This is a genomic window from Microcoleus harperi Pol14_C6 (genome assembly GCF_036701295.1).
Taxonomy (GTDB): domain Bacteria; phylum Cyanobacteriota; class Cyanobacteriia; order Cyanobacteriales; family Microcoleaceae; genus Microcoleus.
On sequence record NZ_JAUBQN010000002.1, the window covers coordinates 57672 to 115342 of the forward strand.

The following is a 57671-nucleotide window of genomic DNA, read 5'->3' on the forward strand; positions in this document are numbered from 1 at the left end:
CGACCCGTATTTAGTAGTAGCCAACGCCAATCTTAGCAATGATGATATAGAAAAAGAAAGAGAGGGAAATGGCCACAAGATTAAACCTTCACCCTTGGCGACTGATAAATATCCCAACTATCTTTACTGGATTATCGATGCCTATACAGCGAGCGATCGCTATCCGTATTCCGATCCGGGCAATCATGAATTTAACTACATCCGTAACTCCGTCAAAGTAGTGATTGATGCCTACAACGGGTCTGTTGACTTCTACGTTGCCTATCCCTCCGATCCGATTATTAACAGTTGGATTGCTATCTTTCCCGGACTCTTCAAACCCCTTGACAAAATGCCTCCCGCTCTCCGAAAACATATCCGATATCCAGTAGATTTGTTCAACATTCAATCAGAACGCTTGCTAACTTATCATATGGAAGACCCGCAAGTATTTTACAATCGGGAGGATTTGTGGCGAGTTCCCAATGAAATTTATGGCAGCGAACAGCAGCCCGTAGCACCGTATTATTTGATTACAAAACTGCCAACGGAAACAACAGAAGAATTTATTTTGCTCCTCCCATTTACACCAGTAAGTCGCAATAATTTAATTGCTTGGATTGCAGGGCGATCGGATGGTAGCGAGTACGGAAAATTGCTGCTGTATTTATTTCCCAAACAGCGATTAGTTTACGGCCCGGAACAAATAGAAGCTTTAATTAACCAAGATCCCGTTATTTCCGAACAAATATCTCTCTGGAATCGCCAGGGTTCCAAAGCACTTCAAGGAAACTTATTAGTAATTCCCATTGAACAATCTTTACTGTATGTGGAACCTCTTTACTTAGAAGCCGAACGCAATAGTTTGCCAACTTTAATCAGAGTTATTGCTGCCTACGAAAACCGCATCGTCATGGCAGAAAATCTTGAATTGGCACTCAAGGCACTTTTTAAGCAACAATCTACTAATAAACCAGTCATTATCCGACCTCTAGAAGGAACAGCACCAGCTTTAAATAGTGAATGATATCAATTCGGGTTGCACTCATCATGATTGTTGACTATTGACTGTTGACTCTGGGTTAAAAAACTGAATCGGTGAGTGTTAAGTGTTGACTCAATTTTATTATTCCGATGCCAGCGGGAACGATATAAATTACTGCGATTTCTGTTCGCTAGCAGCCTTAATATCCTGCCACCACACATCGACATAGGGCCAGATCAATCTCTCGTCTCCTCCAGCATCTAGTTTCACTGTCACCTCATAACGGTTAATATGCGTGAGTTCGCCTGTTTTGCCATTCAAATACAATTGTTTGGGATTGTCGGTGATAATTTCTACCCTTTGATTCAACAGTGGCAGCATCTGGGTAGAAGAACCCTGAAACGGATTTTTGCCTTTGATCGCATAGCCACCAATCAAAAACAAGTACATTGAAGCTATAAAAAATACTGTACATAAACCCACAGTTACCAGTGTTTTTTGTTGTGAAAAACTGGTATAAACGCTCGTATATCCTACGATCATAGTTCCAAAAAACAACAAATTTGGCAGGTACAGCCCATCTTCCAGAAACACGCTACCAAAAAACATGAGGGCTATCTGAAAACCAAATAATGCAGCCACCCAACTCCAGCCAGTTAGCAACGATGCAGATAGTAGCCAATTCATGGCTAGAGTAAGGGCGATCGCCATTGCTATTGCCCCAAGTGGTGCTGCATAATCGTACTGTCTGAAGGGAAGAAGAACAAAAAATACTAAAGCATAAGCAAAACCCGCCAAAGCTAGTGCTAATCCACTAATTATTTCGTTCCTGTTCAGCATTGTCAAAAGAGTTGCATTGTCAATCACTTAGGGTCGATCGACTTAACAAATTGTTGCACGGGCTGTGGTAGAGCCGGCACAAAAGTCTTTCTAAAACCCCTAACATCGAACACTCGCCACAAAATACCTACCGCTACCGTCAAGAAAAATAACGCTCCCAAAAAATTGAACGCACTCGACAGAAAACCGCTGTCCCTTTTTTTCGGAGGTGTAATATGTTTCATGCGATATACAGCCGGCTCGTAATCTCTCGACTCCTCGCGACTGCGCCGCGGCGTTTTGGGCCGCGAATTCGCACTGCGCTTCTCAGTCAAACCCGTTTTATGAGTTTTAGTAAAACTGCTGGCCGACTTCAATTCAGAACCGCCGCGGGTTCCCGTTAACTTGCTAACAGAAGCCCCCGTTTGACCAACAGCAGCATCCTGAATTCTGCTGTTAGGGCGCTGAGTCGATTTGCGTTCGGCGAGGGTACGCATCAAACTTTGCAATTGCTGAGTCGCCGCCGGCGGGCGTTCTCCTTTCCTCGCCCAATTTAACAGCATCGCCCCGGTAATCCCGCAGAGATTCGTAGCGCCTACAGAAGCCAGGCGCTTCAGCAGAGGCTGGCTGTTGGACACAAAAATCACCAATGCCTCCGGGTGTTCGGTCGCCAAACCGTAAACGCACTGAGCCGTCGCCACTACCAGCATTGCTGGCTTGCTTTGATTTTTGATCGAAGGTTCGAGAGCTCGGTGTGTTTCCTGAGCGTCAGTTGCAATCCAGCCACTGTCGGCAAAAAATCGCATAAACTCTCTAGCTACTTGCTCTTGCTCTTTTTCCACCGCTTGCCCGGTCAGACGATCTATTTCGTCGTACACTACTTCCGGGATATAGCAAGTTCCCACCTTGGCATATTCTTGCCACACTTGGGTTCTGCCAGTCATTAAAACATCTGCATCAAAAGTTACCAATACAGGAGGAAGTTGATTAGCCATGACTTTATCCTATAGGCTCAGATAAGTTATTTAAACTTAATCGATCAAGTTTAAACAAATTTTGGGATATAAAAAAATCAACTTTTGGTAGTAGATAAATTGCCCTGGGCGGCGGTCTTAATTGGAAATTAGTAGTTAGAAACCCGATCGCCCTTCATTTCCCCAGTTCGATCTGTCAATTCCTAGATTCCACTAATTTACCGCAACCCAAGAGCCTATTACCAAAGATGCCAGACTACTGTTAGTTCCCGATGCCCAGACGGCCCGCCAAAGCCGGAGTCAACGGCAACAGGGCAGCAATCATCAAGAACAAAGCTAGCAAACCCAAAGCCGCGCGAGCGTCGTCAGGCTCAGTCAGCTCGTTGAGGCTTGGCCGTTCCAGATTCCGCTGTAAAATCAGAATCACTATCGCCCAATACAGGGCCAAAGGATTAACTAAAGAAGCGATTGCCAGCACCACAAACGTCGCCAAAGTAGCGCGGCTTGCTATTTTCCGACCGTAGATGGCTTGCACAATTCTACCCCCGTCCAACTGTCCCGCCGGCATTAAATTAATTGCCGTTATTACCAAGCCCAACCAACCGATAACTACCAGCGGGTGAACGTCAACAATCTGCTGCTGCAACCCCGAACCCAAAACCACTTTTGCCAAAGTTCCCACCAAAACCGATCCCTTAAAAAATTCTGCGGGAATTTGAAACAAACTGCCGGGGTGAGACAGCAGCAAACCCGTTACCAGCATTAGCAGAGAAACTATTCCCCCAGCGGCTGACCCGGCAAAAGCGATGTCAAACAAAACTTTACGGTTGGGCAGCAGCGACTCAAAACGGTCGATCGCTCCAAAACAACCTATCTGCAAAGTTGGTATAAAAAACGGCCAACTCAAGCGAACCTTGTACCGATTCGCCAGCACTCGGCGAGCAATTTCGCCAGAGCCTAAAACCGCCCAAATTCCGACTGCAATTGGCAGAACTTCTAGATATCTAGCCGGCGAGTTAAAGAAATCGAAACCTAGCAGCAAACCGCCTGTCTCTAAGCTAGTAGCAATTGTTGCCAGCAGCAGCACGACGGCTAGGATTTTTTGAGACACGGTTGTTGGCTGCGGGTCGTTGGTGCTGGGCAAGATAATAACTACCGGCTTATCGTCCTGATTTTCTACTAAAAATAGGCGGTAGCGATCGTTTAATCTTTCTTCCAAACTTGCCGTTAAACGTGAGTGTACTTGTTCTGGGTCTCCCCGGAGATTGCCTTTCAAGATTACCCCATCTTGATAGGGAATCGTTTCTGTGGCAAAGAAAGTATCAATTCCAAATATGCCTTTAATTGCCTTGAGGTCTTCCACTGGAACGGGAATTATTTCTGATTCATTATTCGCAGGCGACGACGTGACGATCTTAATGGTTTCTTTGGCAGGTGTCGCCTGCGAGTCAGGGGCCGAGAAAGCATCGCTTTGGGACTTTACCTCAGCAGTATCCGGGCGCGGGAGAACTGTATCGGATGCAGCCTTACGCAATTGCCGGCCCAGATAAATGTACAATCCCGTGGAGACCACGAGCAGCAACAATACCGCAACTAGATTGAGGTAAATTCCGGCGGCGAACAAACCAAAGAACAACAGCCAGGGACTCATCAGCGCAACAGACTGCAACCAAGCCAAAATTCCCAGTTTGCCAAAAGGTCTGGCGCGATAAAATCCCCAACCCAGAATTCCCAGGGCAACCAATACGAGCGCAATTGTTGCCGTATTTTCCGATGCAACTATAGGCATTCCGGTTGCTTGCGCCAATAAGGGCTTTAATCTGTCGATCGCGCTGCGGTCGAGTAATAGCATTAAATTTTGGGGAATATGAAAGAGAGTTGTTGGGAACATATCCAAACCTATCGGAAACTAGCCTGATTACTAAGGATAACCTCTGAGGGCTACTCGGCCCACAACCTGCTGCTGGTGCTGTTTGAACATCACAGGATATAGACTATTGACACAATAGACTTTTTATGATATCAAATCGGCTGTGTCAAGAATGTACTCAGAAGGGTACCAGTGTCGATCGCCCGGAAGCAGGAAGATTCGCCCAGTTTGGCGGGCGGGGCTTTTTTAAGGATTTTCGGATTCAGGCATCGGAAACAAATCCCAAGCACAGAAGATCTCAGCCGCTCTTTCCTTGGCGGTATAAAAGTGCTGAAACCCTTGATATCATTAATTTTGTGTAACGGGTACGGCAGGACTTGAACCTGCGGCTCGCTGCTTAGAAGGCAGCTACTCTATCCAACTGAGTTACGCACCCAACTCAAAAATTCCTAACAACATTATTGTATAGGTGCAGTGTGCGATCGAGCAAGTAAATTATGTGATGACTTACGCAGAAACCGCTTTGATCTACAAAAATCTGGCGTGCAGCGGGATGGTTCGGGAAAAAAACCAAGGTTATGAGAGTTTCTGTGCCTCCAAGACTGTATCTGATAAAAACTGGAGGGACTCACCTGCAAACAGCACAATTATAAATTTACAATCAAAACTAGGTAGGACGAGAACTCGGGTAAAGTATTTAGAGGTCGAGGTAAAACCCAAATATTTGGTCGAGTGCATCTCTCCCCAAATTAAGACCCAGCTCAGACTGGACAAGAGTCACAGGTGCTTTTTCCCAGATTTCTATTGGTTATGTTAACATCCCCTAGTGACAAAGCCTAAAACGCTGACCGCCTTAGCGAAAAACCAGAGATCATCCCCTAATCTTAGGTATGAGTTGAGACAGAATGACTAATTGGCTGATGTTTAGTTATGTTTGCTAACATTCTCCTCGACTTGATATTTAATAAAAATGTGGTAGAACTAGATTGAAAGACTCAGGTGAAAATCCCTGATGGTACGGAGCCTCTCTATAAGCTTCCTCTACGGCATCAAAGCAAAACAGTCAATCGACCGCTCGGCACGAGCGCGAAAATCAAGCGTTGCCAGTACAGCAGTTGTAAATTGTGGGCGGGGGATTTTCCTTCGTGCATTGATTGATACGCCAAGGTTGAGAGACAATCTCAGCTTAGATACTTGTTAGCATTGGTTAGCAAAAAAGTATCGGAACGCTTGAGGAGAGAACCATCTCTGGGTGATCGGGAGCAATCCTGCTAATTTAAGTGGACTCGCTGAATCAAGAATCCCCTCGCCTTTAGGCATGGGGATTGTCAAAAGCACAGCACCTCGGCCATGACAGGAGTCAAATCGCAGTGTCATGTTTATTCTGAAACGGCAGGATGTTGAAATAACCAATTTTCAACACCCAAAACGGGATCAACAAATTCCCATTCTCAATTATCAGGGGCAGACTTTTCGCCTAATCAGCGCCTTCAACGGCAAGCAAGCAGAAGACGCCAGAGCCTTGTGGCGGGACTTAACCGACAACCGAGGCAAAGCCTGTGTTCTGCTAGAAGAGCCGGATCGATATAGCGTCTGGGGAAAAGTCCGTTTAGATCAGCTTGCCGGTGAAGAACCGACAGGTAATGAAGCAGCCAAAGCACCGCTGTTCGCGCAGGGTTGTCTGCTGCTTCTCCAAGCTGTTTACTTCGATGTAGAAGACCTCTTAGGCGCAAGGCAAGCCACATCGTTTCAGAAAGATATCGCCAAGGTATTTCAGCAGGGAAACTTCCCCCAGGCAGACTCCCCTGATGCGATCAAAAATTGGCTAACCGTTAGTCCCTTGCAAAATCACAAGGTGCCTGCTTGGCAAGAGCAACATCTCAAAACTTTATTGCAAGAACTCCACCGTTTGGGGAAATCATATTTTGGCAATACGGACTTCGCTGAGGGAGTCAGCGATGTGCTGCAAGATATGCCAGGCCCGGATCGGACTCAGTTTCTAGATTGGCTGAAACAATCAGCCCTCAACAAATTGTGGATCATAGGATAGAAAATCTTTGACAATTGCTCAGACAATTGGACTGAGATAATTTAGCTTAGATAATTGCACTGTAGGGGGTAGGGGATATACAGGTTGGGTTGCCAACTTGTATTGACCAACCAAATTGTTGATTCGGTTTGGATGCCACCTATGGTCTGGCAATTTAACTAAGTTTCGATCGCAGTCCCCACCCCGAATTATTGATATGAGTGGGGGAGTGTGAAAGCAAAAAAATCGATACCTCAACCTTTGAGGTTAGAACTTCAGAGATAGATTGGGTACTGTAAAAACCTTAAGGGTGGAGACATCTACCGTATTTCTATCATTAATATTTCCGGGTACAAGATCGACTAACGACTAATTTATTGAATTAGTAAATAGATATTATTCTTGCTTAGTCTTTCTAGAGTGTACGAGGATCCAAGTCCAGACTACACACTGAGGACGCCAGTTATTCCGGAAGCGTCAGAGCAAGGTTTTTTGGCGAAAGAATCCTCATCTACAATCAAAGATTGAGATGGGGTGCGTTCAACCGCTAGTTAGGTCTCGTGGAATCCCTATGAGTAGCACTTCAGAAAAGTCATCTACATCTTCATCTTTACTGTCAGCTCAGACGCTAGTGATTGCAGGCATTGTCTGGGCTGTAATGGCGCTGCTGTTCTTTTTGCTGTTCAGCGTCCCCCTCTCAGCAGAAGAGGGTTTACCTCTTTGGTACTCGATCGGCACTTATATTTTTGAATGTGGAGCATATTTCGGGGCGGCTTTAGTCTGTTTTAGAAACTGGCAAAGCCCCCACATGGTCAGTGGGCGCAACGTCTGGCTGGGCATAGGTCTGGGGATGCTGTTCTATTTCATAGCCGGCGTGCTGTTCGGGATTTGGGAACTCTATTTCGGGTTAGATCCGGACGTGTCTCCCGCAGATGCGTTTTATCTGGGCAGCTATGTAGTCCTGATCGGGGGCATGGTTGTAGCTGTGACTTCCAAGCGACTGAATCTAGAAATTTGGCAGTGGGGTTTGTTAGCGGGAATTGCAGCCTTCGGGATTGCGGTAGCTATCTGGGTTGCTGCACCTGACTCTTGGAGGGCCCAGCTAGGAATGGCTCCGGCAGCCACTCAAGAAGAAGTAGTGACATCTGCACCAGCAACCGCTGCCACAGAAAGAGCGCCGGGTTTGGAAAATTCGTCCAAGATACAGGCAAAAGGAGCAACAGCGACCGATCCTGCATCCGCACTCCAGGAAGAAGAAGCAGCAGCAGAAATCAAAGCTCCGGCATGGGTGATGGCACTTGACAAGCAACTGGCGCCTCACAAAAACGCAATAAATTTGTTTTACATCGTTGGGGACGTTTTTCTGCTGATTATTGCTACGGCACTGCTCCTGGCATTTTGGGGAGGACGTTTTTCCCAATCTTGGAGAATGATTGCGGCTGCAACTTTTTCGCTTTACATCGCAGATATGTACTTTAAATGGCGCGATACTCAGGCTGAGGGTAGTTATCAAAGCGGCAGTTTGCTGGAAGTCTTTTTTGTTTTCAGCGCCATCCTGTTCGGAATTGGAGCTATCTTGGAACATGACATCTCAACCCGTTCTCGCCAGAGCAGGCGCACTCGTCGCGCAGCGTAGGGATTGGAGATTGGGGTTGCTTTGGCAAGCGATGGGGATGCGAAAGCTTTTTTGCCCTTGTCGGCATCTCTGAGCTTGAAATCGAAAACGAAGAATCACTGTTCGCTGACCGCTAGCCTGCGTCTTTTCACGTCTTTTTGCTGGGAAACTTGGCATGACGCCTACAAAACTCTCCGATTCAGACAAACGCGAACTCATCAGGCTGTACCGACAGTCAAACGAGAATACTATCACTCTGGCAAAGCGCTACGGAGTGAGCAGTTCGACTGTGAGGCGCATCCTTCAGGGTTCTTTGTCGGAGCCGGAATACGAATTTCTAGTCCAGCAAAAACAAAAGCGTTTGTCCGATCGCAGCAGTGTTTCTGAAGCGACAGATGGGACTACTGAGTCGTCGGCAGATGGCGAAATCGATCCTGTAGCTGTCCCCCTGTCGGAGTCAGCCCCTGTCCTGCAGTCAGCCTCAAATTCGAGACCGACAATCCGAAAGCGTTCTGGAGCAGTTCCTGAACCAGTTGCAGAACTCGAAATTCGAGGGAATAGAGAGTCGGATTTGGATGTTTCTGATTTGCCAGATGCCAAAGCAGCCAATATTGCAGATCAAAGCCACCGCGCTGTTGTGACTGGTGAACTAAAGGCAATGCTGCCAGCAGAAGGGCTGCTGGCAGGTGAAGACTTTAGGGATTTCGAGGACGACGAGGATGAGGAGGATGAAGACGATTTAGATGACGACTTCGACGAAGATGTAGAGGATGAAGACTCCCTGTTTGAAGGCAGTCTCCTAGGTTCACTATCGTCGGGCGAGTTGATTGAGCTTCGGGGGACAGGACTAATTCAAGTTTTGCCTTTAAGCGAAGCATCTATGCCCAAAATTTGTTATTTGGTGGTCGATCGGGCAGCGGAGTTAATCACCAGACCTCTAAAAGCTTTTGGCGAACTGGGTCAAATTCCGGCGGCGGAAATTCGCGAGAAAACCCTGGCAGTGTTTGACAATCACCGAGTGGCGCGCCGATTTGCTACTCGCAATCAAAGGGTTTTCAAGATTCCTGACAGCAGTATGCTGCAAAAAGCAGCGCCTTATTTGCGAGCTAAGGGAATTACTCGGCTGCTGATTGACGGTCAGGTATATTCCCTCTAAGGGATCAAATCTATTTAATATTGTACGGTGTCGGATTCTTCGGGATTTGCCTGAAATTTAGGACGTGAGTTTTGGGAATCTGAAATGTTCCACAGCGGTTGCAGTAGCGCACCTCCGATCAGTCCTGCACTCAGGGTCATTGCCAATACTACTCCTACGGGCAGTTGTATCGATTGAAAAAAGATAAAGTTTAAGGATACGGGGGCGGCGTTTTGCACTGAGATAATGCCGATCGCGCTTACTAAAATTGCTACTAAAAAACTAATGGCGAGCAGAGGAATTGTTTTCATAAATCGGTTGATAGGCTAATAATTTAACTTGTATACTTGTTTTATTTAAAATACGTGTAAAACTTTTATTTTTGCAAACACCCCATTATATAATAATCTACAATAAGATTAGGGGAAAAGTCAAGTAGAAACGGAAAAAATAGAGAATTTTTATTAATTAATTAAAAATTAAACAAACATAAATAAATTTACAATTTCCCAACTTAAACAATCCAAGTGTATTGCAAATATATAACTGGTCCAGCAGTATTGATGATGAATGTTCAGAGGCTTTACCAGAGTTATCAAAAATACGTAAGGTGCGCCAAGCGCACCTCACAATCCCAAGCGCTAGGGGAAAAACACCCCTTGGAATAGGTAGAAATTTAAACAGGTTCTAACTGGGAAATTACCTTTTCCATGTGTTGGGCAACTTGGCTTTCTTTTTCCACAGAATTGGTTTCCATGTAAACGCGCATCAAGGGTTCGGTTCCCGAAGGCCGCAGCAGTACCCAGCCACCGTCTTCAAGATAAAGCTTAATCCCGTCTTTGCGGCCGATTTCCTTAACGCCGATACCTGCTACTTCTGTGGGGGGATTCTTGGTAAAAGATTCCAAAACGGCTGCTTTGTGGGCTTCTTCTAAGTGCAAGTCCAAACGTTTGTTGTACAGGGGGCCGTCGGCTTCTTTAATGGCTTCTTCGACTAGCTGAGAAAGCGGTTTACCTTCATAGGCGATCGCCTCAGCAACTAGCATATCAGCCAAAATCCCGTCTTTTTCGGGAATGTGACCCAAAACGCTCAAACCGCCAGATTCTTCGCCACCGATGAGCACCGCAGTTTCGCGCATTTTTTCGCCGATGTATTTAAAACCGACTGCGGTTTCGTAAATTGTTAAACCGTACTTGGCGGCCAAATTGTCCAGCAAGTGGGTAGTTGCGACTGTACGGACGATCGCCCCAGTCAATCCTTTATTCTTAACCAAGTGACGCGCCAGCAGCAACAGTACAGTATTTGGAGTCAAGACATTTCCCAACTCGTCAACAATACCAAAGCGATCGCTATCGCCATCGGTAGCTAAACCTAAATCCGCCGAATCCTTCTTAACAGCTTCCACCAACTCAACTAACTGTTCTCCCTTGGGTTCGGGCATTCCGCCCCCAAACAGCACGTCGCGGTAGGTATGAAAACTTTCGACATCGCAGCCGCAGTGTTCCAAAACGCCGTCGAGATAGCCGCGAGAAGTTGAGTAGAGAGCGTCGTACTTCACCTTCAACTTAGCAGAGCGAATCCGCTCCACATCGATCAAAGTATAAAGAAACTTCAGATATTCAGGTTTCGGGTCAAAACTGGAGATTTTATCGTTGTGGCTGCCTTTGGCTGGGGCATCAGAAGCACCAGCAATATTTGCCACAATTGTATCAGTAATTTCCGGGGTTGCCGGGCCCGCGTAGTCGGGGATGTATTTGATGCCGCAGTAAGGTGCGGGATTGTGCGAAGCCGTGAACATCAGGGCTCCTGCAGAGTTGAGATGCTTGGCGCTGTAGGCGATGACTGGTGTGGGGCAATCTCGATCGACCACTTTCACCGTCCATCCCAAATCTGCCAATACTTCCGCCGAGGTGCGGGCGAATTCGTCTGCCAGAAAGCGGGTATCGTAGGAGACTAGAACTGGGCGGTCTTTGGTGTAAGCGGTTTCTAGGTAACTGGCGATCGCCCGGGTGACTTTTCGCACGTTGGCAAAAGTAAAGTCATGGGCAATCAGTCCCCGCCACCCATCGGTTCCGAACTTAATTTCTGTTGAATTGCTGCTAGCGCTCATTTTATCCACTTCCTCTCGTCCTACTAATCCTACCCGAAGCCATAGCCTTAAAGACGTACTGGCCGTGCTGTTTGTGAGGATCGATCGCCCGTGGGGCCCGCATCAACCTCATCCTATCGTTGTAGAGACAGGCTTCGGCCTCCGGGAGAGGACTCGAAAAACTCATAGTTGGCAAAATGTGGGAGTTATCGGGCTAGTCAGTCGCTAATTCCGGTTGTGAAGGTTAGTTGGCCGATCGAATCGACGACGAGCAATTGGGGGTGATTCCCTACGGGATAGCTTCGCTTCACGGGGAAGTTAAAAACCGATCGTAAAAAACGACCCTGGCAATGGCATTAACGAAATGCACATAAATCTGATTCTCATCTCAAATTTAATTTTTTATTTAGAAAAGCCGATAGTTAAATTTGTTAGGGTTTCCTAACAATCGCCAGACTCAAAATACATTTTTAATTCAGCTATACAAATAAATTAACTAAAGTCACCCCTAGATCGTGCTGTAGCCTAGCTTCTTTAAGAAACGAAGGCGCTCAACCAAAGCGATCCAAAATAAATATAAGGTATTTCAAGCAGCAGTTTTTTTTAAGCAGACTTAACTTTAATTTTCAGCTTTTAAGACAAATTAAATTTATTTCCAGCCTTCTTTATATGTCAAAAAAATACATTAGGGTCGCGATCACAGGGTGATGGTGATCGATCGCACAATAAATAATGTTATTAACGTGCAGCTTATAAAAGATGCAGGCAGTCGAGCCAAATGGCTTATAGCTTTAAGCGTAATGGCTGATGACTGTCAGCGTACAAATGCAGAAAATTGTAGTTAACAACATTAAAATTTAGGGGAATCCATCGGGTGCGACTTAATAAAGAAACGAGGTTTATCATGACGGGTGTTTCACAAATATCTTCAAAATCTTTACCAGCAGCCGACCAACTTCAACATGGCGCAAGTCAGGCGTCCCAAGGTATTACCGGATCGGACACTGACAAACTCCCAAAATCTAAAGGTGTCAGCGTTTCTTCCTTCGCAGTTAGCTGGGCAAAAAAATATTACAGTACAGTTGCGACACGAGAGAACCAAGCACCACGCCAAATTCTCCCAAGCCTCGATTTAACTAATTTTGAGGGAAATAGAGCCCAAATAGTTGACAAATTGACAGATACCCTGAAATTAGCCAGCGAGATAGCTTGGAGTAGAGTAGAAGCTCTTTTAGAGACACAAATAGAGCGACACGCTATCGATCCAAGTTTAATTAATTCTTTAGAAATTGCCACCGATTCTCGCACCTTATATAAGAAAGCAATAGACGCTTATGCGGATAGAGAACCTGTTTTCCGCTTGTCAGTGCTGGTGGGAAAGGATATTATTAAAGTGAGGCGAAAATACTCAAAGACAGATCCGTTAGTGCTGGGATTTGTGACAATGGAGTTTCAATACACTAGCAAAATCTTGTTAGGATGTCTTTCAGAGTCAGAGCGAATGGAATTTGCGCCCTACTTAAAAGTTGTAGACGACTACCTGCACATTCCCTACGGAGAGATTAACGAGGCTGCGGCGAATCACTCCCCGAATTCAAAAGCTCTATTAGCCGTTCAGCATTTATTGCAGCACACGACTCAGATTGCTAGTGCCGTGTACGATCGAGCTAGTTCGCAGCATCAAGGATACCGCAGCAGCAGTGGGTATTTGAGCGATCGCGAGGTAAAAATTTCTGGTATCCGGGATGTCGAGATTTTTCAAAGCTATTTGTGCTGGTGCGTTTTGGAAGGTAGCATTCATCCGGTACAGCAAGAATTGTTTCCAATTTGCGTGATGTTGTACCCGAAACTTCATGTAAGTTGGGAGTTAGTGCAGGATATGCTGCTGATTTTGTTTTGGGAAATATGCGAGCGGCTTCCTGCTGAAGATTTAACGGTATTTGTACCTTACTTGCGTACTTTGACAGAGCTGTTTTCCAGGGATGTGTTTGATAATTAGGTAATTGCTAATTGGTAATTGTTTCAAAATTTACCAGTTGCCTATTTAAAACTAAAAGCTGCGACTGCCAAACATCCCCAACCAATAATAAAAGCAACTCCCCCCAGGGGCGTAATTGCACCCAGCCATTTGATGTCAGTCAAACTCAGGGCGTACAAACTGCCTGAAAAGATGATAGTGCCGGCAATAAAAGCCCATCCAGCCACTGCAAAAAAGGTTTGAGACTCTTGGGCGCGGCTCAAGAGTAAAGCGACGAGTAATAGAGCCAGGGCATGGTACATTTGATATCGGGCGCCGGTCTCAAAAATGGTTAAAGCTCGCTCGCTCAATTGATTTTTCAAAGCGTGGGAGGCGAAAGCACCCCCTGCAACGGATAAACCTCCGAATACTGCTGCCGTTGCTATAAAAATGCGAATTAAAATTAGCGTTGACATAATATTTATTGAATTGGGAAGAAGGGAGAAGAAAAAAGAAAGAAGGAAGAAGGAGGAGGGAAAAACATCTAATTGTTGATAGCGAATGTGCGCGGTGCGTGCCTTACTTGTAATTGCGAACCTCCGCAAAGCAATCGCATAGTAGAGATGAGATGTTCACTGGCCTAACTCTGGGAAGGGAAGGTGCGCGGAGCGCACCCTAGGCTGATGATAAATTAGCTTTTTTACAGATATTTTTAACCTATTTTCGCACAGCTTCCAGCAAGCGAGAATAGTAAAAGCTAGTGCTAGTCATCGCTGTTCTGTTAATAACAAAACCATTGTTTTCTAGGATTTTGATAATATCAGCTTCGCGGTGCTGGTAAGCGCGGGTAGTTTTGCTCGGGCCGGGGAAAAGTTCACCAATTTTTTTGAGGGCGGTGAGTGCTAAAGTTTTGGGTGCAAAACTAAGAATTAGTCGCGACTCGGCGATCGAACTCAGGTGAGCGATCATTTCTGCGGCCTTATTTTGAGGATAGTGGATTAGCACATCCAAACAAATCACTGTGTGGAATTTGCCGGTTAAGGCTTCCAAATCTTGGGCGGCGAACGAGATGTTGTAGAGCTTGCCGGGAACTGCTGTCGATCGATCGTAAGCTTCTGCTACCATCTTTTCCGAGATATCGCTAGCGCAAACAATTGCCCCAGCGTCAGCCAGAGGAATGCTCAGAGATCCAACACCGCAGCCAGCATCGCAGACACAAAGCCCGGACAAATTGCCGTCAGCTTGCAGCCATTCGATGACTGTATCCACCGTTTTCTGGTGCCCGGTGCGGATGTCTAGCTGAACTTTATTGACTTTGCCCTCACCGTAAATTCGCTGCCAGCGATCGAAGCCCGTCGAGTTAAAATACTGTCTAACTATAGTCTTGTCATCTACCAAATTCATCGATCTGCCTGCTGCTGAGTTATTGCCAACGGTTAGATATTATATAGCAATCCGGTTCCGAAAATGTGCAACTTGCAACAACAGATTTTAGATTGGCGATTTTAGATTTTAGATGAAAACGGCACATCTAAAATCTGAAATCTATCGGGTAATACCAGTTCGCGGATTCCCACTTTTTCAATTCTTTAATCTAGAATGGTATAACAGGCTAAAAAAGTCGATGCCAAGTCAATTCCTTTGTCGCCGCATTTAAATTCCAGCGCAACAATTGAGTTGCCGATTTGCCCATAATTCCCGAAATTCCGATCGCCCTTCTCGGAGATTCAGTTGCCAGGGCGATCGCACTTTCGGCATCGCAAATCCCCCACTCCACCAAATTCTGCACTCCCGCCAACAGCGGCAGAGTTGTACCCGCCAAAGTAGCAGATTCCAGGGGCGAGTGGTAATCTAATCTTACCCAAGCTGTACCTTTTCTGACTTCAATTTGTCTGGAATCCCAAGGATAAACACCGTCAGGCAAACCCAAAGGAGCCAAAGCATCGCTCACTAAAAAAACGCCTTTTTCATACCTACCAGCGCGCAGAAAAAAATCAATCATTGTGGGAGAAACGTGCTTCCCGTCAGCAATTAAACCGCATTTTACGCCCGGATGAACAATCGCCGCTCCCAACAAACCCGGTTCTCGGTGGTGCAAACTCGGCATCGCATTAAAAGCGTGAGTTACCATCGAAGCTCCCCGCTCAAATGCTTTTTGGGCTTGCTCTGCCGTCGCTTGAGAGTGTCCGAGACTCACGGAAATTCCCAAACTTTGCAAATAGGAAATTACTTCGCCTGTGCTGTCTAACTCCGGCGCTAAAGTAATTATTTTGACTATATCGGCACAATCTCCTAAAACTTGCTTGACATTTTCTATAGTTAGCGGTAATAAAAACTCAACTGGGTGAGCTCCTCGCTTCTGGGGGTTGAGAAAAGGACCTTCGAGGTGAACACCGATAATTTCCGCTGTTTTGATTTTATTGATTGCCGGAGCAGCGGTTTGTACAGTGCGGATATAATCAGCTATAGTCGAGAGCGATCGCCTAAACTTATCCAACGAAGTTGTCACCAAAGTCGGCAAAAAAGCATCGACTCCCTGATTCCACAAAAATTGACAAATTTTCGGCAACATTTCAATATGCTTGCTTTCTAAATCGGGAAAAGCAAAACCGAGGGCGCCGTTAATCTGCAAGTCAACACCGCCCAGAGAAAGCCAATCGCCTGCTACATCAAGCACTTGCAAATCGGGAGGACAAATCCGTTTAAATACGGCGTCCATCGGCCAAACTTCTTGAATGATGCCCATTTCGTCAACAGCAAGCATCTGCAAATCCTTGCAACCGGGGAGGCGAACATTGAGAATATCTGTGCGGGCGGCAGGTAGGGTTGTGGCTTCATTCATCCGATTTTAGATTTTAGATTTTAGATTTTAGATTTAATATTCGCTACGGATAAATCCGGTGGGTGGCGATGAGGAGGGGGAGCTTTTTGCTTTTTGCTGGCTCCAGGGCGTCTCAGACAGGGGCTTGTGGCCAAATTGCTTTTAAGGGTCAGTTTTGGTACAAAATATCTAAATTGGAGTTAACGCAATCATTTAAAATTAGCATTTATCTGAAATCTCAAATCTGAAAATTTTATGAATCAAGCGACAGTTGGAATTATCATGGGTAGCGATTCGGATTTGCCAACCATGAAAGATGCGATCGCAGTTTGCGAAGAATTCAGTGTTGCTTGCTCCGTGGCGATAGTCTCGGCGCACCGCACCCCCGATCGCATGGTGGAATACGCCCAAACCGCGCATCAACGAGGCTTGAAAGTCATTATCGCAGGAGCCGGGGGAGCGGCGCATCTCCCGGGTATGGTAGCATCTTTAACGCCCTTGCCAGTAATTGGGGTGCCTGTACCGAGCCGCCACCTGCAAGGGGTAGATTCGCTGTACTCGATCGTGCAAATGCCAGCCGGGATACCCGTAGCAACAGTGGGGATCGGCAACGCTAAGAATGCCGGCTTGCTGGCAGTTCAGATGCTAGCAGCTCATCAGCCAGAATTGCTAGAGCGAGTCTTGCATTACCGCAAAAATTTGTCAGAATCAGTAATGAAAAAACAAAATCAGCTAGAAGAGCTAGGCTATCATAACTATCTCAATCTGAACAAATAATCTCTAAACTTTTGTAGTAAAATTGGAAAGTTTTCCGAATATTGCTGAGCTTACTAGCTGTAAAGAGGGTGAAAGTGATTAAAATGACTGTCGGAAAGAAAAAGTCGAAACAAGTCAGGCGGGAGTCTTTAAATTTGCCAGGAGCGAACTTTTTGACAAAAGTTAACAGGTTCAAGAAATTACAAAGGACGATCGCCCGCCTCAGTCCAAGTTGGCAAGCCTGCATACCAATAGCAGCAATCATTGTCTTAGTGTGGGGATATGCGGCGGTAGCCCAAACTGCTCCCGCGCCAACCACCGAGGAACAATTAGCAAGCCTTAAGGTGGGCATGGATACCATGTGGGTCATGGTGGCGGCGATGCTAGTGTTCTTTATGAACGCCGGTTTCGGTATGTTGGAAACAGGTTTTTGCCGCCAAAAAAATGCAGTCAACGTGTTGTCCAAAAACTTGATTGTTTTTGCGCTTTCTACGATCGCATTTTGGGCGATCGGCTTTGCATTAATGTTCAGCAACGGCAACGGTTTTATCGGCACCAGCGGCGGATTTTTTCTGTGGAATGTGGCGGACAACAGCCCCGCCACAGGAGACGCTTATCAAGGCATTTTCAACTCATTAAACTGGACAGGAGTGCCTCTTAACGCTAAATTCTTTTTCCAATTAGTTTTTGCAGGAACGGCTGCAACGATCGTTTCTGGGGCAGTTGCAGAGCGAGTTAAATTCATTGACTTCTTAATTTTCAGCTTGCTGCTAGTAGGCATTGCTTACCCAATTACCGGACACTGGATTTGGGGCGGCGGCTGGCTGGCAAAAGCAGGCTTCTGGGATTTTGCAGGTTCGACAGTGGTTCACTCGGTAGGCGGTTGGGCTGCTTTGATGGGAGCGGCATTTTTGGGACCGCGGCTGGGCAAGTACCGCGACGGCGATACTGTGGCGATGCCGGGACACAATATGAGCATTGCCACCCTGGGCTGTTTGATTCTGTGGTTGGGTTGGTTCGGGTTCAATCCCGGTTCGACAATGGCAGTCGATCCAAATGCGATCGCCCACATTGCCGTCACCACTAACACCGCCGGCGCCTTCGGGGGAATTGCTGCAACGATTACTGCTTGGCTGTACTTGGGCAAACCCGACCTTTCGATGATTATCAACGGCATCCTCGCCGGCTTAGTCGGGGTAACAGCTAGCTGCGCTTGGATCAACGTCCCCAACTCTGCCATTATCGGCACGATCGCCGGTATCCTGGTAGTTTTCGCAGTAACTTTCTTCGACAACTTGAAAATTGACGACCCTGTAGGCGCAACTTCAGTTCACTTAGTCTGTGGCATCTGGGGAACTCTGGCAGTTGGGCTGTTTGCTGACGGACCTACAACTGGACTTTATACCACAGGCCCGGTAGCCGGATTGCTCGTGGGCGGAGGTTTCGGTCAACTCTGGGCGCAGTTGGTCGGCATTATCTCTGTAGGCGGGATGACCGTGCTGCTGAGTACGATTTTTTGGGCCGCACTCAAAGCTTTGCTAGGTATCCGCGTTTCTGCTTTAGAGGAGGCTGAAGGTTTGGATATCGGCGAACACGGGATGGAAGCTTACACCGGGTTTGTTAAGGAAACTAGCTTGGACAACAGAATTGAGGGTGGCTACGGTGGTTATGGTGGGGGTTCTGGAGGCAAGACTACCACACTGTAAAGCGTGGGAAGGGAGCGACCAATTCAGCTTTCATTTCCTAGATTAGCTATTTATCAGCTAATTCACGCCTTTATTCAGAAAAACTCCAATCTGAAATAGCCGCCAACTTATGGCGGTCTATCGTTGTGCTCGCGTTGAAATCTTCGATGCGAACGCGGGCATATTTTTATTGTTAGTTTACTTTCAATGGCGTACATATAGCAGTTTTTGATTGCATGAGATCTGCGCCGATAATTGTTAATTTGTAATGGAGAAATAGGAATTAAGGATCTGTAACTGACGAGCGTTGAAAACTGGTGTATTGGTTAGAGTTTATCGGCAATTGCTTTAAGTTCTTCAACGATGCGCTTGTTCTTGTGATCCCTGCTGACATAAAGGCGGGCTGAGAACATCGTGATTATTTCTCGTAGATCTTTAGCTAAATCCTCGTCACAGCTAGCATTTTCGGTTTGATTGATAATCACTACCTCTGTCCCAAAGTGTTCGCACAAATTAAAAATTAGTTCAGAACCAAATCTCAGCATTCTGTCTTTGTGAGTTAACACCAACCTTTCTACTTGATTGTCTGCGATCGCCCGAATGAGATGTTGTAAACCCAGCTTACTGTAATTAACCCCAGAACCCACATCATCAATGATTTGGAATTGCCAGCCGTGAGATGCACAAAACAATTCCAAAACTTGTTTTTGTCTGTCTAAATCATCTTTTTGGTCGTTACTGCTAACCCGAGCGTAAGCTATGGTTAAAGCGCCGTTGGGTTTTAAGCCGAGAAGATGAGCTAGGTCATACCGTCTGTGACCGTTAGCCGTGCGTTCCGGTATTAGCTTGCCTTCGGCTTCCCACCTGCGTAAGGTAGAAGCGCTTACACCTTTAATTTTGGCTGCTTCAGTTATAGTTAATTTTTTCATTTTTGGATTTTAGCATCAGAAATGAGTAAGTTCGATCACTTTTAGATATATTTTTGTGCCTTGCAGTAGCTTTGACAAATCCGATTGCGGTGCAAGAAAGTTTGGTAGGCAGATTTTTTATGGTAAAGTAGTGCGAAAAAGCAAAGTTCTGCATCGCCGCCCTTGCCCAACACAGCACAGTGCTTGATTCTTACAAGAATTGAGGCTTTAATTGAGCGGTAAAATTTGATGCAGCAATCAGTGCACATTATTCGGTGTGAGGCCTGCAAATAGCTTGAGTTTATGGAGAAGTTTGGAGGAGGTAGCAGAAGTAGAACTCATAAATCCCTCTTAGGAATGGAAGTTAGCCGATCGAAAACTATTCCGGTTTGGGCTTTGCTATCTTTGGTGACGAACGGGGTACTGATGTTCACAGTCGCTCAACTACTACTGCGGGGACACAACGTGACAGAAAGTTTCCAGGCGAATGATGCGGTGACTGCAGAAGTTGCTGAGGAACAAAATGACAAACCGATCGCCTCTGCAAACGCATTGCTAGACGTGCCTGTTCCAGGACCGCGACATAAATGGACTTACCAGCAGTGGGTGACGCAGTTGGGTCGCGAAGCTGAGGCGGCGGCGGCGAATCGACCATCAAGACTGAGTGTTTTGGCTGGGGATTCTCTAAGTATGTGGTTCCCAACCAAGCTGTTACCAGTCGATCGGTTTTGGCTGAATCAAGGGATTTCGGGGGAGACTTCCGTGGGTTTGCTCAAGCGGTTGCAGTTGTTCGATAGAACCGCGCCGGATACGGTATTTGTGATGATTGGGATTAACGATTTGTTGCGGGGAACCAGCGACGAAGGGATTTTGGACAACCAGCGGCAGATTATTCGCGATTTGCGGTGGGCTCACCCCAAAGCACAAGTGGTTGTGCAGTCGATTTTGCCCCACAGCGGGGAACAAGCTACTTGGGAAAATCGCGATCGGCTGTTGGCGATTCCTAATAGTCGGATTAGGGCAATAAATCGGCGCCTGAAAGAAATTGCTAGTTCTGAGAATGTTTTGTATCTGGATTTGTACCCGCTGTTTGCGGATGCTGACGGCAATTTGCCAACCGAACTCAGCACAGATGGCTTGCACCTTAACGATCAAGGTTATCTGGTTTGGCGATCGGCCCTGCAACTGTTCGATCAGATGCAGTTGAAAAATTAATCCTTAGTCCTTAGTTAGAAAGATAAAGGATGAAGTCATATTCTCCCCAACTCTCCCCCTCTCCTTCTCCCACTCTCCCCAACTCAAAAGTCTCCCCCTCTCCGATTATTTTGCGATCGCGGGCTATGTCAAGTAGCCGCGGATAGATTAAGAAATATGATTGTTAGCTATTTAGTATAGGGTGATACAGAATAACTGTTGGTACAAATGGTGCAATCCAAAAGGCATAGACCATTGGATGGAGAGTTGAAAAATTTAGATGAGTCCGGCTATACGAAGTCGGGGGGTTGAGGATTGGGGAATTATCTATTGAAGATTTGTTCCGCTAAAACAGGGACTTAAAACCAAATAACTATTGCATCTAAAATCCTCCCATCTAACATCGGCTCGGTCTTCCCTGAAAATTGCTGAGTATGAGAAGGTACAACTAACGTGATCAAAAAAAGTTTAACGATCGGCATCATGGCACTGTGGCTGTTAAGCGTACCGCTGACGGACAATGCCTTAGCTCAAGATGCTGCTGGTGCTGCTGCGGTGGCGCCGAATCCGATCGACAGCGGCGATACGGCCTGGATGTTGGTCTCCTCAGCACTGGTATTACTGATGACACCGGGGCTGGCGTTTTTCTACGGGGGACTGGTGCGATCGCGCAACGTCCTCAACACCATGATGATGAGCTTAGTCATGATGGGACTGATCGGCGTCACCTGGACCCTGTGGGGTTATAGTTTGGCTTTTGATGTCACCCCCAGCAACCTCAATGATAAAGGGTTTGCTCAAGGGATCGAAACCTTCATCGGTGGCTTCGACTGGATGTTCTTGAACAATGTCACGGCGGACAAACCAGATCCGATCGGCTACGCGCCGACAATACCCCACCAAGTCTTCATGGTGTACCAGATGATGTTCGCCATCATCACTCCAGCCTTGATTTCAGGGGCGATCGTCGAACGGGTAACATTTAAAACCTACTTCTGGTTCGTGCTGCTGTGGTCTACCTTCATCTACTCTCCTCTAGCCCACTGGGTTTGGGGTAAAGGCTGGCTGGGGGCAATGGGAGCTCTCGACTTTGCCGGTGGCACCGTCGTACATATCAGTTCCGGCGTATCAGCCGTAGTCGCAGCTTGGATGATCGGGCCCCGCAAAGACCACTTGAACAAGCCCCACACCCCCCACAACGTACCCTACGTCTTGCTTGGAATTGGGATACTGTGGTTCGGCTGGTTTGGCTTCAACGGCGGTAGCGCTTTGGGATCTGGTTCTTTAGCAACAGTGGCTTTTGTCACCACCATGATTTCAACAGCAGCCGGCGGTTTAACTTGGACAATTGTGGAATGGGTGCTCAGAGGCAAACCGACAGCAGTCGGAATTGCCAGCGGTTTCCTAGCCGGATTGGTGGGCATCACACCTGCGGCTGGATTCGTACTTCCAGTGGGAGCCCTTTTGATCGGATCGATCACTTCCGTTTGTTGCTTCTTTGGCGTGAGCTTGCGAGCTAAGCTGGGATTTGACGACTCTTTGGATACCTTCCCAGTTCACGGCCTCGGCGGGACTGTAGGGGCGCTGCTGACTGGGGTATTTGCAACTAAAGCCGTGAACGCTGCCGGAAATGACGGGCTGTTTGCCGGGAATCCGGGGCTAATCGTCACCCAGTTTGTAGGCATTCTAGCTACTTACGTGTTTGCGGCTGTCGGCACTTTTGTGATTTTGAAAATTCTGGCGCAGTTTATGGAACTGCGAGTGCCGTCATCTGCTGAAGACCAAGGTTTGGATATCGGTCTGCACGGGGAAGAAGCTTACGGTGAGGATTTTGCCGGCGGTTTCAGTTCGTTTGAATCGGGTTCTCCTTTTGCGCCGAAAAAGGTTTGAAACTATCATAAGACTGACGCACTCCAGCCTGTGAAACCCGGTTTCTCGGTAGAATTATCGGCTCCCAAACAGATTTTTCTAAGAAACCGGGTTTCTTTGGCGAATTTTGCGCCGAAGAAGGTTTTTATCTGTGATTGGGCGTTAGAGTCAATAATATTTGGGTTGCCCCGTTTTGCAATTGTTGCAGGCGGGGTTTTCAAATTTGAGATAGGAATTCTCCAATGGTTCTAAAATCAAAGGTAATTAACCTAGATTTCAACTCGATACCGCATGGATACTAAAGCTTTTAAACGATCGCTCCAACAGTCTGAAAACTACCACCGCAAGGGTTTCGGACACGAAGCTGAGGTAGCTGGCGTGATGCAGACAGCTTATCAAAGCAGTCTGATCCAGCAAATTCGGGACAATAATTACAGGCTAGAACGCGGCGCAGTCACGATCCGGCTGGCTGAGGCTTTTGGCTTTTGCTGGGGGGTGGAACGCGCTGTAGCTATTGCTTACGAGACTCGCCAGCATTTCCCAACCGAACGGATTTGGATTACTAATGAGATTATTCACAATCCGTCTGTAAATCAGCATTTGCGGGATATGGAAGTTGGTTTTATTGCTGTTGAGAAGGGACAGAAAGATTTTTCGGTTGTCGATAGTGGCGATGTGGTAATTTTACCTGCTTTTGGGGCGAGCGTCCAAGAAATGCAGTTGCTTAATGATAAGGGCTGCAAGATTGTTGATACTACTTGTCCTTGGGTTTCTAAGGTTTGGAATACTGTTGAAAAGCACAAAAAGAGGAATTATACTTCGATTATTCACGGTCAATACAAGCACGAGGAAACTGTTGCTACGAGTTCTTTTGCTGACAAGTATTTGATTGTATTGAATTTGCAGGAAGCTGAATATGTCAGCAATTATATCTTGCATGGAGGCGACCGCGATGAGTTTCTTGCTAAATTTAGTAAGGCTTATTCTGCTGGTTTTGACCCAGATGTGGATTTGGAAAGCGTGGGTATTGCTAACCAAACTACTATGCTCAAAACTGAGACAGAGAACATTGGTAAGTTGTTTGAAAAAACGATGATGCGGAAGTTTGGTCCTGAAAATTTGAACGAGCATTTTCAGAGTTTTAATACTATCTGCGATGCGACTCAGGAACGGCAAGATGCTATGTTGAGTTTGGTTGAAGAAAAGTTAGATTTGATGCTGGTGATTGGGGGGTTTAATTCTTCTAATACTACGCATTTGCAGGAAATTGCGATCGACAAAAATATTCCTTCTTATCACATTGATTGTGCAGAGCGAATTTTACCAGGAAATCGCATCGAACACAAGCCTTTGGGGGCAGATTTGGTGGTAGCTGAAGGTTGGCTACCGGATGGTAAAATTGTGGTGGGCGTGACTTCGGGTGCTTCTACGCCTGATAAGGTTGTTGAGGATGCGATCGATCGCATTTTGACCATGAAACCCGCTGCAGTTGCCTAATTATATTGTTTTCGCTGCCATCGGAATCATCCTTTTGCGAGTGCTGTGCGATCCTCTCGCAAACAGAGTATAATTCCGATGTTGCCGGATTTGATATTAAATTAATTTCAATCGATGAATCCTCCGCAATTACCCGATAGCTCCCCTTTTTGATACTATTGATCGGTATCATCGCTCCTGTGAATTTCTCCCCTGCTTCCCTAGGTTATTTTTTAAATAAAATATTAAATATTCGCTTTTTATTGGGGTAAAAAGCTTGACTTAGCTAGCTTGACAATGTATAAATTAGACAATGGGAATAGTGATCAAAATGTAGTTTATGTCAGTACTCCCATTATTTAATAATATACTCCAAAAATCAACTTAAATCAATAGGTAAAAACTCCTTTCTTTGATCCGCAATTTGAAACTGCCAAAGGAAAACGAACGATACAAAAATCGATGGAAAAAAGGCGAATTAAGCTTTGCAGGCTATCCTAGATTGTCTGATGTCTCCCTGAATCACAAGAAGCAAAAAAGCGATTTCTAGAATCTCAGACTTAAGGCGGATGCAAGGAGTAACCCGACTCAACTAAACAAAAAATCGATCGCACATTTGAGCCTTAAATTTATAGGCTTTAGTCGCCGTTTCTGACCGCGCGAAAAATTTGGGTATTCTTAAATCCAGCTACAATAAAAAAAAGCAGGACTCGCACGCCGATTATTTCATGAAACAATCGCTGACTCCCCAAATCACCGCAGGTATCGGAATGGTCGTGGCGCTGCTAATTTTCAATGCGGCAACTTCCTACCGCAACACTCTCAAGTTGGTCGAAAACGAACGCTGGGTGAGCCACACTCACCAAGTTTTAACCGAACTCGAAGCTACGCTTTCCACGTTAAAAGATGCTGAAACCGGACAGCGCGGTTATTTGCTGACGGGAGAAGAACGGTATTTAGAACCGTATTACAGCGCGATCGCCCGCATTAACCAGCAATTAGCAGAATTGCAGCAGCTAACGGCTGACAATAACCGGCAGCAACAGCGCCTTCGCGATTTGAAAATTGCGATCGACTCTAAATTAGCCGACCTTGAAACAACCCTCAATCTCCGACGCAAAGAAAACTTAGCAGCAGCCGTGCGGCAAATAAAAACTGGTAGGGGAAAGCAAATCATGGGGGATATTCGGCAGCAAATAGCCGCCATGACTGCCGGAGAAACTCAGCTATTGCAGCAGCGCGCCCGAGAATCTAAAAAAAGCGCTAATTTGACCATCCTGACTTTTAGCGTTGCGAGTTTAGTAAATTTCCTGTTGATGGTGTTGGTTTACTATTTGGTGAAGCGCGATCGAACTTTGCGCGACAAGGCCGAAATTAAGCAAAATCAACTTTTAGAACAGCTAGAGCACGATCGCCACTCCCTGCAATTAAGTGAAGAACGTTTTCGCAGCGCCATTCTCAACGCACCGCTGCCAATTATGCTGCACGCTGAAAACGGAGAAGTTTTGCAAATTAACTGCGCTTGGACAGAACTCTCAGGCTACGAATACTCAGAAATTCCCACAATTGAAGATTGGACAGAAAAAGCTTACCACAGCCGCAAATCCCTAGTGCAAGCAGATATCGATCGGCTGCACGGCTTAAACGCCCGCATTTCTGAAGGCGAATATATGATTGCCACAGCCAGCGGCGAAACTCGTATTTGGGAGTTTTATTCCGCACCTTTAGGTCAGCTTTGCGACGGCAGAAGTTTAGTAATTAGTACCGCCATTGACGTAACTGCGCGCAAACAAGCAGAAGCGGAAATTCGGATGCTCAACGCTACCTTAGAACGGCGAGTAGAACTCCGCACCAATCAACTTCAAGCAGCTAACGAAGAATTAGAAGCTTTCGCCTATACCGTAGCCCACGATTTGCGTGCCCCCCTGCGGGGAATGCAGGGATTGGCTGAAGCTTTATTAGAAGATTACCGTGAGCTCCTCGATGAACTCGGTCAAGAATACGCGCAGCAAATTGTTAATTCTGGGCAACAACTAGAAGAATTAATCCAAGATTTGCTAGCTTACAGCCGCCTGAGCAGCACAGATTTATCGATGCAAGTTTTAGACTTAGAATCTGCTGTGGCCGAGGCAATTGCTATGGTAAAAGCTGACGCTAAATCCAGGCACGCTCAAATCAGTGTTCGATCGCCCTTGCCTGCGGTAATTGCCCACCGCGTTACTTTAGTTCAAGTAATCGCCAATCTGCTCACGAATGCTATAAAATTTGTGGAAGGCACACCAGCCCAAGTGCAGATCTGGGCGGAGGAAATTGAGCATCCTCAAGAGGGAGAGACAAATAGCAATACAGTGGGAGAATTGGCAAGGGCGACAGTGGGACAGTGGGAGAATTCCCAGTTACTGATGGTCAGTAGCCTATTGCCAGTCTGCATCATCCGTCTGTGGGTAGAAGACAACGGCATCGGTATTGCTCCTGAACATCAAAAACGCATTTTTCGCGTTTTTGAACGGCTGCACGGTATCGAATCTTACCCCGGAACTGGTATAGGATTAGCTATTGTAAAAAAAGGAGTCGATCGCATGGGCGGTCAAGTTGGAGTGGAATCTCAAGTAGGACAAGGCAGTCGATTTTGGATACAATTGAGGAAGCATGACGCAAATGCAGACGATTTTGCTGGTGGAAGATAACCCCGTTGATATTCTATTAATGCAGCGGGCTTTTCGCAATGAGACTTTTGCTAATACTTCGCTGCAAATTGTCCGAGATGGAGATGCAGCGGTTTTTTATTTAAATGGGGACGGAGAGTACAGCGATCGCGATCGCTATCCTTTACCTAGGATAATTTTACTAGATTTGAAGTTGCCCAGGCGATCTGGTCACGAGGTTCTGGTTTGGCTGAAGCAGCAGCCGGAACTAAAACGCTTGCCGGTGGTTATGCTTACTTCTTCTAGCCAAACACTTGATGTCAAGCGGGCTTACGATTTAGGGGTAAATTCTTATTTGGTTAAACCGATCGGGTTTGCTTCTTTAGTGGAAATGATGCAGAGTTTTAGCCAGTATTGGCTCAATTATACCGAACTGCCGGAACCTCTATAATTTGCGCGTTTGTAGTGGCGATTTCTCGATTTTTCTTGCTTGTTTCCTCGTTACCAGGGTATTTTTGATAACGAGGAAATTAAGTTTCGAGTGAGGAATCGCGTCCTCTATCATTTTAAAGAGTTTACCTCCAACATTTTTAGTTGGAGTGATTTCTCGGCACCCTAACTAACAGCCAAATTATAATTTTTTAAAGTGGTACACATTCTAGTAATTGACGACAACCCCACCGATCGGCTGCTCGTCAAACGCGAATTAGAACGGCAATTTTCGCCATTACAAGTAACGGAAATTTCCGACAATAGATTGTTAGTGGAAGCACTGAACCGAGGTCAATTCAATCTGGTGATTACCGATTACCAACTGCGCTGGACGAACGGTTTAGATGTGCTTAAAACTATCAAAGCACGTTATCCACAATGCCCGATTATAATGTTTACAAATACTGGCAATGAAGAAATTGCTGTAGAGGCGATGAAATCCGGATTGGACGATTACATTATCAAGTCGCCTAAGCACTACGTCCGCCTTTGCGTTGCTGTTCGCACAGTGCTCGATCGAGTTGCCGCCTGGGAACGAGTCGCCAGACTCGAAAATCAACTTAATTCTCTGTTAGAACGCTTAAATGTCGGAGTTTTTCGAGCGAGTTCCCAGGGGCAGCTTTTGGAAAGCAATCAAGCTTTTTTGCGCTTGTTTGATGCCAGCAATTTAGCAGATGTCCAAGGGATTTATCTGCAGCAATTGTTTTTGCAACCGGTAGATTCAGGGGAGTCTCGGTGCCAAAATCTAGAAATTACATTTCCTTTGGCAGATGGTCGAGTAAAATGGATTCGGTTTACTCAATATCTTTACAGCGCAGAAGGTGAAAGTACGATCGACGGATTGGTGGAAGATATTACGGAACTCAAGCAAGCTGAACTTGCTTTGCGCGAATTTAATGAAACTTTGGAAGAGCGGGTGAGAGAGCGTACTGCTGAGTTAGAAGAAGTTAATGCACAGCTAGAATCTTTTACCTATTCAGTTTCTCACGACTTGCGCGCTCCTTTGCGGGGAATTTTGTTTTTTGCTGAAATGTTGCTCAACGATCAAGTTAGCAACTTGGATGCTACCTCACAAGATTACTTGTACCGGATTACGGATGCTGCAAGTCTGATGAGTACTTTAATCGAAAATTTGCTAGAGTACAGCCGCCTCAGCAAAGCTAACTTGCCACTAAAAGCAGTCTCTCTTAATTTTATTGTGGCTCGCTCGATCGCGCAACTAGAGACCGAAATTGCCCAAAAACAAGCTCGCATAACGGTTGTCGAACCGCTACCTGCGGTGTTGGCACATCCTCCTACGCTGCTGCAAGTTTTGGCTAACTTGCTCTCCAACGCTATTAAGTTCGTGCCGCCTGGGATAGCTCCCCAGGTGCGAGTTTATGCAGAAGCTGAGGATGAATATATCTATCTTTGGGTAGAAGACAACGGCATTGGTATTGCCGAAAAATTTCATGGTAGGATTTTTGGATTGTTCGATCGCCTGCACGGTCAAGAAGTGTATCCAGGGACGGGAATTGGGTTGGCGATAGCGAATAAAGGAGTCGATCGGATGGGTGGTGGGATCGGGCTGAAATCGACTTTGGGAATGGGTACCCGCTTCTGGGTAAAATTACGCAAGTGCGAGAGTTGAGGAAGCAGTGTACGGGATTTAACAGATGAGGTTCTAGACAAGAGGGTTTTAACAGCAATATTCTGCTGTAGCTCAAAGAATCAACAACCCGCTTGTTCACACCCGAAGACAGAATAAACAATTAGTATAATGATAGTTAATTAATCTCTTGCACCTTTCCCGCCTGAGCTGGCTTTCTGATGTGTTTTACAACAACTTAGTTAATTAATTTGCTTGCGGACACGCCCCTAAAAAGCTGGTTGAGGATATTACAAGCTGTAAAATAAATAAAATACAAGCAAATACAATAAAATTCTTGCAACTCTAATTAACCCACCAAGTACATATTCAAATTGTCGAGATTGCTTAATAACATATTATTACATTTAAAAATGTTTGCGCCCTATAAAAACTAAAAGGCTAATGCTGTCTATTCTGTTAATCGACGACAACCCGAACGATCGCCTGATGATCGAGCGAGAACTGAGGAAAAATTTTTCGGATTTAGAAATTAAATCCGTTATTGATATTCAAACTCTAGAATACATCCTGGCAGCCGGGGGTTTCGATATAGTAATTACCGACTACCAACTGCACTGGAGTGACGGATTAACGATTCTTCAAAAAGTTCACAGTCGCTACCCGAATTGTCCGGTAATTATGTGTACTGACAGCGGCAGCGAACAAGTGGCCGTCGAAGCTATGAAAGCGGGTTTGAGCGATTACGTATTCAAAGGGCGATACTTAAAGCGACTGGCGGGGGCCGTGGGCGAAAGCTTGACAAAACAGCAGTTGCGCGAGAACTACGCGAAAACGTCGGCGCAATTGGCAATTTCGGAGGAAAGGCTGAGATTGGCGATCGAAGCCTCGAAAATGGGAACTTGGGATTGGAATGTATTAACTGGCGAGGTCGTTTGGTCGGAGGGACACGAACTGTTATTCGGGTTGGAAAAAGGCAGTTTTCCGGGAACTTATGAAGCGTATTTTGCCTGCATTCATCCGGATGACCAAGCCTCGATCGCCGACGCTGTTGCCTTTGCTTTAGAAAACAAAATAGAATACAAGTACGAATTTAGAGTTTTTTGGCCCGACGGCAGCTTGCACTGGATATCCGGTAGGGGCAAGTTTTTTGATGATGATACGGGTAAATCGGTGCGATCGATCGGCGTGGTTTGGGATATTACGGATAGCAAATTATCGGAAGCGAGGGTGCAAGAAAGCGAGGAAAATTTGCGCTTTGCTCTAGAAGCAGCTAACACAATCGCTTTTACCTGGGATGTGGCATCGGGGGAAGTCCGCCGTTCGTCTAATGCCGAAACGCAGATGGGTTTGGGGCCAGACAGCACCTGTGGTACTTTTGAGCAAAAAAAGAATGCGGTGCATCCAGAAGACCGTGAAAGGTTTTTGGCAGATGTGGAGGCCGCATTCAGGGGCACGGGAGTTTACGAGTCGGAATACCGCAAAGTGCGACCCGACGGCTCAGTGATTTGGCTTCACGACAAAGGGCGAGTGGTTTTTGACGCATCCGGTACACCCCTTCGGCTGTCCGGCGTGGCGATCGACATTACGCAGCGCAAACAGTTAGAATACGACCGCTCGCGCGCGTTGGCCCGCGAGCAGTCGTATTTGCGCCGCCTGCAAAAGTTAACCTCCGCGTCAGTAGCTATTAACTCCACGCTGTCGGTGGCAGAAATACTTCAGTTAGCTGCCGATAGCGCCCGCCAAATTCTCGAAGTCCACCAGGTAGCGGTCAACCTCGACCCTGCCGCCACCTGGGATGCGGGAATTAGCAAGTTTTCCATGTCAGAAAAATACGCCGCGTGGCAAGATTACTGCGAAGAGCCAGACGGTACCGGCATTTACCAGCAAGTTTGCCAGCACCAACAGGCGATGCGGATGACTCAAACCGAATTAGAGGCTCACCCGGCATGGCGGAAGTTCGGCAAGGCTGCGGGGAAGCACCCGCCAATGCGGGGCTGGCTGGCTGTACCGCTGACGACTCGGGACGGCAGAAATCTGGGATTGATTCAGTTGTCGGACAAGTATGAAGGGGAGTTTGCCGAAGATGATGAAACTATTTTAATGCAGTTGGCTCAGGCGGTGTCGGGGGCGATCGACAATGCCCGACTTTACGAGGAATCTCAGCAGGCAAATCGCATGAAAGATGAGTTTTTGGCAACTCTTTCTCATGAGCTGCGATCGCCCTTAAACGCGATTTTGGGCTGGGCGCAACTGCTGCAGCAACGCAGTTTGAGTCAGGCTGCTACGGGGCGGGCTTTAGAAACGATCGAGCGAAATGCTAAATTGCAAACTCAATTGATTGATGATTTGCTGGATATTTCGCGAATTATTCGCGGCAAGTTGACTTTGAATCCTTGTGCGGTAAATTTGATTTCGATGGTGGAAGGAGCCCTGAATACGGTGCGGTTGGCTGCGGATGCTAAGTCGATCGAGTTGCGGTCTGCAATTGTAGATTTGGGCTGGGAGACTGCTGAATTTTCCGAACTTGGGAAGGTTTCTGGCAATCCTGAATCTCAGTTAAATCCGAGATTTTGGGTATCAGGAGACCCTGGCCGCTTGCAGCAAGTAATTTGGAATTTGCTGACGAATGCGATTAAGTTTACGCCGCGCGGGGGGCGAGTTGAAATCCGGCTACAGCGAGTTGATTCGGAGGTTGAGCTGGCTGTTACCGACACGGGAATTGGGGTTGCACCGAATTTTTTGCCTTACGTATTTGACTCTTTCCGCCAAGCGGATGCTACGATTACTCGCAATTATAGCGGTTTGGGGCTGGGTCTGGCGATCGTGCGGCAGTTGGTGGAACTCCACGGTGGCACGGTTTGGGCTCAAAGTCCGGGACTGGATATGGGATCGACTTTTACTGTCCGTCTCCCTTCGATGCAGGTAAATTCGATCGCCGACGATGAAGCGCAGGTTTTGGCTGGCGCTGGTAATTTACTGGGAGTTAAGGTTTTGCTGGTTGATGACGAGGTTGATTCGCGGGAATTTATGAGGTTTGTCTTGGCAGATTCCGGGGCTACTGTCAGGGTTGCATCGTCTGCTGCTGAGGCGTTTGAGGTGGCTTCGCAGTTTAGTCCGGATGTTTTGGTCAGCGATATCGGAATGCCGCAGGAAGACGGATATTCGCTGCTACGAAGGCTGCGTTCTTTGAACACTCAGACAGGGAAATTGTGGGCGATCGCTCTGACGGCTTATGCTAGGGATGAAGACCGCGATCGTGCTTTCGCTGCAGGTTTTGACCGACATCTGCCTAAACCTGTGCAACCCGATGTGTTGCTAGAGACTATAGTCAAGTTGAGGCAGCAAGGGCTACCAACTTAAAAATTTCTATTAATAATTGGGAATTGGTAACTCAAAAGTGGTTAATTGGAATTGGGAATCGTGCTTTTAGTGACGACTTTAGTCATCGTAAAATTCGCTCGTACAGGCCTTCCTCACTACCAATCTATAATGCTGATTTTACCGGACACGACCTGATTAACCCGACTGGATATAGGCGGAAATCGCTCAACAGAAAAATATAAAAATTTGGATTTTTCAAAATGTTCAAATTCTGCTTGTGGGGCTTTGCTTTTAGCGCGCCTAAAATATGCAATTTCTATGCCGATTAGGTAATTGGTTTGTGTTAATATGCTAAAATATCCAACAACCACGCGGTAATAATTAGGTGGACAAACTTCAGATAGATATAGAGGCAATTTACTCTCAAATTGAGCAATTGCGCCTGGAACGCCAGCAGCTTAGTATTGCCGATGCTGTCCCAGCAGGTGATTCGCCCCAAGCGATCGCCGATGCTTATCGGCGTCACGCGAGGGAAACAGCACAAGTGTCGGCCGAAGTCAAGGGTATAGATGACGCGATCGCGGCTCTGTCTGCTCAACTGAGTCAGAAACAGCAGCAATCGGTAAAATTGCAAAGAATTACTCCGATGGAGCAGCAAGTTGAAGAAGGAAGAGCGCTCGCTCACGGACACGCGGAACGGATTAATGAACTGGCGGCGGAACTGGCGGCAGAAGTGAAGGGACTCAAAGCCATCGCCGACCAAATTAGTCCCAGCTACTGGCAGGTTTATTACAAGCCTTTTATTACTGGTTTTAAGAGTATTACTGTTCCCTACGTGCGCTCGGACGGGGATGTTTGGACTATTGTCAATCGAGTAGTTTAGAGAGGCTGCGGGAGCAGAAATAATCAGCGCTCAAGACAATTTTTTCCTGTCCCTATTCCTCTACTTCAACCCCGCAGCAGTTGCTTAATAGTGCCGACCAATTCCTGTGGGTGAAATGGCTTGGCGATGTAAGCGTCGGCTCCTTGTTTCATTCCCCAATAGCGATCGAACTCTTCGCTTTTGCTCGAACACATTACCACCGGCAAATTTTGGGTTTTAGGGTCGCTTTTGAGCCGGCGACAGACTTCGTAGCCGTTCATCCGGGGCATCACGATATCCAGAACGACTAAATCGGGGCGGTTAGCCTTGATTTGCTCTAGAGCTTCTACGCCATCACTCGCTACTGTGACGTTGAGTCCTCTACCTTTGAGCAAGTCGGCGATCATCTCCCGCAGAGTGACGCTATCATCAACAACCATAACTGTACTCATAGAATAATCCCTACCAAGTTTCTGGGTTGAAACGTTCTCATTAACGTTTACACTAACGTTCACCTTCCAAGGTGTCTTTTCCTGATTGAGATTGCGCTCTGCTAGATGTAGTTTACCCACTTTTGCTGATTTCTCAATCATTTTCTGAGTAATTACCGCAAGATTGAAAGATCCGCGCAATCTCGGTTGACACACGAGGCTATGTCCGTTAGTCTATCATTTTCTTTCTCAAATGGTACTATTATCAAAAAATCAGGGTATGGCTTGGTTGTGTGTTTCCCGTTGAGGACGGCGGCGCTCGGCCGCCTGCATCAACATTTGTCTATATTAGGATTATTCGTACCTAAAGCCGATAGTTTTTGGTCGTAGAGCGTGTCTAAAACTGCCGGGCGCTGGCGGTAGCTGTGACCGGTGTTTTTGCAGCCATTAGCAACTATTCCCAAGACGGAAGCTCCAGAAATTTTTAATTCTTCTAAAACTTTGCGAACTTGCGATCGGTCTGTTTGCCCAATTTGGACGACCATAATCGTAGCGTCTGTGTGAGCTGCGATCAAGTGGCTGTCTGCCAAGCCTGCTAGTGGCGGGGTGTCATAAATTACTAAGTCAAAAAATGCTTGAAATTGCTCCATCAGATAATGCATTTTTTTGGAAGAAAGAAGCTTGATCGGATCGGGGGGAATTTGGCCGGCGGTGAGTACGAACAAATTTTCTTGGTTCGGGGCTCGTTGAATCGCGTCGTTGAGGCTGAGATCTGTGGAGATAGCCTCGCCCAGACCACGCACGTTGGGCAGTCCTAACTTAGCGTGCAGTTGCGGGCAGCGCAAATCTGCATCTACTAGCAATACTCGCTGTCCCACTGCTGCTGCTGTGGCTGCCAGGTGCAAAGCTACTGTAGATTTGCCGTCCCCGGCTAAGGGTGAGCCGACTAAGAGCGATCGAATTGCCGTGCCTGCACTCAGCAAGTGAATGTTCGTGTATAGCGATCGAAATGCTTCTAAAAATTGATAGTCCAAGTCGCTCAAAATACTTGATCCCCCGCTCATCGGACCAGTATATCTAGCTTCGACCGGTTCGACTACTTCTACTTTCGAGTTCGATCGAGCCGATGTTAGTTTCCTCTGTCTAGCTGGCGGTCGGCGCTTGACTTTTTTGGTAAACGGAATCACACCGAGTATCGGCAATCTTGTGGCGATTCTCAGTGATTCTGGAGTGTGGAACACAGTATTTAGTACCTCTACGAGCAAGCCGACTGCTATGCCCAGCAGACTGCTTAAAATTACTGCCAGCGCTAACTGTTTTTTGGTTTGTTTGACGGTAGCTGTTAGAGGGTTGCCAAATTTATCTAGCGGAATTTCCGGAGGATTGATCAGCACCCAGGGAATTTGCTGCTGAGCCGCATCGATCCGCAAGGCTTCTCGTTTTGCCAAGAAATCCGAAAAACTCTTAGTAACTACTTGCAGTTCCCGCTGTAAATTGTCGTATTCTCGGGTTGTAACTGAAAAGTTTCTAATTTTTTGGTTGAGAGCATTTTGCAAAGCTGTCATTTCGCGATCGCGCGCTTCAACTTCTTTGATTTGGGTCTCTAAATTTCCCATCACCACTTCTCTTGCTTGTTGAGTGGCGGTTAAAATCAGTTCTTCCCGACTTTTTCGCAGCGCTAAAACTGGCAAACTGTCTTCTCTGTACTGAGCTAATTTCAGTGACAAGTCCGAATCTATTCTCTGAATCTGACCTAAGAGGCCGCCGTAAGCTTGCCCTTGGGTCATCAGCAGCCCCTGGGGATTATTTTCGTTCAGTAGTTTTTCATAGCTTTGGTAGAGGTTTCGCATGCCTTTTAGCTGAACTCTAATTTCTACTTGCTTACCCCGAATGCTTTGAACTTGTTCAGACAGAGATTTTCCCTCTATCTGAGGTTCAAACAAGTTGCTCTGCTGCCGCAGTCTTTGGACTTGCAGTTGCAGAACTTCCACTCTTTCTCGGAGCTTGGGCATCTCTGTATCTATAAATTTAATACCTTGATTAATGCCCATCAGCCGTTGCTGCAAGCTGTAATCTAGATAAGCTTTAGAAATTTTATCCAATACGCTGTAAATTTTTTTTCGGTTTGAATCTTTGTATCGAACTTGTAAAATTTTCGTGCCTTGCTGTTTGCCATCTTTCGTGTAGCTAATGCGGTTGATCGACATTTTTGAGATCAGTTCGCTATAGTTCATTTTGGGATACCAAGCCCGCAATTCCTCAATCACTGGCTGCATCATTTTGGGACTTCGCAAAATCCTAATTTGGGTTTCGTAGTCTAGTAGGCTAATTCCTTCTATATTAATTCTTGCTAAGTCCGCCGCTTGGGTGTTGTTTAATTGTTTGGATTGCAAACCTTCAGCCGTGGCTGGTTCTACTAACAGGGAAAAGGAGCCTTCATACTCGACCGTTATGCTTTTAGAAGTGGCGACGATGGCTGTTCCTGCCAGGGCGCTCAAAGCTATGGTTGCTGCTGCCATGACTGGGAAGCGACGGCGCACGACGCCTAACAGCCAGGACAAGTCTAGCTTTTCTTCTTCTCTCTCCTCTACGAAGTGATCTCTGTAGTTCTGAGCAGATAACTCCGGCAGTTTGCCATTCGATTTGGGTGTGAAGGGTTGGTAATCTTGTCTGCTATCCATATTCAGCCAGGGTATTTTTGAGGTTGATATTTTTGAGGTTGATATTTTTGAAGCGGCCAGGTCGCGGCTGGGTAATCTTATTGTTTGGTTTATTCTAGCCTTTGCCAGGAATTATCCACCTCACCCGCCGCCTTCTTACCTGAATAAAAATCGGAGAACGTTTATAAAATTTAACACTCCCGTAGCTGGCCCGACAGGTCCTATTACAGCGTTCATGCGATCGACAAAATTGACGAGCCCCCTGCGAGATACGATAATCATGTCGTTGTTGCGAAGTTGAGGATTGGTTTCTTCGTTAATTCCTTGAGTTAAATTGACTTCGATCGTCCGTTTAGTAGCTGTACCGTCGTTATTGAGGCGGACTAGCTCAACTTTATCCCTTCTAGCTCTGGTATTCTCGTAGCCAAAAAATCCTCTGGAAATTAAAGCTTGATTCAGTGTGGCATTAGCTGGGAGCCTCAAGGGATCGAGGGATGTTCTGAGTTCTCCTACTACATAAACGTTAATGCCGACGGGGGCAAAGTTAGTGTTGGCGAGCACACCAGCTTCTGCAGGGTTGACGATTGTAGCTTTGGGCACGATGATCGTGTCTCCCTCCTGGAGGATTGTATCTTGGGCCCCGTCGCCGGACTCTAGGAACTGCCACAGGTTGACTGGGATAATTTGTTCGCCTCTTCTGGTGACGCGCCGCACTTGGATTTGCCGGATGTCGGCATCGGAGGTGATGCCGCCGGCTAGCTGAATGGCCCGGATGACGGTGGGGAAACCTTCGCGGCTGAGGTCGTTTGTGGTGTTGCCGCCGATGACGACGTAAGCGCCTGGGCGGGTGACTTGACCAACGATGGAGATCGATCGAGGTTTTTCTGGGGGTGGCGAAAAGTTTGCTGTCGCAAATTGACGAGCTTCTGCTTGGTTGAAGTTGGCGACTGTGGGAATCACGATTGTGTCTCTGTCTTGCAAAATGATGTCTTGAGAGATGTCTCCTTCTTGCAAGAATTTCCACAGGTTGACGTTGAGCACTTGATCGGGGCCGTCTCGTTGGGGACGGCGGACGCGGATGTTGCGGATGTCGGCGACACCCGTGACGCCTTCTGCGAGTCTGATCGCTTGGGTGACGGTGGGGTACTGGACACTCGGCGAGGCTCCCGGTCCGGGAGTTAGGGTAATAGTGAAGTTTCCGGGCCTGGTTACTTCTCCGATGACGCCGACGTTGAGGGGGCGGGCGGCGACGAGGCTGACTGTGACTATGGGGTCTTTGAGGACGCGGCGGTAGGCGTTGCGGATGATGTTGGTGGCTTCTACTAAGGTGCGGCCGCGGATGGAGACCAAGCCGATCAGGGGCAGGTTGACTGAACCGTCGGAAAGGACTTCGTAGCCGCGGCTGAGTTCGGGTACTTCGAGTATTTCTACTTGGATGCGATCGCCGCCGCCGAGTTTATAGCTTTCCGGCGCTCTCCTAACGGGCGGAACCGTCTGGGCTTGGTCTGCGCCTAGGGGGATGGGAAGTTGTGCCGGGGTGCTTCTGGCGTCAGCGATAACAGTGGAAGCAAACAAGACAACACCCACAACCGACGGGGCTATCTGTCTTGGAAAATGGGTGTTAACCATACACCACCTAATTTTATTGACTATGATTTATATAAGTGTAGCCTTTTGAGTGCGGGGCAAAAAGCTCATTATTTTAAGCTATCGCCGAAAAAAGGATGCTCTATTTTTGTTTTATCCCTAATTTCTGTGTTAGCGTGGTTGCGGGTTGACGGCTATATTTTATATCTATATAATTTGATATTGTTGGTAACAAAGGAAAGCAATTATGAATCAACCAGTGTCTATACCAAATATGGTGAAAGAGCTGATTTTAGGTACTTCTTCCTTGACATGGATGCTAATTGCTATAGTCGCGATAGTAACTCTACTATTATTTCAATTTGCTAGTTATAAAAAAGTAGGTTTGGCTTTAGAAAAAAGCTTTGCTGCTCTTTACATTTTTATCTCTCCATTTCTGACACAACCTCCTTTTAATTACTTGCATTTTGTTAACTTGAAACATCCCGAAGGTGGTATCTTAAAACTCATACCTTATTTTTTTTACCCCTGGGTAGTATTAATTTTAACTTCAAGGGTTAAAGTTTTTAGTAGCAATTTTATAGAGATTTTTGCCAAGATATTGAGGATGAATCCTTTTTTTTTACTTTATACATTACTTCCATTACTATCTACATTATGGTCTCTAGTTCCTGAAGAAACGCTAAGAGCAGGGCTAGCTTTTTCAGGATTTACTGCTTTCGGGTTTTACATTGCAGCCCAATATAAATGGGAGGATTTATCTCGTTTTTGGCGCTGGGGATACACGGCAATCGGTTTGGCAAGTTTTGTAATGAAACCCCCTGGAGCAGGCGATTTTGTCGGCTTAACCCAATCTAAAAATTCTTTGGGGGGAGTCTTAGCTCTCTGTACGGCATTTTGGTATTTGCACTATTCTCAAGGAGCTAAAACTCAGAAAGAGCGCTGGATTGCTTTGGGAATGATGTTCTTTTCATTTTACCTAGTAAGGGCTAATAAATCGGGAGCTGCTCTAGTGATTACTCTCATATTAATAATTGCAGTGTCCTCACTAAATTTTTTAAAAAAATTAAGTTTTCAGTGGGCATTTACTGCGATTATATGTTTCCTGGTCGTCAGCATAATTATGACTGTTTTTGTAGTAGACAACCTAGAGGATATTATTGTAGGTGGGTTAGGCAAGGACTTGACTCTAACTGGGCGGACAGAATTCTGGCCGCAGTTAATGGCTGCGGTCAACCAGCGTCCCTGGTTTGGCTACGGATACGATGGATTTTTTCAACAAGATAAGTTAGGAGCGGGTACTCCTGCTTATTTTATTTATACTCCTAGTGGATTTCAACCTGAAAACCCTCACAATGGAGGGATTGGGATATTGTTAGCCTTCGGTTGGCCGGGATTAATTTTAATGATGACTTCCTTGCTGCTCAATTTAGCTTACGCAGTTCGGTATTTGAGTCGTAGCACGTTGGAAGGAGCGGGAATACCTATTTGTTTTCTAGTCTCTATTATTATGAGCAACATCACAGAAGGTTATATTATAGATATAGGAAATCCTTGGCTGAGTTACGTAATGTTGACGGTTCGACTTGCGATAGATAATGCTAACAATAGTTCTAACAGTAGCACCAGTAACCCTCAAAGGCGTTCTTTAGCTCGCACTGTCCATTGAAGTAAGCTTTATTGGGCGGATCGTGGGTCAAGTTGGGGAACATCTCATATTTGTAAAAACACTTCTTCTGGCTCCTTCCTTCTTCCTCTTTCCTTCTGCCTCCTGCCTAAAAACTCCAATTTTTAGGTCGGCTGCAAAAGTGAGATGTTCCCTCAAGTTGTGATATGTTGTTATAGGATCAACCAGTCTAATTTTGCGAGATTGCCGACCCTGCTAGAACCGCGTTTGTGTTTTGTAAAGATTTAAAATATTCTGATGCTAGATAAGTTAACTGCGGTCAGTCAAAGGCTCGGCCCTAATCTGCGCCAGGTACTCAGCAACATAGCTTGGCTGTTCACTGACCAAATCTTGCAGATGGGTCTAGGCCTGTTTGTAGGCCTTTGGGTGGCTCGCTATCTTGGTCCGACACAATTTGGATTGCTCAACTACGCGATCGCCTTTGTGTCGCTGTTTAGTTCGGTGGCAACAATGGGGTTGGGTACTCTGGTAGTGAGGAATATCGCTCGCGACCCAGAATGCAAAAATGAGACCCTGGGAACGGCCTTCGGACTGCAATTTACTGGTGGCTGCATCACTTTGTTGTTAACTGTCACCGTGATTACGCTAGTCAAGCCCAACGACACTCTGACTCGGTGGCTGGTAGGTATCATCGCTGCAGGAACTATCTTTAATGCTTTTGAGGCTATCAATTTTTGGTTTCAGTCCCAAATCCAGTCAAAATATACAGTGCTGGCTAAAAATTCGGTATGTTTTTTAGTTGCTGCTGTCAGAATTGGGTTAGTAACAATTAAAGCCCCCCTGCTTGCCTTCGCCTGGGTTAGATTGACAGAGGTCGCATTAGTAGGAATGGCTTATGTATATTTTTATCAGCTTACGGGGAATAAAATTAAGGATTGGCATTTTAGTTGGGAACGGTGTAAGGAACTGCTATCGGAGAGTTGGCCGATAATTTTGTCGGGATTGGCAGTTTATGTGTACTCAAAAACCGATCAGATAATGCTCGGTGCGATGAATCAAAATGCTCAACTAGGCTATTATGCTGCAGCTGTTAAAATTTCGGAAATCTGCGATTTTTTGCCGATGATCATATCCAGCTCTATTTTTCCAAAATTAGCGAATTTGAGAAAGACAAATTATGAAGAATATCTAAATAAATTTCAAATTTACTCGGATATTATGATATTTTTATGGTTGGCAGTGGCGATACCGATATCATTACTTTCTCCCTGGATAGTGAATCTGCTTTACGGGGAAAACTATGCAAAGTCAGCAGCGGTACTGGCAATCTATGTTTGGGCGCAATTTGGCAGTAACTTTGGAGTAGCACGGAGTACATATTTGAACATAGAAGGTCAGTTGCGCTACGGCCTTTACTTGACTGTAGTCGGATCTATTTTTAATGTAGGGTTGAACTTTTTGCTAATTCCTAAGTATGGAGCTTTTGGAGCAACTGTGGCTACTCTGATAACTTATTTTTACGTGATTATATTACTCAATTTCTTGATTAAGGAATTGCGCCCCTTCGGAAATTTCATCTGGCGCTCCCTTAACTTATACAAGGCTGCTTGTAGAATCAGAGGATTAGTAAAGTGATTCAAATTAAACCTAAAATCGAACAGCGCTCGAATTGCCCCTACTGCGACACGGAACTCAATGCCCAAAAAATTTTGTGGCAAGGGATACATATTGTTCTGGACTGTAAGTGCGCGGGATGCGGTAGCGAAATAATTGACGAGTTGAGAGTAGGTCATGGAGTCAGAAACTCCGTCCAAGTTGATACAATCAAAGGTGAAGTTTTTGCAAAATTTGTTAACATAAAAGAATGGCTAGGCAAACCATTACTCAATTCACTCCAAAATCCTCAACCAGAAAAACTTGAGATTGTAAAAGAGATTTTTAAACCCTGCAAACGGGTAATTATCTTAAACTGTATCGATCATCTTTATGGTCATTCCCTGCTGAAGTTGCTAAATGCACAAAGGCACTTAAAATGCAACTCGGACTGCGGGTTAGTTGTGATAGTTCCTAAGTTTCTAAGGTGGATGGTTCCTGATGAAGTTGCAGAAGTGTGGACAGTACCTATTTCTTTAAAAAATGGTCAGAATTACTATCCCAGCTTCGCCGAGTTTGTTGAGGAAGAAACTAAACGCTTTGATGAAATTTATGTCAGCGAAGCCCATTCTCATCCTAGCCAGTTTGACATCACACGGTTTACTAGAGTTCCCAAACACAAATTTGAGGAACCAGAAACAAGAATTACTTTTATTTGGCGGGAAGATCGTTTATTAGTTAACAGTGGGCTGTTCCGAGTTCTGAAAAAGCTAAATCAACGAGAAAGGGCATTGCCATTGCAAAATTTAAAAATTCAGCAGTTATTTCATAAAATTAGGTTGCAATTACCAGAAGCAAAATTTGCAGTAGCTGGTTTGGGGACAAAAACTAAGTTTCCAGAATGGATTGAAGATTACAGAGTGGATAGTTTTAATGAAAAAGTTGAAAAGGAAATGTGCCGTGTTTATTCACAAAGCCGCTTAGTAATTGGTCTTCACGGATCTAATATGTTGCTACCTTCGGCTCATGCTGGTATGACAATTGATTTGATAGATGAGCGGTGGGGTAACTTTGCCCAAGATATTTTATACCAAGAACGTGACCCGAGAATGGCTAGTTTTCGTTATAGATTTTTGCCCTATCAGACTAGCAATGATACACTGGCCTACATAGCGGCTGTGATGCTTCACAAGTGGTTTAATTTTAAATCGCAGATGACTGCTGAGCTTGTTAATTCAGATATTGAAGACTACTAAAAAAAGTAGAGTCGCATAAATGTTCAATTACCAAATCCAAACACCCGTTGCTTTTATTATATTCAAACGTCCAGATACAACGGCTAAAGTATTTGAGGCAATTCGTCAGGCCAAACCTCCCAAATTGCTAGTAATTGCTGACGGGCCACGTCCAGATAGGCCTGGAGAAGATCAAGAATGTGCTGCCGCTAGAGCTATTATTGACCAAGTAGATTGGGACTGCGAAGTTCTGAAGAATTATGCAGACGTAAATCTCGGTTGTCGCCTGCGGGTTTCTAGCGGTATGAATTGGGTGTTTGATCAGGTTGAAGAGGCAATTATTCTTGAGGATGACTGTCTCCCTCATCCTACTTTTTTCCGCTTCGCTGAAGAATTGTTGGAGCGTTACCGAGACGATCAGCGGATTCTGTCAATCTCTGGTCAAAATGTTCAGTTTGGGCGAAAAAGAACTGATTATAGTTACTACTTTTCTCGCTATAATCACTGCTGGAGCTGGGCGAGTTGGAGGCGAGCTTGGCAGCATTATGATTTAGATATGAAGTTGTGGCCGGAAATTCGGGATGGTAATTTTTTGATGGATGTACTGGGAGACTCCCATGCTGTAAAAGTTTGGACAAATACTTTTCAGCTCTGTTATGAAAAAAAATTACAGAGTTGGGCGTTTCAGTGGACATTTGCTAGTTTCATTCAAAATGGTATGAATATTCTGGCAAATGTCAATTTAGCTTCTAATATCGGACATGGTGTAGGGGGAACTAATACGGAGGATGTAAACAGTCCTTATAGTAATATGCCTGTAGAAGCTATAACATTTCCGATGAAACACCCAGCTTTTGCCATTCGGGATGTGCAAGCAGATAATTTTACTGAAAACACTTTATATGATTACGAACCGAAATTTGTCAAGAAAGTACAACGCAAAATCCAACAATTTTTGAAATAGTAAGTAAGCCTGAGTTAAGGATGTTTGGATGAAAGTTTTGCTGGTAAGTAATTATGATATTAAAGGTGGTGCTGCGAGAGCTAGTTATCGTTTGCACAAGGGTTTACAAAGTATGGGGGTAAATTCCCAAATTTTGGTAGGGTATAAGTCTAGTAATGATGAAAATGTGCGGTTGATGCCGACTAAATTAGGAGATAATTTTAAGGGTATTAGAGCTAAATTAAATAGGTTGCCGTTAAAGGTTTATCCAAAACTGGGTCAGGTAATTTTTTCGCCTCAATGGGTTCCTGATGCCCTGGCATCTGAAGTTGCGAAAATTAATCCTGATGTGATTAATTTGCACTGGGTTTGTGAAGGCTATATGCAAATTGAAACGTTGCCTAAGTTTAATAAACCGATCGTTTGGACGCTGCACGATATGTGGGCGTTTACGGGTGGATGTCACTACAGCGAAAATTGCGATCGGTATCTTGATGCTTGCGGTGCTTGTCCGCAGCTTCACAGCACTAAAGATGCTGATATTTCTCGTTGGATTTGGCAGCGAAAAGCTCAATCTTGGCAAAATTTGGATCTGACTTTGGTAACTCCGAGTAATTGGTTAGCTGAATGCGCGAAATCTAGTTCTTTGTTGAAAAAATATCCAGTTAAAGTAATTGCTAATGGCCTTGATGCTGAAGTCTACAAGCCGCTGAACCGCCCGCAGGTGAGATATAGTTTGAATTTGCCTCAAAATAAACATTTGGTGTTGTTTGGGGCCATGCAGGGAACAGGCGATCGCTGGAAGGGATTTCCGCTGCTGGTTCCGGCTTTGCAAAGGCTCAGCAACTCGGGATGGCAGGACAAAATTGAACTTTTGGTGTTCGGTTCTTCTAAACCAGAAAATCCGATCGATGTTGGCTTTAAAACTCATTATCTCGGCAGGTTGGAAGATGAATGTTTAGCAAAAGTTTATGCAGCGGCCGATGTGATGGTTGTACCGTCGCGGTACGAAGCTTTTGGTCAGACGGCATCGGAAGCTTTGGCTTGCGGTACGCCTGTGGTGGCTTTTGATGTGACGGGATTAAAAGATATTGTCGATCGCCAGCACAATGGCTATTTAGCTCAACCCTATGACAGTGAGGATTTAGCGCGAGGTATTGCATGGGTGCTAGAAAACCCGGAGCGACATCAAAAACTCTGCATTCACGCCCGTCAGAAAGCGGAAAAAGAATTCACCTTGGAGATACAAGCAAATCGCTATTTGTCTCTTTTTAACGAGGTTCTGTCAACTTCAAAGTCAAGATAAAAATCTGATTTTATTTGGTTAATTTTACCTTCCATATCGCTATAAGTCGCACAACTGGGAACAATGAACCGTACTAAAATAGCCGCCCTTTTAACTTGCTTCAACCGCAAAGAGAAAACATTAGCTTGCTTAGAGGCTCTTTTTAAGCAGGCACTTCCAGCCGATGTTGATATTTTAGCCTATTTAGTTGATGACGCCAGTACCGATGGCACCAGCGAAGCAGTTCGTCAAATCTATCCTCAAGTCAATATTTTTTCCGGCGATGGGAACTTATTTTGGAACGGGGGAATGCGTGGGGCTTTCACCGAAGCAATAAAAGATGATCCCGACTACTACCTATGGTTAAATGATGACACTCTTATTTATCCAGAAACCGTAAGTGTTTTGCTAGAAACCACTCAAAAGTTATCAGAAAAAGGAGAAACCAAAGCCATCATTGGGGGTTCTACCTGCGACCCCGAAACGGGTCAAACAACATACGGCGGTGTTGTGCGAAATAACCCTTTGCACCCCTTCCGATATGGTGTCCTAGAACCAACAAAAGAGCCCCAGATGTGCGATACTATGCACGGCAACTGCGTATTAATTCCCCGCAGTGTTGTGCAAATTGTCGGCAACCTAGATCCGGCTTTTGTTCATTATATTGGCGATTGGGATTATGGTTTACGAGCCAGACAAAAAGGATGTACAGTGTGGATTGCTCCAGGCTATTTAGGTACTTGTTCCCTCAACCCCCAGGTGACTAAAACCGCTGCTGATAATTTAAGCGAAGGATTGGATAAAATGAGCCAACCGAAAGGTTTATCCTTCAAAGATACTACCCTGCAACCGGCTCAAGAGTGGAAAGTATTTACTCAGCGCCATGGTGGGTGGTTGTGGCCAATTTATTGGCTGCTACCTTATCGCAGGTTAGTTTGGCTTTCAGTGTTGAGTAAACTGGGATTGACTAAAAACAAAACTCAAGGTGAATAGGATGGTTGATAGAAATGAACTCCGCATTGCTTGGCTTGTCCCGGAAGTGGAACTGGGAGCTTACTGGCAGCCTGTTTTGAGGGAATTTACAAAAATTTTTAAGAATACTGTATTTTATACTGGTCGTGTTTGGTCTGGGTTCGATCCTACGCTGCCGGGAGCATCGGCAATTCAGTTGGTAGGGGAGACTACATTTGTCGAGACGGAAAAGATAGAAACAGGATACGATCGCGGATTCATTGTAGTATCGCCTAGTATTATCGGCTATTTGCTAAAATTTAGACCTCATGTGGTCTTTCCCCAAGCTTTCTCTTTGTGGACTGTAATTGTGGCATTTTTAAAACCGCTACTGAGGTGGAAAATTGCGATTATTTACGACGGTAGTTCCCCAAATACAGACTTTCGAGATTCCAGTTTTAGGACATTTGTGCGCCGCATTCTTGTGCGGTTTGCCGATGCTTTTGTTGCCAATAGCAATGCAGGTAAAAAATATCTTATGGAAGTTCTCAACGTACCGGAGGAGAAAATTTTTACCCGAACCTATCTCGTACCTGATGCGGGAGCTTTGCTGAAACGATTAGATCAAACTAAGCCGCCCAACTTGCAGTTAAAACGCCCGATTTTTCTGTATGTAGGGCGCATCACGGCGAGAAAGGGAATTAAAACGCTTTTAGAAGCTTGCGCTATTCTTAAAAATCAAGGTTATGTTGATTATTCGCTGTTGATTATTGGCAAGGGAGATCAGCGGGAAGAACTGGAAGCATTTATTAAAGAGTGCGATTTTGAAGAGCAAGTAACGTGGGCGGGATGGGTGGAATATGGAAATTTAGGTGCTTATTTTCAGCAAGCTGATATTTTTGTGTTTCCTACTTTTGAGGATGTCTGGGGTATGGTTGTTCCCGAAGCGATGGTGTTCGGAAAACCAGTGTTGTGTTCAAATGGTGCAGCTTCCTATGAGTTAATTATGTCAGGTGAGAACGGTTATATTTTCGATCCTAGCAGTGCTAAAGAGTTAGCGGAGAAAATGCAAGTTTTTCTAGATAATCCTGATTTGATTGAGTCGATGGGAGAGCAGTCACGACAAATAATTTCTCAAAAAACTCCAGAAACAGCAGCTAAAGCTTACGTCGAAGTTACATCTTTTTTGATGGAGAATAGATGAAGCAAGTTCGGCAAGGGAGTTTTTAAATGATTTAACGGAGGGATAAAAGAGGGTAGAGGGAAAAGTTAGCAATTACCACTTAGCAATTACCACTTAGCCATGAAAGTTTTATTATCTGCGTTTGCTTGCGAACCGAATCTCGGCTCCGAAGAGGGAGTAGGATGGAATACTGTTATCCAATCTGCTAAACATCACGAAAGCTGGGTATTTACTCGCACGTTTTGTCGATCGTACATTGAAGCAGAACTAGAGCGCAACCCAGTGCCAAATTTGCACTTTGTTTATTTCGATCCGTTTGGGTGGAGCGAAGATTGGAAGGGGAAACAAGGATTGCTGCAACTTCACTACTATCTGTGGCAAATCTGGGCTTATTTTATCGCTCGGAAGCTCGATCGCGAAATTGGTTTTGACGTAGTACATCACGTAACCTATGTCAAACATTGGTCTCCCAGTTTCTTGGCGCTGTTGCCACATCCTTTTATTTGGGGGCCTGTGGGGGGTGCAGAAGCAGCACCAAAGCCTTTTTGGCAAGATTTTAGTCGCCGGGGCAAAATTTACGAAACGCTGCGAGCATTGGCTCAAAGCCTAGGAGAACGCGATCCGTTTGTGGGTCTGACAGCGCGTCGCAGTGCCGTGGCGCTGGCGACTACGGAAGAAACCGCAGCCCGACTGCGATTTCTCAAAGCAAAAAACGTGAAGATTTTCTCGCAAGTCGGTTTATCGCAGCAGGAAATTCAAGAACTAGAGAAATTTCCTACCCCGCCGGAGCAACCAATTAGATTCATCAGTGTCGGTCGTCTCTTACACTGGAAAGGGGTGCACTTAGGACTCCGTGCATTTGCGGAGGCGAAGCTGGAACAATCCGAATACTGGATTGTCGGAGACGGCCCGGAAAGGCAGCGTTTGGAAGCTTTGGCCACAGAATTGGGATTGGCAAATAAAGTATTTTTTTGGGGAACTTTATCTCGCACTGAAACTCTTTCTAAAATGGGGGAGTCTCACGTTCTCCTCCATCCGAGTTTGCATGACTCTGGCGGTTTTGTGTGCACGGAAATGATGGGTGTTGGCCGTCCGACTATTTGTTTGGATTTGGGCGGGCCGGCTACTCAAGTAACGGAGCAAACGGGCATTAAAGTGGCTGCTACTGATCCCGATCGCACTGTGCAGGGTCTAGCAGAAGCTATAGTGTGTTTAGCCAAAGATCGTGAATTGCGAGATCGCTTAGGTCAAGCGGGTCAAACGCGCGTCATGGAAATCTATGATTGGGATGTTAAAGGTCTATTCTTCGCCCAATTGTGCGAAGATGTATTCGATGGAAAATCAGGATAACTTCTGATTTGTTCGATCGGGCAAAACAAAGAAAACTATATTTTTTCAGGCGGTGAAACGTGGGCGTTGCAATCATTACTGGCTCGGCGGGTTTAATTGGCTCTGAGGCGTGTAAGTTCTTTGCCAAACAAGGCTTAGATATAGTTGGCATCGACAATAATATGCGCCAGTTCTTTTTTGGTGCTGATGGTTCTACAAACTGGAACCGCCAACTGCTCGAAAAGTCCTTGGGTACCAAGTATTATCACTTAGATGTGGACATTCGCGACTATGAAGCGATTACCAATATCTTTCAGCGGTACGGCGAGTCAATCGAATTAGTAATTCACACAGCAGCCCAGCCCAGCCATGATTGGGCTTCCCGTGCTCCGAAAATAGACTTTACAGTCAATGCCAACGGCACTCTCAATCTTCTAGAAGTAACTCGTCTGTACTGTCCCAAAGCTGTTTTTATTTTCACTTCTACAAACAAAGTATACGGCGATACGCCTAACAGTTTGCCTTTAATTGAATTAGAACACAGGTGGGAAATTCAACCCGGGCATACTTACGAAGGCGGCATTCGGGAAGATATGTCAATAGATCAGTGCTTGCACAGTTTGTTTGGTGCTTCTAAGGTAGCTGCTGACGTTTTAGTCCAAGAATACGGTCGATATTTTAATATGAACACCGCTTGTTTTCGCGGCGGCTGTTTGACGGGTCCAAATCACTCAGGAGCTCAATTGCATGGTTTCCTCGCCTACTTGATGAAGTGTGCTGTCACGGGAACTCCTTACACTGTGTTTGGCTACAAAGGCAAGCAAGTCCGCGATAACATTCACAGCGCGGATTTAATTTCGGCATTTTATGAATTTTATAAAGCTCCCAGAAGTGCCCAAGTTTATAATACAGGAGGAGGCAGGTACAGCAATTGTTCGATGTTAGAAGCTATCCAAATGTGCGAGGCAATTGCGGAACGCAAGTTTAATTGGACTTATGCTGAGGGGAATCGAATTGGCGATCACATTTGGTGGATTAGCGATAATTCAAAATTTTCCAGTCACTATCCCAACTGGAAAATGAAATATGACGTTAAACAAATCTTACAGGAGATTTATGAATGTAACCGCGAGCGTTGGCTGAAAGAGGATTCCAATGATTGAGCGGGGCAAACAGAATGTGCTGGGAATTTAGGTAAACGATTGAAGAATACAAAGTTAAACAAATCTTAGGGGAGATTTATGGCTGTAACCGCGAGCGTTGGCTTAAAGAGGTGTTCCATGATTGATAAAGGGAAAAAGAATGTACTCGGCATATTAGTAAATGCCGTTAATTATGAAGCGGCTGTTAGCAAAATTATTGCGGCAGCCAGCGCCGGAAAACCAATGTCAGTTTCTGCTCTCGCTGTTCACGGGGTAATGACTGGGGTTCTCGACAGCACTCATCGTTATCGGATTAATCACATTGACTTAGTATTGCCAGACGGACAGCCGGTCAGGTGGGCGTTAAATTGGCTATACCATACGGAATTGCCCGATCGAGTTTGCGGGCCGAATGCGATGTTACAAATCTGCGAACGTGCGGCAGAAGAAGGATTACCTATCTATTTGTACGGCTCTCAAGCTTCTGTACTCGAGGCTTTATGTTGCAATCTCTGCCAGCGTTTTCCCAAGTTAATTATTGCTGGAACTCAGCCTTCTAAATTTAGGCAAGTTTCGCCCCAAGAGAAGCAAGAAATTGCACAGCAAATTCGCAACAGCGGTGCAGCAATTACTTTTGTCGGTTTGGGGTGTCCGCGACAAGAAGTCTGGGCTTACGAATACCGGGATGACTTATCAATGCCGCTGATTGCTGTAGGTGCTGCTTACGATTTTCATGCGGGTAATTTGGCTAAATCTCCTGAGTTTTTATCTAAGATAGGTTTGGAATGGCTGTTTCGGATGATGAAAGAACCTCGGCGCCTTTGGCAGAGGTATGTTTTTTTGAATCCGCTTTATATCTGGCTGTTTTTGCTACAAGCTTTGAAAATCAAAAAGTTCGACCCCACAGACGCGACGCCGCCTGTAGAAGAAGTATTATATGGTTGAAATTTAAAAGTTTCTTGTGCATTATGGGTGCTCACAAGAAAAAAGTAAAAAAGCAAACACATCGTAACTAATCGTTTTGAGGTGCAACTGCGATCGGATATTCAAGAAAACTTATATCAAATCCGGTGGCATCGGAATTATAGTGGGATATCTTAAGCTCGCTACCCAAATCGCGAGCTTAAGATATCCCACTGATATGATCCAAATATATTATGCCGATGCAACCGCAAACGATATTACGCCAGAAAGCAATTTTTACATTATCTATGCAGTAAGCTGCGGACTGCACACCTTACATACAAAGTTGGTGGGTCAGTCTCGATCGAGTCAGGTGGATTGCTGGGTCAATAGTCGCATTTGGTGTGACTGTACTCCTGGCATGGGCGACGATCGCAGGGGATAGCCAAAGTATGGCGAGTGTGTAACCAAACTTGATAATCAAACCAAAAATTTATTGCCCTTACCTCGATCGAGCTATGGTTTTTGGGCCACAATCCGTATCGAATCGTACTTGTTTTCATCAGCAGCAAAAATAGTTTTCAGCAGTAGCTTCCAAGCTTGGACTTTACTGTTTTCTTTGGGCTTTACTATCTGATGAGATGCCATTGAATCGAACAGACGGCAAATTTTTCTTTCATCATTGATCCAAGTGTTGTCGAATTGGCGATAGTAGCCATTAAATTGGGTAGAAATTATCTCAAATCCTACTTTTTCACAGATAGCGCGAAAGCTCTGCGGTGTGAAGAAATACAAATGCCTTGGTACATCTAGATGCATCCATGTAATCCCTGATAATTTCAGCCCAATACAAGAGTTATTTGGTACTTCCATCACCAATTTACCACCCTCCACGAGCAACTGCATGGCATTGCGGAGTGCAAGTAAAGGATCTCTGGTATGTTCGAGTACATGGTTCATCACAATTATGTCGTACTGTCTAGACTGGACTTCCGGGGGCAAAGATTCCGCAGTACCATAAAATACATTAAGACCTCGCTGCTGCTGGGCCAAAACCAAAGCTTGTCGATCGGGTTCTACGCCCCAGACTTTGTGACCATCTGCTTGCAGTTCTTGCAGCAGATGTCCGTTGGCGCAACCAATTTCTAAGATCGACGAGGAAGCAGTCCCGAACTGTTGCTTCCACCATTTACTTGTGACATCTACTCCGCGATCGAAACGCCAAGCTAGATGGGTACGCAATTTATCGAAGAAAGAAATAGAAGAGGCAGATACAAAGCCTGTAAAGTCTATATGATGAGTATAATACTCATCGATGTCGTAGAAGCTGGTGATTTTGTTGAGATCGGGTAGAGGATGAATGCATCCAAGTTGTGACTTTTCGCACCAGTACAATTGAAATGACTCTTTATTTCTAGGTCTGCGCCAATCACCGGGTATAAATAGCCACGGTTTCATACTCTGTCCCGATATCGGACAGGTGATGGTAGGGCTTAAGCACTGTTGACTTTGCTGCATTTTAGTTTGCCTTACTTAGGTAATGGACGTACTAATAACCAATTATGTTAGATCGATCCGGGAGATTATGTGTGAGTGATAATTGCGGGATACTAAACACAGCAGATGAATACCTAAAACTTATGAAGTTTTTGGAATACAATTGCTAAGGTGGGGTTTTCAGGTAACATCCAATTTAAGCTAACGCATTTAACTTACTCTATCAGTTTTTATAAAAAACTACACCTTCCACTAGCTGGGTGTGAGTAAGTTTTTATGTTATCAATAATTAAGCACTAATTCAAGGATATATTAAGTTATCAACGGGGTAGGTCTCTAGGCTATGATACTAATAAAAGCAGTTGTGCACATACGTAAATAATGAAGTGGTTGATTTAACAAGATTTTAACTCAAACCACTGTTACTTTTGCCAGTTCCAGTGGAAAGGAAAATGAGTTGGTCGCTCAATGGTTTAGGGTTGCTATGGGATCTGGTAGTTGGTCAGAAAATGTAGCCCGTTAAATGAGACTTGAAAACCTCTGGAATAAGTGCGATCGCCCAGTCGAGTTTGATGCTATTAAGTTTGAAAAAAACATCTAAATCTAATGGCGATCGCTCACCTCAACCATTGCCTTTACAAGACCTCCGATTTCCGTGGCTACCTTAATGAAACCAGTCTCAATCATAGGCAGAAGGATTCTTAAGGCAGTTGACTGTATGCCAAAACCCTACCTAGAGCATCAGATACTTCAATAGTCCGGACAGTTTTCAATCACTAACGGCAGAATGCGGGTTTCAGCATTCTCATGGAGGTCAACTGCTAACGGTAGAATGATGGTTTCAGCCTCTGTCTCAAAAACTGTCCGGAGTCTTGATACTTGAGTTTCGGTGACTAGATTAGGCCGCGTTGAGTAGGCAATAGCCTGCATATGTTTTATGCGCGCTTGAAAAGTCTTCTCAAATGTGTGCTGTTGAGCAAACTTCAGCGACTTGAACGACATCGATTTAATTTCTTCCCGGTTGTGGCTAAGTTCTGCAATTTTCTTCGCCATCTGTTTAGGCTGATTCATTGGCACCGCCCATCCTGCCTCCGACATTTCTACAATTCCCTGGAATGCTTCGTTAGCATACCCAACAATAGGCACGCCGCCAGCCATAGTTTCTATGTAAGTACAAGAAGGATCGCCCTGCCGGTGACAGCAAACAAACAAATCAATATTGTTCTTCACAAAGGGGAAAAACTCTGTTTTAAAGTCAGGCACTCCGAGCATTTTCACGCAATCATTAAGTTGATTGGCAGCTATTTGCTGGTGCATCATCTCTTCTAATTCACCAATACCACTGATGAACATTTCAAATTTCACCTTCAGTTGTTTGAGTTCTCTAGCGACCTCAAGTAAATGATCGGCCCCTTTCATCTTAATTAGGCGACCTGAGAATACTAGCCGGAGAGGCATATCTTGAGAGCGATTTTCAGTTCGTCGTTCAATGTCAGCTTCTGTTGCTAACATATCCTCTCTAATCCGCGTGTCCAAGAACAACTGTGGGTTGCGATTGAGATGCTTGTATGCTTGGTATGTAGGGGTGCCGTTGCACTGCAATCCCTCTGCCATTGCGATCGCCTTGCGCTGCTTATATTCCTGACTGTAAGTCCAAAGAATTCTTCGCAAGCGGATCAAGGGATTGCGCGTACTCACATTCACGATCTGTTTGCGAGTGTTCAGACTGTATTCGGAAACATAAATACACGGTACTCCCGCTATTTTACACACTTTACTGATATGGTTCTGTCTGTATTCCGGGACAGCCAATACCAGCCCACTCTGATGCTGATGTAGTAATTCTGGGGTGATTTGGTCAAAAGAAATTATTTCCAGTTTGAAGGGCAATCCATCAAGTTTGAATATTTTTGAATCTATCTGGTCGTTGTCTTCATGGGTTTCTTCCATCATCACCGTAATGGAACCCAACCAATACTTGGCTAACTCACCAACTGCTTCAATCAATTTACGGGTGAGTAAAACTTCACCGTTTGGCAAAAGCTTAGCTTTGAGTGGCTGTAAGATTGTCAGATTGTTGTTAGTAAGCATAGGTTAGGTACTTCCTGATTTTAAGTTTTTACTGTTGATGCGGTAGTGAATCTTTGCTGTACTTGGCAAGGGCTGTTGATCGATCGCCATAACAGACATCGACCGAATTTAAATTTCCACGCCTTATACGATCAGCATTTCAGACGCTGTTTCGGAGATATCTAATACTTAAGATGGATACTGGAACTTGCTTAGACCTTTATTGTTTAAGAAGAGGTCTTTTTGATATGTCGCCATCATCGTGTGCTCTACGTATAACTGTCAATAAGGTTTTTCTATCTTTACTGAATCTTTATAATTTCTGCGTTAATTGTAAAGAAGAACACAATTTTAGGCTAGATTTGGTTTAAATAAGCTGATATTACCAGTGTTTATGCTTAAATAGGCTCCTCAAACTGTTTCGAGCGAGCCAGAATGCTTGCGATTTCTGTATACGGCGAGACAAATACTTTAAACCATAGATTTATGACAAAGTTATTGAAACTTTACATAAATAGATACATTGTAACATGACCATCATATTTCTTTACAATTAACCAGGCGAGCGAGAAGGAATAAAAAAAGAAATTTTACCCCTTCTCTCTTCACTAATGCGAAGCCTTGATGCTGAACTTTTCTTTAATAAACCGGATATAAAGGTGTTTAAAGGCAGACTTCACCACGCGGGGCATACCGAAGTCGATCGGCATCATGCTTTCAGGCAACTTCCAATCCAAAACCTTGAGATTTTCCGGCTGCAAAAGCGGAAAATCAATCGCCTCTAAATTCGAGCAAAGTCCCAATCTCATCGCCCCAGCTACAGTGGGAACCGCTGCCGGATCGACATTAATAATTTCCACTAAAGTTCTGTCCAAAGCAAAAACATCATCCGAGGCGGCCAAAATTCCCAAAAACTTAGGTTCGCCGCCGCTTGGCCCGTTACCTTCGTGGCCGATAATGCCATCCAAAATCGTCAAATTTGGGTTAATTGCCCGGGCAGTTTCTACCAGCATTTCACCGAATCTGGCGCTATCTTTGCCAGCTTCCATGTGCCACCAAGCCTTCATTTTGCCGGGGACGCAGCCGAACAAATTTTTCACGCCCATTGTCACGGTTAATTGAACGTGAGATTTTAGTTTGGGCAAATTAATCACTACATCCGCTTCCATTGCTTCTTTGCAAATTCGCAGATGATTGAAATCTTCGCTGACAGTTTCGTAGCGTTTTCCTTGAAACTCAACTACTGGCAAATTCAGTTCTTCCAACAGTGGCAAATAACCGTTGGCTTTGGCTACACCCATGGCGCTACCAAAAGCCGGACTATCGCCTAAAAACGGTTTTCCTCCCGCTTCACTGACCATTTTAGCGACGCAGTAAACCAATTCTGGGCGGGTGACACATTCTTTTGTAGGGCGAGAACCGGTGAGGAGATTGGGTTTGAGTAAAACCCGATCGCCCGATTTGACAAAAGCCGACATTCCGCCCAAGGGTGCCAGCAAACTTTCTAAAGAGGTTTGCAAGATTTGGCGATCGTATGAATTGGCACGAATTAAACTAACAGCAGACATAATTATGAATTAATTGGTAATTGGTTATCGCTCGGGAATAATCTCAATATAACGCAGGCACGGAACACCCTAACCAAGGTAATCTGCGCCTGCGTTACATTGAATCATCTCAATACAAACGAACCCTAACTATTCATCGGCAATCTACCAACAGCAGCCCGCTGCATGGTACTAACTCGCAGCGAGTTAGAGAATATTCCTTGGCCTTGCAGGTCGGGAATTGCGGGTTTTACTTCTACTTTTACCAACCGGGCCGTACAAATAAACACAGTTTGGTCGGCTAAATGGAAAGTCAACCAAGGTTGACTTAACAAAGTCAGCACTTCCTCTTGGAATTCTTGTGCAGGCATCGGAATAGTAAAGGTTTCTGCGTGACCCTCCACATAATGAAATGTTACTTGAGTTGTGTTCTCTTTATCTTGAGTTAATTTGGCAAAAGAACCTGCGCGCATAAATCTTGCTCCCAAACTTTAGACTATAAAAAATCCAGAATTAAATCTAAAAAAATTGAATTCTGAATAGTTTAACTTTAACCTGTGACAGCCGTTAGGCAGAACTCAGAAGGCAGAAGGCAGAATTAAATCGAGTTCAGCCTTCGAGTTTCTAGCTGGTACCTGCGAGATCCTAAACGTTAGCAGAAGATGTCGGCATCGCACTCATTTTCTCTAAATCTAGAACTTTTGCCAACTCTTCTGCACTCATTAAACCTTGTTCTAACACAATTTGCCGCAGAGATTTGCCAGTTTCTAGAGATGCTTTGGCGACAGCGGCGGCGTTGAGATAGCCGATGTGAGTGTTGAGGGCGGTAACGAGGGCGAGACTACCTTCAGCATAAGCGAGACATCGATCGCCCTTAGCTTCAATTTTGGCGAGGCATTGTGTAGTCAGCGCGCTGATGGTATTGCCCAAAATTTCGATGCTGTGAATGAGATTGTAGGCAATCAGGGGCATCATCACGTTCAATTCTAATTGTCCCGCTTGGGCTGCCAGGGCGATCGCGCTATCGTAACCCATAACTTGAAAACACACCATCGATGCCATTTCTGCCATCACAGGATTGTATTTTCCCGGCATAATGGACGAACCAGGTTGCACAGGAGGCAGTTGAATTTCTTTCAAACCCGTTTTCGGCCCGGAGTCCATCAAACGCAAGTCGTGGGAGATTTTAACGCAATCCTGAGCGAGATTTCGCAGTGCGCCGGACACATTTACAAACGGTGCCATACTCTGCATAGCTGCCATTAAATGCCTTGCTGGTTTCACGCGGTGGTCGATTAATTCGGAGAGGATTTCAGCAACTTTTTGACAGTATTCAGGGTGAGTGTTTAAGCCTGTTCCTGCCGCACTTCCCCCCAACCCCAGTGATGTCAAATCATCGGATGCCCTGTCAATTCTCAAGGTATGTTCTCTGAGAATTTGCGCCCAAGCGCCGAAGGTATCGCCCAGTCGAACCGGCACAGCATCTTGCATATGAGTGCGGCCGGATTTAACTATATCTTTAAATTCTTCGGCTTTGTTTTCTAGGGCGACTACGGCCTCCGACAAAGCCGGAAACAGAGTTTTTTCTAATGCCAACAATCCGCCGATACGAATCGCAGTCGGAATCACATCATTTGTCGATTGACCGTAGTTTACATGATCGTTAGGACTGACGCGCTTGTAGTTGCCTTTTTCATCGCCCATAATTTCTAAAGCGCGATTTGAAAGAACTTCATTAACGTTCATGTGGTGAGAAGTTCCGGCGCCGGCTTGGTAGACATCAACTACAAATTGATCGCGCAATTTGCCAGCTAGGATTTCATCTGCTGCTTGGACAATTGCTTGACTGATGTCTTGGGGAATGCAGCCGAGTTCGCCATTGGCGATCGCTGTTGCTTTTTTAATTAAAACACAAGCATCAACGTATGTTGATAAAGGCTTAATGCCGCTGATCGGGAAATTTTCAACTGCGCGCAGGGTTTGGATGCCGTAGTAGACATTAGATGGGATTTGTTTGTCCCCCATCGAGTCGCTTTCAGTGCGATAGGTTGCGGTTTGGTTTTGAGTCATATCGTCTGGTTTGTGATAATTAGGAATTGCGAAAATAGAACTTACGCACAGTTGGTCAGAAACCGGGTTTCTTGTCGGGAAATATGTTTGAAAGCTTAGTTTTTTGTCAAGAAACCCGGTTCCTGAAGGTTTTTGTACGTCGTGGACTAGCAATTTTTTTGGTAACACGGCTGACGGGCGATCTTACTTTTCTGCGCCCCCAGGCAACTTTACAGTAATGCGTAAGTCCCGATCGTACAAAATTATCCCACATCTTAGGCTTCCATCTAAAATTTTAAATCTCCAATTGATTGACAGTTTGCAAAAGCTAAAATTAGTCGATCGGTAAGGGCGATCGCATACAGACAAGATGAGTCAGCTATAATCATACAAGTAAATCCATTTCACAAGAGTATTAAACTACTATGAACAAACCCGCAAAAAATTTCAAACATCCGCTAAATATTTTGATAATCGGCTTAAGTGCCTCTGCGATTTTTCCGGCTTCAGTAAAGGCTATATCCAGCATTGTTCCCACAGCATCCATCCCGGAAAAACCGGCGATTT

General features: G+C 45.4%; 45 protein-coding genes and 1 tRNA gene (2 of these 46 cut by a window edge). 28 read left to right on the forward strand and 18 right to left on the reverse strand.

Features of this window, described 5'->3' with window-relative positions; all coding sequences use genetic code 11:
• On the forward strand, nucleotides 1–1006 hold the final stretch of the coding sequence (locus QUA27_RS01915) for a UPF0182 family protein (protein WP_333066000.1). 2018 nt of this gene lie to the left of the window's left edge; only the last 1006 of its 3024 coding nucleotides appear in the window; its start codon lies off the left edge, out of view; it ends in the stop codon at nucleotides 1004–1006.
• 129 nt (nucleotides 1007–1135) lie between these two features.
• Here QUA27_RS01915 and QUA27_RS01920 read toward each other — a convergent pair whose 3' ends face one another.
• From QUA27_RS01920 to QUA27_RS01930, 3 genes are all read right to left on the reverse strand, one after another.
• Entirely contained in the window at nucleotides 1136–1804 is a 669-nt protein-coding gene (locus QUA27_RS01920) for a hypothetical protein (protein ID WP_333066002.1), read from the reverse strand.
• 23 nt (nucleotides 1805–1827) lie between these two features.
• Nucleotides 1828–2778, reverse strand: coding sequence for a PIN domain-containing protein (locus QUA27_RS01925; protein ID WP_333066004.1), 951 nt, complete (start codon nucleotides 2776–2778; stop codon nucleotides 1828–1830).
• Between the two features lie 241 nt (nucleotides 2779–3019).
• On the reverse strand, nucleotides 3020–4648 hold the full coding sequence (locus tag QUA27_RS01930) for a site-2 protease family protein (protein WP_333066006.1): 1629 nt from the start codon (nucleotides 4646–4648) through the stop codon (nucleotides 3020–3022).
• Nucleotides 4649–4773: 125 nt separating this feature from the next.
• Here QUA27_RS01930 and QUA27_RS01935 point away from each other — a divergent pair, with 125 nt between their 5' ends.
• Complete coding sequence (locus QUA27_RS01935) at nucleotides 4774–4989, forward strand: hypothetical protein (RefSeq protein WP_333066007.1); 216 nt, start codon at nucleotides 4774–4776, stop codon at nucleotides 4987–4989.
• Here the strand turns inward: QUA27_RS01935 and QUA27_RS01940 are convergent.
• Nucleotides 4990–5063: transfer RNA gene (locus QUA27_RS01940), tRNA-Arg, on the reverse strand.
• A gap of 939 nt (nucleotides 5064–6002) precedes the next feature.
• On the opposite strand from QUA27_RS01940, the gene QUA27_RS01945 reads away from it, so the two are divergent.
• The 3 genes from QUA27_RS01945 (at nucleotide 6003) to QUA27_RS01955 (ending at nucleotide 9427) form a co-directional block, all read left to right on the forward strand.
• Nucleotides 6003–6677 (forward strand): Npun_F0813 family protein, encoded by a 675-nt coding sequence (locus tag QUA27_RS01945; RefSeq protein WP_333066009.1) that lies wholly within the window; start codon nucleotides 6003–6005, stop codon nucleotides 6675–6677.
• A gap of 550 nt (nucleotides 6678–7227) precedes the next feature.
• The gene (locus QUA27_RS01950) at nucleotides 7228–8292 is read left to right on the forward strand and encodes a hypothetical protein (RefSeq protein WP_333066011.1); all 1065 of its coding nucleotides are present in this window, start codon (nucleotides 7228–7230) and stop codon (nucleotides 8290–8292) included.
• 154 nt (nucleotides 8293–8446) lie between these two features.
• Nucleotides 8447–9427, forward strand: a complete 981-nt coding sequence (locus tag QUA27_RS01955) for a hypothetical protein (protein ID WP_333066013.1) — start codon at nucleotides 8447–8449, stop codon at nucleotides 9425–9427.
• Nucleotides 9428–9441: 14 nt separating this feature from the next.
• Here QUA27_RS01955 and QUA27_RS01960 read toward each other — a convergent pair whose 3' ends face one another.
• A complete protein-coding gene (locus QUA27_RS01960; protein ID WP_333066015.1) occupies nucleotides 9442–9717 on the reverse strand; it encodes a lipopolysaccharide assembly protein LapA domain-containing protein in 276 nt (91 codons plus the stop codon).
• A gap of 365 nt (nucleotides 9718–10082) precedes the next feature.
• A complete protein-coding gene (locus QUA27_RS01965) occupies nucleotides 10083–11516 on the reverse strand; it encodes a phosphoglucomutase/phosphomannomutase family protein (RefSeq protein ID WP_333066016.1) in 1434 nt (477 codons plus the stop codon).
• A gap of 883 nt (nucleotides 11517–12399) precedes the next feature.
• Between QUA27_RS01965 and QUA27_RS01970 the strand changes: the two genes are divergently transcribed.
• Nucleotides 12400–13494, forward strand: coding sequence for a bilin-binding protein (locus QUA27_RS01970; protein ID WP_333066017.1), 1095 nt, complete (start codon nucleotides 12400–12402; stop codon nucleotides 13492–13494).
• A 41-nt stretch (nucleotides 13495–13535) separates the two neighbouring features.
• On the opposite strand, the gene QUA27_RS01975 is transcribed toward QUA27_RS01970, so the two are convergent.
• The 3 genes from QUA27_RS01975 to nagA form a co-directional block, all read right to left on the reverse strand.
• On the reverse strand, nucleotides 13536–13928 hold the full coding sequence (locus tag QUA27_RS01975) for a DUF423 domain-containing protein (protein ID WP_333066019.1): 393 nt from the start codon (nucleotides 13926–13928) through the stop codon (nucleotides 13536–13538).
• Nucleotides 13929–14169: 241 nt separating this feature from the next.
• Nucleotides 14170–14856 (reverse strand): magnesium protoporphyrin IX methyltransferase, encoded by a 687-nt coding sequence (gene bchM, locus QUA27_RS01980; protein WP_333066020.1) that lies wholly within the window; start codon nucleotides 14854–14856, stop codon nucleotides 14170–14172.
• Between the two features lie 208 nt (nucleotides 14857–15064).
• A complete protein-coding gene (gene nagA / locus QUA27_RS01985; protein ID WP_333066021.1) occupies nucleotides 15065–16294 on the reverse strand; it encodes an N-acetylglucosamine-6-phosphate deacetylase in 1230 nt (409 codons plus the stop codon).
• 234 nt (nucleotides 16295–16528) lie between these two features.
• Between nagA and purE the strand changes: the two genes are divergently transcribed.
• Nucleotides 16529–17050 carry a 5-(carboxyamino)imidazole ribonucleotide mutase gene (gene purE / locus QUA27_RS01990; RefSeq protein ID WP_333066023.1) on the forward strand — a complete coding sequence of 174 codons (522 nt, stop codon included), beginning with the start codon at nucleotides 16529–16531 and terminating at the stop codon, nucleotides 17048–17050.
• Nucleotides 17051–17133: 83 nt separating this feature from the next.
• On the forward strand, nucleotides 17134–18735 hold the full coding sequence (locus QUA27_RS01995) for an ammonium transporter (protein WP_333066024.1): 1602 nt from the start codon (nucleotides 17134–17136) through the stop codon (nucleotides 18733–18735).
• A gap of 305 nt (nucleotides 18736–19040) precedes the next feature.
• Here the strand turns inward: QUA27_RS01995 and QUA27_RS02000 are convergent, their stop codons facing one another.
• A complete protein-coding gene (locus QUA27_RS02000) occupies nucleotides 19041–19643 on the reverse strand; it encodes an IS607 family transposase (RefSeq protein WP_333066026.1) in 603 nt (200 codons plus the stop codon).
• A gap of 336 nt (nucleotides 19644–19979) precedes the next feature.
• Here QUA27_RS02000 and QUA27_RS02005 point away from each other — a divergent pair, with 336 nt between their 5' ends.
• The 8 genes from QUA27_RS02005 (at nucleotide 19980) to QUA27_RS02040 (ending at nucleotide 33093) form a co-directional block, all read left to right on the forward strand.
• The gene (locus QUA27_RS02005; RefSeq protein WP_445251463.1) at nucleotides 19980–20837 is read left to right on the forward strand and encodes an SGNH/GDSL hydrolase family protein; all 858 of its coding nucleotides are present in this window, start codon (nucleotides 19980–19982) and stop codon (nucleotides 20835–20837) included.
• A 432-nt stretch (nucleotides 20838–21269) separates the two neighbouring features.
• Complete coding sequence (locus QUA27_RS02010; RefSeq protein ID WP_333066029.1) at nucleotides 21270–22706, forward strand: ammonium transporter; 1437 nt, start codon at nucleotides 21270–21272, stop codon at nucleotides 22704–22706.
• 270 nt (nucleotides 22707–22976) lie between these two features.
• Entirely contained in the window at nucleotides 22977–24182 is a 1206-nt protein-coding gene (locus QUA27_RS02015; protein ID WP_333066030.1) for a 4-hydroxy-3-methylbut-2-enyl diphosphate reductase, read from the forward strand.
• A 707-nt stretch (nucleotides 24183–24889) separates the two neighbouring features.
• Entirely contained in the window at nucleotides 24890–26848 is a 1959-nt protein-coding gene (locus QUA27_RS02020) for a sensor histidine kinase (protein WP_333066031.1), read from the forward strand.
• Nucleotides 26811–27257 (forward strand): response regulator, encoded by a 447-nt coding sequence (locus QUA27_RS02025; protein ID WP_333066032.1) that lies wholly within the window; start codon nucleotides 26811–26813, stop codon nucleotides 27255–27257. The genes QUA27_RS02020 and QUA27_RS02025 overlap by 38 nt, the downstream gene beginning before the upstream one ends.
• A 195-nt stretch (nucleotides 27258–27452) precedes the next feature.
• Nucleotides 27453–28928 (forward strand): sensor histidine kinase, encoded by a 1476-nt coding sequence (locus QUA27_RS02030; protein WP_333066033.1) that lies wholly within the window; start codon nucleotides 27453–27455, stop codon nucleotides 28926–28928.
• A 402-nt stretch (nucleotides 28929–29330) separates the two neighbouring features.
• Nucleotides 29331–32249 (forward strand): PAS domain-containing protein, encoded by a 2919-nt coding sequence (locus QUA27_RS02035; RefSeq protein WP_333066034.1) that lies wholly within the window; start codon nucleotides 29331–29333, stop codon nucleotides 32247–32249.
• Between the two features lie 346 nt (nucleotides 32250–32595).
• Nucleotides 32596–33093 carry a hypothetical protein gene (locus tag QUA27_RS02040; RefSeq protein WP_333066035.1) on the forward strand — a complete coding sequence of 166 codons (498 nt, stop codon included), beginning with the start codon at nucleotides 32596–32598 and terminating at the stop codon, nucleotides 33091–33093.
• Nucleotides 33094–33158: 65 nt separating this feature from the next.
• Here QUA27_RS02040 and QUA27_RS02045 read toward each other — a convergent pair whose 3' ends face one another.
• The 3 genes from QUA27_RS02045 to QUA27_RS02055 all read right to left on the reverse strand — a co-directional run bounded on the left by QUA27_RS02045 (nucleotide 33159) and on the right by QUA27_RS02055 (nucleotide 37792).
• The gene (locus QUA27_RS02045) at nucleotides 33159–33524 is read right to left on the reverse strand and encodes a response regulator transcription factor (protein WP_039886668.1); all 366 of its coding nucleotides are present in this window, start codon (nucleotides 33522–33524) and stop codon (nucleotides 33159–33161) included.
• A 311-nt stretch (nucleotides 33525–33835) separates the two neighbouring features.
• Nucleotides 33836–36184 carry a GumC family protein gene (locus QUA27_RS02050; RefSeq protein ID WP_333066037.1) on the reverse strand — a complete coding sequence of 783 codons (2349 nt, stop codon included), beginning with the start codon at nucleotides 36182–36184 and terminating at the stop codon, nucleotides 33836–33838.
• A gap of 135 nt (nucleotides 36185–36319) precedes the next feature.
• Entirely contained in the window at nucleotides 36320–37792 is a 1473-nt protein-coding gene (locus QUA27_RS02055; protein WP_333066038.1) for a polysaccharide biosynthesis/export family protein, read from the reverse strand.
• A 205-nt stretch (nucleotides 37793–37997) separates the two neighbouring features.
• On the opposite strand from QUA27_RS02055, the gene QUA27_RS02060 reads away from it, so the two are divergent.
• The 11 genes from QUA27_RS02060 (at nucleotide 37998) to QUA27_RS02110 (ending at nucleotide 50386) form a co-directional block, all read left to right on the forward strand.
• Nucleotides 37998–39419, forward strand: coding sequence for an O-antigen ligase family protein (locus QUA27_RS02060; protein ID WP_333066039.1), 1422 nt, complete (start codon nucleotides 37998–38000; stop codon nucleotides 39417–39419).
• Between the two features lie 255 nt (nucleotides 39420–39674).
• Nucleotides 39675–41012 carry a flippase gene (locus tag QUA27_RS02065; protein ID WP_333066040.1) on the forward strand — a complete coding sequence of 446 codons (1338 nt, stop codon included), beginning with the start codon at nucleotides 39675–39677 and terminating at the stop codon, nucleotides 41010–41012.
• Nucleotides 41009–42226, forward strand: a complete 1218-nt coding sequence (locus tag QUA27_RS02070; RefSeq protein WP_333066042.1) for a hypothetical protein — start codon at nucleotides 41009–41011, stop codon at nucleotides 42224–42226. Before QUA27_RS02065 ends, QUA27_RS02070 begins: the two co-directional genes overlap by 4 nt.
• Before the next feature lie 19 nt (nucleotides 42227–42245).
• Nucleotides 42246–43169: a glycosyltransferase family 2 protein gene (locus QUA27_RS02075; protein WP_333066043.1), complete on the forward strand. Its 924-nt coding sequence runs from the start codon at nucleotides 42246–42248 to the stop codon at nucleotides 43167–43169.
• Nucleotides 43170–43197: 28 nt separating this feature from the next.
• Nucleotides 43198–44454 carry a glycosyltransferase family 4 protein gene (locus QUA27_RS02080; RefSeq protein ID WP_333066044.1) on the forward strand — a complete coding sequence of 419 codons (1257 nt, stop codon included), beginning with the start codon at nucleotides 43198–43200 and terminating at the stop codon, nucleotides 44452–44454.
• A gap of 63 nt (nucleotides 44455–44517) precedes the next feature.
• Nucleotides 44518–45426, forward strand: coding sequence for a glycosyltransferase family 2 protein (locus QUA27_RS02085; RefSeq protein WP_333066046.1), 909 nt, complete (start codon nucleotides 44518–44520; stop codon nucleotides 45424–45426).
• Between the two features lies 1 nt (nucleotide 45427).
• Nucleotides 45428–46588: a glycosyltransferase family 4 protein gene (locus QUA27_RS02090; protein ID WP_333066047.1), complete on the forward strand. Its 1161-nt coding sequence runs from the start codon at nucleotides 45428–45430 to the stop codon at nucleotides 46586–46588.
• Between the two features lie 99 nt (nucleotides 46589–46687).
• Nucleotides 46688–47917: a glycosyltransferase family 4 protein gene (locus tag QUA27_RS02095; RefSeq protein ID WP_333066048.1), complete on the forward strand. Its 1230-nt coding sequence runs from the start codon at nucleotides 46688–46690 to the stop codon at nucleotides 47915–47917.
• A 59-nt stretch (nucleotides 47918–47976) separates the two neighbouring features.
• Complete coding sequence (locus QUA27_RS02100) at nucleotides 47977–49059, forward strand: NAD-dependent epimerase/dehydratase family protein (RefSeq protein WP_333066049.1); 1083 nt, start codon at nucleotides 47977–47979, stop codon at nucleotides 49057–49059.
• Between the two features lie 78 nt (nucleotides 49060–49137).
• Nucleotides 49138–49983, forward strand: coding sequence for a WecB/TagA/CpsF family glycosyltransferase (locus QUA27_RS02105; protein ID WP_333066050.1), 846 nt, complete (start codon nucleotides 49138–49140; stop codon nucleotides 49981–49983).
• Between the two features lie 196 nt (nucleotides 49984–50179).
• Nucleotides 50180–50386 (forward strand): hypothetical protein, encoded by a 207-nt coding sequence (locus tag QUA27_RS02110; protein ID WP_333066052.1) that lies wholly within the window; start codon nucleotides 50180–50182, stop codon nucleotides 50384–50386.
• 71 nt (nucleotides 50387–50457) lie between these two features.
• Here QUA27_RS02110 and QUA27_RS02115 read toward each other — a convergent pair whose 3' ends face one another.
• The 5 genes from QUA27_RS02115 to QUA27_RS02135 all read right to left on the reverse strand — a co-directional run bounded on the left by QUA27_RS02115 (nucleotide 50458) and on the right by QUA27_RS02135 (nucleotide 57125).
• Nucleotides 50458–51459: a class I SAM-dependent methyltransferase gene (locus QUA27_RS02115; RefSeq protein WP_333066053.1), complete on the reverse strand. Its 1002-nt coding sequence runs from the start codon at nucleotides 51457–51459 to the stop codon at nucleotides 50458–50460.
• 729 nt (nucleotides 51460–52188) lie between these two features.
• Nucleotides 52189–53529: a glycosyltransferase gene (locus QUA27_RS02120; RefSeq protein ID WP_333066054.1), complete on the reverse strand. Its 1341-nt coding sequence runs from the start codon at nucleotides 53527–53529 to the stop codon at nucleotides 52189–52191.
• Nucleotides 53530–54116: 587 nt separating this feature from the next.
• The gene (locus QUA27_RS02125; protein WP_333066055.1) at nucleotides 54117–55076 is read right to left on the reverse strand and encodes an Npun_F2552 family protein; all 960 of its coding nucleotides are present in this window, start codon (nucleotides 55074–55076) and stop codon (nucleotides 54117–54119) included.
• 125 nt (nucleotides 55077–55201) lie between these two features.
• Nucleotides 55202–55528 (reverse strand): hypothetical protein, encoded by a 327-nt coding sequence (locus QUA27_RS02130; RefSeq protein ID WP_333066057.1) that lies wholly within the window; start codon nucleotides 55526–55528, stop codon nucleotides 55202–55204.
• Between the two features lie 172 nt (nucleotides 55529–55700).
• A complete protein-coding gene (locus QUA27_RS02135; protein WP_333066058.1) occupies nucleotides 55701–57125 on the reverse strand; it encodes an aspartate ammonia-lyase in 1425 nt (474 codons plus the stop codon).
• A 404-nt stretch (nucleotides 57126–57529) separates the two neighbouring features.
• On the opposite strand from QUA27_RS02135, the gene QUA27_RS02140 reads away from it, so the two are divergent.
• Nucleotides 57530–57671, forward strand: the start of a protein-coding gene (locus QUA27_RS02140; protein WP_333066059.1) for a hypothetical protein. 308 nt of this gene lie beyond the right edge of the window; only the first 142 of its 450 coding nucleotides appear in the window; the start codon lies at nucleotides 57530–57532; the stop codon falls past the right edge of the window.

Excerpts from the sequence above, each read along its gene's own strand:
- QUA27_RS01920 (WP_333066002.1), bottom strand. The coding sequence starts at position 1,804 with ATGCTGAACAGGAACGAAATAATTAGTGGATTAGCACTAGCTTTGGCG.
- QUA27_RS01925 (WP_333066004.1), bottom strand. The coding sequence starts at position 2,778 with ATGGCTAATCAACTTCCTCCTGTATTGGTAACTTTTGATGCAGATGTT.
- QUA27_RS01930 (WP_333066006.1), bottom strand. The coding sequence starts at position 4,648 with ATGTTCCCAACAACTCTCTTTCATATTCCCCAAAATTTAATGCTATTA.
- QUA27_RS01935 (WP_333066007.1), top strand. The coding sequence starts at position 4,774 with ATGATATCAAATCGGCTGTGTCAAGAATGTACTCAGAAGGGTACCAGT.
- QUA27_RS01945 (WP_333066009.1), top strand. The coding sequence starts at position 6,003 with ATGTTTATTCTGAAACGGCAGGATGTTGAAATAACCAATTTTCAACAC.
- QUA27_RS01950 (WP_333066011.1), top strand. The coding sequence starts at position 7,228 with ATGAGTAGCACTTCAGAAAAGTCATCTACATCTTCATCTTTACTGTCA.
- QUA27_RS01955 (WP_333066013.1), top strand. The coding sequence starts at position 8,447 with ATGACGCCTACAAAACTCTCCGATTCAGACAAACGCGAACTCATCAGG.
- QUA27_RS01960 (WP_333066015.1), bottom strand. The coding sequence starts at position 9,717 with ATGAAAACAATTCCTCTGCTCGCCATTAGTTTTTTAGTAGCAATTTTA.
- QUA27_RS01965 (WP_333066016.1), bottom strand. The coding sequence starts at position 11,516 with ATGAGCGCTAGCAGCAATTCAACAGAAATTAAGTTCGGAACCGATGGG.
- QUA27_RS01970 (WP_333066017.1), top strand. The coding sequence starts at position 12,400 with ATGACGGGTGTTTCACAAATATCTTCAAAATCTTTACCAGCAGCCGAC.
- QUA27_RS01975 (WP_333066019.1), bottom strand. The coding sequence starts at position 13,928 with ATGTCAACGCTAATTTTAATTCGCATTTTTATAGCAACGGCAGCAGTA.
- bchM (WP_333066020.1), bottom strand. The coding sequence starts at position 14,856 with ATGAATTTGGTAGATGACAAGACTATAGTTAGACAGTATTTTAACTCG.
- nagA (WP_333066021.1), bottom strand. The coding sequence starts at position 16,294 with ATGAATGAAGCCACAACCCTACCTGCCGCCCGCACAGATATTCTCAAT.
- purE (WP_333066023.1), top strand. The coding sequence starts at position 16,529 with ATGAATCAAGCGACAGTTGGAATTATCATGGGTAGCGATTCGGATTTG.
- QUA27_RS01995 (WP_333066024.1), top strand. The coding sequence starts at position 17,134 with ATGACTGTCGGAAAGAAAAAGTCGAAACAAGTCAGGCGGGAGTCTTTA.
- QUA27_RS02000 (WP_333066026.1), bottom strand. The coding sequence starts at position 19,643 with ATGAAAAAATTAACTATAACTGAAGCAGCCAAAATTAAAGGTGTAAGC.
- QUA27_RS02005 (WP_445251463.1), top strand. The coding sequence starts at position 19,980 with ATGGAAGTTAGCCGATCGAAAACTATTCCGGTTTGGGCTTTGCTATCT.
- QUA27_RS02015 (WP_333066030.1), top strand. The coding sequence starts at position 22,977 with ATGGATACTAAAGCTTTTAAACGATCGCTCCAACAGTCTGAAAACTAC.
- QUA27_RS02020 (WP_333066031.1), top strand. The coding sequence starts at position 24,890 with ATGAAACAATCGCTGACTCCCCAAATCACCGCAGGTATCGGAATGGTC.
- QUA27_RS02025 (WP_333066032.1), top strand. The coding sequence starts at position 26,811 with ATGACGCAAATGCAGACGATTTTGCTGGTGGAAGATAACCCCGTTGAT.
- QUA27_RS02035 (WP_333066034.1), top strand. The coding sequence starts at position 29,331 with ATGCTGTCTATTCTGTTAATCGACGACAACCCGAACGATCGCCTGATG.
- QUA27_RS02045 (WP_039886668.1), bottom strand. The coding sequence starts at position 33,524 with ATGAGTACAGTTATGGTTGTTGATGATAGCGTCACTCTGCGGGAGATG.
- QUA27_RS02050 (WP_333066037.1), bottom strand. The coding sequence starts at position 36,184 with ATGGATAGCAGACAAGATTACCAACCCTTCACACCCAAATCGAATGGC.
- QUA27_RS02055 (WP_333066038.1), bottom strand. The coding sequence starts at position 37,792 with ATGGTTAACACCCATTTTCCAAGACAGATAGCCCCGTCGGTTGTGGGT.
- QUA27_RS02060 (WP_333066039.1), top strand. The coding sequence starts at position 37,998 with ATGAATCAACCAGTGTCTATACCAAATATGGTGAAAGAGCTGATTTTA.
- QUA27_RS02065 (WP_333066040.1), top strand. The coding sequence starts at position 39,675 with ATGCTAGATAAGTTAACTGCGGTCAGTCAAAGGCTCGGCCCTAATCTG.
- QUA27_RS02075 (WP_333066043.1), top strand. The coding sequence starts at position 42,246 with ATGTTCAATTACCAAATCCAAACACCCGTTGCTTTTATTATATTCAAA.
- QUA27_RS02080 (WP_333066044.1), top strand. The coding sequence starts at position 43,198 with ATGAAAGTTTTGCTGGTAAGTAATTATGATATTAAAGGTGGTGCTGCG.
- QUA27_RS02085 (WP_333066046.1), top strand. The coding sequence starts at position 44,518 with ATGAACCGTACTAAAATAGCCGCCCTTTTAACTTGCTTCAACCGCAAA.
- QUA27_RS02090 (WP_333066047.1), top strand. The coding sequence starts at position 45,428 with ATGGTTGATAGAAATGAACTCCGCATTGCTTGGCTTGTCCCGGAAGTG.
- QUA27_RS02095 (WP_333066048.1), top strand. The coding sequence starts at position 46,688 with ATGAAAGTTTTATTATCTGCGTTTGCTTGCGAACCGAATCTCGGCTCC.
- QUA27_RS02105 (WP_333066050.1), top strand. The coding sequence starts at position 49,138 with ATGGCTGTAACCGCGAGCGTTGGCTTAAAGAGGTGTTCCATGATTGAT.
- QUA27_RS02110 (WP_333066052.1), top strand. The coding sequence starts at position 50,180 with ATGATCCAAATATATTATGCCGATGCAACCGCAAACGATATTACGCCA.
- QUA27_RS02115 (WP_333066053.1), bottom strand. The coding sequence starts at position 51,459 with ATGCAGCAAAGTCAACAGTGCTTAAGCCCTACCATCACCTGTCCGATA.
- QUA27_RS02120 (WP_333066054.1), bottom strand. The coding sequence starts at position 53,529 with ATGCTTACTAACAACAATCTGACAATCTTACAGCCACTCAAAGCTAAG.
- QUA27_RS02125 (WP_333066055.1), bottom strand. The coding sequence starts at position 55,076 with ATGTCTGCTGTTAGTTTAATTCGTGCCAATTCATACGATCGCCAAATC.
- QUA27_RS02130 (WP_333066057.1), bottom strand. The coding sequence starts at position 55,528 with ATGCGCGCAGGTTCTTTTGCCAAATTAACTCAAGATAAAGAGAACACA.
- QUA27_RS02135 (WP_333066058.1), bottom strand. The coding sequence starts at position 57,125 with ATGACTCAAAACCAAACCGCAACCTATCGCACTGAAAGCGACTCGATG.